This is a genomic window from Neobacillus niacini NBRC 15566 (assembly GCF_001591505.1).
GTDB classification, from domain to species: Bacteria; Bacillota; Bacilli; order Bacillales; family Cytobacillaceae; genus Neobacillus; species Neobacillus niacini.
In genome coordinates this window covers 115344-173014 of sequence record NZ_BCVA01000004.1, presented here as the reverse complement: position 1 = coordinate 173014, position 57671 = coordinate 115344, and the positions used below count along the sequence as shown (strand labels likewise).

Below are 57671 nucleotides of genomic sequence, written 5' to 3'. Positions count from 1 at the left end.
TTTTAGGTCTATCCAAAGCCTTAGTCCGAAACTTGTCAGTTGCCATTACCGAAACAGCGACACCTGCTTTAAGAAATGTGTTAACAAAACAATTAAACGCTGGCATTAAAGGTCATGAACGGATTTTTAATTATATGTACAAAAATAGACTTTATCCGTCTTATGATTTAGGCCGTTTACTTGGGAATGATATGGAAAATGCTCAAAAAGCCTTAAGGATGAAGTATTAATAATGGTCATCGTGCGAGCGTTAAGGATTGAACCCTTTTCGCTCCCGATTCTTTTAACAGTTTTGCAGCATGCCTGAGCGTTGAACCGGTAGTATAAATATCATCTACGAGCAGAATATGTTTTCCTATTAATTCAATTTGTTCCACAACTTCAAAAACCTGTGGAATATGAATCCGTTCTGACCGTGATTTTTTGGATTGTTTTTCTGAATGGATTCGGGTTAGAGATATGTTTGGGGTTAAACCTGACTCAATCAACAGTGCTGCTGCTTGATTAAATCCCCGCTCATAAAGCCGCTCATTACTTAATGGGATAGGTACGACTAAGTCCGGCTGTATCTTTGTATAGTAATCCTTTATTTTTTCAGCGAAAATTAACGCCAATACATAATCACCGCGAAATTTAAAGGCAGCCATCACTTCCTTAAAGAAATCGTTATATAGATAGATGGAGTGATTGGAATCAAGATATCCCTTCCAATCATCATCCTCCTCCCAGCGTTTACAGTCATGACATATTTCACCATGACGAAACCTTTCATCCAGAAATTGAAACGGACGGCTGCAAAGCTTGCATTGTTCTCCTTCAATCATTTCAAATTTCCTTTCACAAGTAGAACATAAAATTAGTTCTTTTTCTACCGAAAAAATAGCCTTCCATCCCATTTCAGGCTGAATCATTTCATGGCAAATTAGACATTGAGCTTGAGGGAATAGTTTCATTCGTCTATTAGCCCCTTTCTCACTCCTTCTTGATTCATTGTATGAATTTGTCTTCTCGCTTTTAGCATTGCCTCCGTTTTACCATAATGAAAGAATGTTACGACTCCATTGGGGAAATCCTTACTCCTCCCTGCCCTTCCAGCAATTTGAACAAGTGCGCTTTCAGTAAAAATGTCATCTTCCGCACCGACAACAGCCACATCAATGTTGGGAAATGTTACACCCCGTTCTAAAATCGTTGTTGTTAGTAATAAAGGAATCTTTTTGTTTCTCATTTTTTGAACTTTATCTTTACGGTCGGAATCCTCAGCGTGAACGGCTTCAATCTCGGGGACTAATGTTCGAAGGATGGGGAGGGCTTTTTCCATTAAGGCAATGTGTGGGAAAAACAGTAAAGCTTGCTTTTTATTCTCTAGCCGATCCTTTATCCAAGTGAGAATAATGGCAGGCAGCTTCTCTTTTTTCAATTGCTTTTGCCAATTGCCGCACCACTTAAAACCTGGCATAGGAAGTGGATGACGGTGGAATCTTGCTGGGATGGTCGTAAAAGCTCTTCTTCCCGTTCGGCACTCCCTTTGCCATTTTTCATTGGGTGTAGCCGTTAGGTAAATCATGGCTGATTCTAGCTTTCTTGCTTGTATAGCAGCATACTGGAGAGATTCCTCAGCTGTATAAGGGAAGGCATCTACCTCATCCAATATAATCGTATCGAAAGCGTGGTAAAACCGCATCAGCTGATGTGTAGTGGCGATCGTAAGCGGGGCATACAGGTGGCGGTCCTCACTTCCGCCATATAACGAAGCAACACTAATTCCAGGAAAGGCTGCTTTCAGCCGCGGTGTAAGCTCTAGGACTACATCTGTCCTTGGCGTTGCAATACAGACTCTCTTTTTGGCTGCAAGGGCAGATTCAATTCCAGCAAAAAGAACCTCGGTTTTTCCAGCTCCACAAACCGCCCATACGAGGAGCTCAGACATGTTCTGCACTGTCTCTACTACTCTATTCGAGGCGGTTTGCTGCCCCAACGATAACTGCCCTTTCCACTCAAGAATTGTTTCAGGCAAATGGTGCTCTGGAGCGGGGCCGTTCCAGCCAAGTAAAGGAGTACAAGCACTGATTCTTCCCATCATCAGGCATTTACGGCAGTATACGCATAACTCTCCGCATCTGGCACATGGAAAATGCGCAAACCAATTCTCTTCCTTGTTGCCGCACCGAGAACAACTTGGTTGATTTCTTTTATATTTAATGCCGCTTCGATAAGTAATATAGCCATTTTCATAATGCTCTTGGATTTCTTTAATAGAGTATGGCAGGTCTTCCAGCAAAAGCTGTTTACCTGTAAGAAGCTTCTGGAGATTAGGGTTGTAGGCATAATCAGGGTTTAATGCCGGCTGTGGAATGGTTCGGATTTGGGAGATGGGAAGTGAGTTTTTATTATCTTTAAGGGGAGTTATACAATTGTCTCTTATAAGAAAACGCACGAAAGCAGCACCCTTTCTTTTGTATTAAAATTTGCTATTAAAAAAATTCAACAAGAGCTTTCAAAATACCTGCCTTTTTTCAAATAATATCACTATTAAAAATAGCTCATACACAATTGATAAGCCAGGCTTCAGCCCGGCTTCAACATACATTATTTTCTCATCCAACCTAGACCCATGGCACCTTCTCCTAGATGTGTTCCGATCACTGGGCCAAAGTAGCTTATCGTGAATTCAACGTTTGGATACATGGTTTCAAGCTCTGACTTCCAGTCTAGTGCTTCTTCTTCACGGTTAGCATGGATCACCGCAGCTTGATAGGGCTCGCCGCCTGCAGCGTCTTCTCCCAACAGGTCAACAATTCGCTTCATTGCCTTTTTTCGGGTACGGATTTTCTCATATGGGACAATCACCTTGTTCTCAAAATGAAGAAGAGGCTTCACTTGAAGCAGACTTCCAATAATCGCCTGCGCGCTGGAAAGACGTCCGCCACGCTGTAAGTGGGACAAGTCATCTGCCATAAAATAGGCACGTGCGGTTTTTTTCAATTCCATTAAACGGGACATAATATTAGCTGCGTCCACACCATTTAAAGCCATTTTTGCAGCTTCAATTGCATATAATCCCTGTGGCATACAGCTTATCTCCGAATCAAACGGATAGACCTTAATATGTTCCACCATTGTACTTGCCGTGACAGCCCCAGCAAAAGTTCCGCTGATCCCACTGGAAAGGTGGATGCTGATGACAGCATCATAATCTTTAGATAATTGTTCAAACAGCTCGACAAACTGTCCGATTGGAGGCTGTGAGGTGGTTGGAAGTTCCTTCTCCTTTACCTGTTGATAGAACTGTCCTGCCGTAATATCCACTTCTTCCTGATACGCCTCATTGCTGAAAATAACATTTAACGGAATCATGTGAATATTCCATTTATCTCTTAATTCTTTGGGTATGTAAGCAGTACTATCCGTAACAACTGCTGTTTTCATATTGGAATCATCCTTAAATATATGTTTTGTTCTATTCTATCTAAAAATCAATGAAAAACATAGAGGGCACGCCCAATTTGAGTGCGTGCCCCCTAAATAAATTATCGAACTTCAACCCAGCCGTTTTTAATGGCTACTACAACTGCTTGCGTACGGTCGTTGACGTTCATTTTTTGTAAAATATTACTCACATGATTTTTTACCGTTTTTTCACTGATAAATAATGCTTCCCCAATTCCGCGGTTACTCTTACCATCAGCCAGCATTTGTAGTACTTCGCATTCGCGGCGCGTTAACAGGTGCAGCGGACGTCTTAATTCAAGCGTTTGAACAAAAGCACCACCGCCAGTACGTCCCGCAGTCAACTTACGGTATTCGTTTACTAAATTATGAGTTACCTTTGGATGTAAGTAGCAGCCGCCTTCAGCCACAACCTTGACCGCCTCAATAAGAGCGTCTGCGTCCATTTCCTTAAGCAAATAGCCTCTAGCTCCAGTTTGCAGCGCATGTGTCACATAGTTCTCATCGTCATGAATGGATAAGATGATAATCTTGGTGTCTGGGAATTTTTCAGATAGCTCACGTGTAGCTTCGATTCCATTCATGTTAGGCATATTTATATCCATTATCACTACATCAGGATTATAGGCATTAACAATCGTCACCGCGTCACTTCCGTCATCACCTTCGGCAACAACCTGGAATGCTTTTTCAAACTCTAGAATTCGTTTAACTCCTTCTCTGAATAGCTGATGGTCATCGATAATCGCAATCTTCGTCATCATTTATTTCCCCTCCTGCTCCAATGTAAATGCATTTTATTTTCGTTTATGATGGTAATGGCACGACAATAAAAACAGCCGTTCCTTTTCCTATTTTAGATTCAAACGTTATATTTCCTTCAAGAAGCTCTACTCGTTCTCTCATTCCAATGATTCCAAATGACTCAGGCTTTTTTTGACTGGTATCAAATCCAGAGCCATTATCCTTAATTAGAACGGTTAATTCATTTCTGGTCATTTCCAGTCTTACTTTTATTTCACAAGCATCGGCATGCTTTAATGCATTTTGCACCGATTCTTGAATCAATCGGAATAGACCGACTTCATACTTGGTTGGAAGTCTGCGTTCTATACCAATCGGAATAAACTCAATTTTAGACTTGTTATGATACTCTTCGATGGTTTGTAAATATTTTCTGAGGGTTGGCACTAGGCCTAAATCATCAAGGGCCATCGGACGAAGGTCATAAATAATTCTTCGGACCTCATAGAGTGCAGCACGAACCATTTTTTTAAAGCTTCCAATCTCTTTAAAAGCTTCCTCTGGCCCTTGCTCCCGGTAAACACGATCCACTAAATCAGATCTCATTATAACATTTGCAAGCATTTGCGCAGGACCATCGTGGATATCTCTAGACAGTCGTTTTCTCTCTTCTTCTTGGGCCTCAATAATCTTCAAGCCAAAATCCTGCTTGGCTTTTGCATTCTGTAATTCTTCACCCATAAGTTTTAAGTCGCTCATGAGGTAATTCATGACCACCGATATTTGCGAAATAAGCTGGTCGGCACGATCAATCGTTTCGTCCAATCCGAGCAGCCTGCGTTCGAGGTCCGCTCGTTTATCCAATAGTTGTTTTTTATACTGCCAATTGATAGACAAATCCATTTGTAGCTGATGTGCTTTCTCGTAAGCTTCCCTCACCTCAGCTTCGGTGTATGCTTTAAAATTCATACTAAGCTCTGATAAGGTTAATCTCGCCTTTAGTACCAGTTCTTCTAGACGATCCTCTTCAGCATTCAATTTCACCATCATTTCTTGAATGGTGCGTAATTCAGTTGTCATATTTTCGTAGTCTTTTCGGCATTGCTCACTTATTTGAAAGATATCACTTTTACTGCTCGTGACCGTTTCAATCATCTCTTCACGGATTTCATCAATCGATTTCACATTAATCTTCTGAATTTTCGCCATGCTCTCCTCCAGAGACCTTTTTTCTAGTTTAACGCTAATTGTAAGATTTTACTATCTCTAAGCATTAAACCAAAAAATTTCCCAACTGTGTATAGTTCCTAAGTAGTATAATGGTTACTAGCAAAACTACTATTTTAAGAAAATTGATTTTCACTATTTGAACATTATATATTATAACACGGGAAAATTATTTCTATATTAAAGTTATATTACACCCGTGTTTTTTTTATTATATTGTAACAGAATATTGGGGGGAGAAACCATGCTATCTCGGTATCTAACAGTTAGGAAAGAAGTTTCCGAACATGAAATAGTTATTCAAAAATCACGTTTTATTGCCCATATTAAGAGAGTGGAAAATGAAGGGGAAGCGCAAGAATTTATCCAAATCCTAAAGAAAAAATACTGGGACGCCAATCATAATTGTTCAGCTTATTTGGTAGGTGAAAATGACCAAATTCAAAAAGCGAATGATGACGGTGAACCCAGCGGCACTGCTGGCGTTCCGATTCTTGAAGTGCTGAAAAAAAAGAAACTGAAAGATACGGTGGTCGTAATTACCCGTTACTTTGGGGGGATTAAATTAGGTGCCGGCGGATTGATTCGCGCCTATGGAAAGGCTACTTCGGAGGGTTTAGAAGCAGCAGGTATTGTTGAAAGAAGACTTGTTCAAATTGTTCATGTAAAAATTGATTATACTTGGCTTGGGAAAGTTGAAAAAGAACTCCGGGAGTCAGAATATATCATAAAGGAAATTCATTATCTTGATATTGTTGAAGTTGAAGTATACGTAAATGATGACCAAGTAAGTACGTTTTTTGAATGGTTAACGGAACTTACAAACGGACAGGCCGGTCTTACAAAAGGCGAAACAGATTATTTGGAAGTTTTACTTTAGAAAAAAGTGACTGACTCAAATGCCACAGATTGTGCCATTTTGAGTCAGTCACTTTTTTTTAGGATCGGTCTTTTACCGTCGTAATACCAAACATACGTAAAATCTTTAGTAATGGATGAAAGTTGTTCCCCATTAAACCAATCTTCTCGGCAATAAACTCCATTAATAAAATAATCAGGCAGATTAAGAAAATGGAGACGCCGATTCTCGCTTGTGAATAAATAACAGCAACTAGTCCAAAAAAGGCTGCCATCGCATAAATTAATAACACGGTTTGCCTGTGAGAGTAACCCAGTCTTAATAGACAATGGTGCAAATGTGATTTATCAGGAGCAGATAACGGCTGTTTATTTATTATCCTTCGCATGATGGCAAAAAAAGTATCTGATATAGGAACACCAAGTATAATTACCGGAATGATAAAGGAAATAAACGTTACGTTTTTGTATCCTAACAAGGAGAGAACTGAAATGATAAATCCTAAAAACAATGCACCTGTATCACCCATAAAAATACTTGCAGGATGGAAGTTATAGAAGAGGAAGCCTAATGTGCCCATTAAGACAATCGTACCGACTGCAACTACATACAAATTCCCTTGGATAAGTGCCATCCATGAAATTGTCACCAAGGCAATACAGGATACGCCAGCTGCTAGTCCATCTAAGCCATCAATTAAGTTAATAGCATTTGTAATTCCAACAATCCAAAGAATGGTAAAGGGAATACTTAAGTAACCAAGCTCCAACTGTCCTCCAAACGGAAGATTGACGAAAAAAACCTGCAGGTCACCTAAGAAAACGACCGTAAAAGCCGCTGCTAATTGACCAATTAACTTATACTTTGCTGAAAGCTCCAGTAAATCATCAAGAATTCCTGTAATAACAATAATCGTACTACCAATTAAAATGGATATGGAAGCTGGGTTTATGGGTTTAAAAATCATGATCCCCACAATAAAACTAATAAAAATGGCTAAACCGCCTAGCCTCGGCATGGTGGACTGATGAACCTTTCGCTGATTTGGCTTGTCCGTAGCTCCTATAAACAAAGCTAACTTTTTTATAAGTGGAGTAATAAGAATGGATATGACAAAACATACTATCAAGGTAAAAAAAAACATTGCGAACCTCCTCGATAGTATCATATCCATAAAAGTAATTTCGAAAACGGGGATTGTAAAGTAAAATATAGGAAAAATATTTTAAAATAATCAAAAAAAAAGTCTAAAACTATGTTTAGACTCCGTGTTTACTTATGAACTTTTTATTCTAATAGATCGATTACATTCTAACTTATCTTCTCCACTCAGCCGCTTGTTCTCGGGTCAGTATCCTCATATTGCTATCAAATTTTGATATTGAGACAGTGGCTTCTTGATAATTTGCCATACCTGTATCAAATGGACCGACTAAAAAAATAATTGAACCATCTGTTCCCCGCTTTGTATCATAATTATGTCCGGTCTTCAATAGATAATTGTGCATTTCTAACAAGGCTGGACCTGCATAACCACCAGTATCTATATAACGAATTACGTTTGTCAGCTGGTTTACCACTTGATTCTTCCTCTTTAAATTAAATTTTGTCACAATCGCGTCTGCAATAGCCCGGCCGACTGTAGCACGGTATTCATTTGTTTTCATTAACGCTAATTCTTCAGGATTTGTCATAAACCCGCCCTCAATTAGCAGGCTATCCGCATTTGTTGTTCGTAAAATTTGAAAATCCGCTTCCTTCAGACCACGGTTTCTCCGATTAGTTCGGTTAATCACATAATTATGAATATGCAACGCTATTTCACGATTTAGTGATGAAGCGGACGGATGAACGAATGTCTCAATTCCGTTGGCCGATGGTGTGGCTGCATTGCCATGTACGGAAATATGGAGGTGTGAACCCCATTGATTTACCCGATTTGCCCGCTCAGACAACGGTACATCTACTCTACCGGAAGGGTCGTCAACACGTAATTGTTCGACATTTTCGTAATGTGATAGAGCTTCCATGGCATAGTCAACTACACCATCGTTAAAGTCCCATTCATACATGGAGTTGTCAAGCGCACGTTTACCTGGTGTAACACCGAAGCCAGCATGTCCTGCATCCCAAGAAATTTTTAACATTACTTATCCTCTCCTTTAGTTATAATAAATGAGAAAATGTTAATCTTGGTGCAGGTCTGCAAGAGAAAAAGAAAAAGCCTAAAACAATGTTTTAGACTTATTTATACGAATTATCTATTTTTCACATTAATTGGTCTGAGACCTTTGATAAACTTTAACAGCGGTTTATAATCTTCACGAACAAGCCCTATACTCTCAACAACCAATTCTATAGTAATTAATAACGCCAGTATCACAATGATAGAACCCCAAACGGTTGATTGTGAAAAGATAAACGCAGCTAAACCAAACAGCGCAGCCATCGCATAAATTAATAAAACCGTTTGACGATGTGTAAATCCTATTTTCAACAAGCAGTGATGAAGATGTGATTTATCTGGTGCCGATAATGGCTGTTTGTTAACAAGACGGCGAATAATCGCAAAGAATGTATCAGAAATTGGAACGCCAAGAATAATAACAGGAATAATCAATGAAATAAATGTAATATTCTTATAACCAAGCAAGGAAAGTACAGCAATCATATATCCTAAGAACAGAGCACCAGTATCTCCCATAAAAATCTTTGCAGGGTGAAAGTTGTAAAAAAGGAATCCAATCGTACTAGCTGCCACTATAAGAGCCATAATGGTAACATATTGGTTACCCATTATCATGGACATTCCTGCGATAGAAAATAATCCAATCGTCGAAACTCCGCCTGCTAAACCATCTAAACCGTCAATAAGATTAATTGCATTTGTAATTCCAATAATCCAAATCATAGTGATTGGTATACTTAAATAACCAAAATCAATAATACCGCCAAATGGCAGGTTGATAAATTCCACCTTCAAACCGCCATAGATTACAACAACTGCAGCAGCAGCTACTTGGCCAAGCAGTTTTATTTTTGGAGAAATTTCCTTCACATCGTCTACCATACCAGTTAGGATAATAATGAAACTTCCGATAATAATGGACCAATGAAATTCTCCATACATTAAATAATTGGGTTTACTAATGAGTGTTCCAATAATAAAGCTAAGAAATATCGCTAATCCTCCAAGTCGAGGCATAATACGTGAGTGGACTTTCCTTTGATTTGGTTTATCCGTTGCTCCTATTTTAAATGCTAATTTCTTTACTAGCGGTGTAAGTAGAATGGACGCAAAAAAACAGGTAGCTAGAGTAATATAAAGCATATGCCCCTCCATGTTATACGTATCTATATTTTTATTACTTTAATAGTTTAATTAATCTCACCGATTTACGTATCCTAATGGATTATAGCATAGTCCATTATAGAAATAAACTAGGTTATATGACAATTTACCGCACTTTAATAAGATTGAAAGATAAATGAAAATAGAATAATACTTGTGTAATAGGAATGAAATTGAATTCTTTGTTTAGTAATACCATTCACGTTTAGACAAAATGCTACATTAAATTTATTCTCTTCCAATATTATAGACGGTTAAAGTTTTATTAAGGTTACATAAATGTATATTTCCACAAAGTATTTTTTCAAAACATAAAAACCCCTTTCTTTATGAAAGGGGCTTAGTAACCTGAAAAGTTTATGCGTTTGACTCTTCTAAATAAGCAGCGAGGGCTTCTTTCCAATCCCGTAGAGGGTTAAGACCCTCCTGGTCAATCCTTCGCTTGCTTAACACTGAATATTTAGGTCTTGCCGCAGGACGAGGGAATTGATCACTTGTTAACGGATTGACCTTTACATTCAAGTCCGCCTGATTAAATATTTCTACCGCAAACTCATACCAGGAACAAATACCGCTGTTCGTTGCATGGTACACTCCATATTTATCTGTTTCCATTAATTCAACCATAAACTGTGCAAGGTCGACTGTATAGGTAGGTGAACCAACCTGATCATGTACCACACCGACTTCTCCACGTTCTTTGCCAAGACGGAGCATTGTTTTAACAAAGTTATTTCCATGGATACCAAACACCCAAGCAGTACGAACAATAAAAAACTCATTCAAGTGCTTTTGTAAAAGCTGTTCACCAGCCAGCTTGGTTCGTCCATAAGCACCTAGGGGCTTCGTTGGCTCATCCACCTCGTAGGGTTCATTTGCACTGCCATCAAAAACATAATCCGTGCTCACATAGAGCATTTTCGCTCCATTAAGCTTGGCTGCCTTTGCCAAATATTCCGTACCAGCAGCATTGACTGCGTAAGCTGCATCTTCATTTTCTTCTGCAGCGTCTACATTTGTGTAGGCTGCACAGTGAAGAATGACATCAGGCTTTACCTCACTAATATAAGCCATAACGTCCTCTTCAATCGTAATATCTAATTGCTGACGATCTAATCCATAGGCTTGGTGGTTCTTCCTATTCAACTCTAAAAGAACATCCTTGCCCAGCTGACCCGCAGCACCTGTTACAACAACCCTCATTATTCTACCCCTAATCTGTCGCCATACTGAGATTTCACATAATCTTGGTATTCACCAGAGATGATGTTTTCCCACCACTCACGATTATTCAGATACCAATTAATTGTTTGTTCAATACCTGTATCGAAGTTATATTTTGGTGACCAGCCTAGCTCTGTACGAAGCTTCGTTGCATCAATCGCGTAACGACGGTCATGACCAGGTCGGTCTGTAACGAACTTCATTAGAGACTCTGGCTTGTTTAAATGCTTAAGAATAGTTTTTACGATTTCAATGTTTGTACGTTCATTATTGCCGCCGACATTGTACACTTCACCATTACGTCCTTTGTGTAGAACAAGATCAATTGCTTGGCAGTGGTCTTCAACATGAAGCCAATCACGAATGTTCAACCCATCTCCATAAATCGGCAGTTCCTTATCGTGTAAAGCATTGATGATCATTAATGGAATAAGCTTCTCAGGGAAGTGGAAAGGACCATAGTTATTTGAGCAGCGTGTAATATTCACAGGAAGACCAAACGTTTCATGATACGCACGAACAAGTAAGTCCGCACCAGCTTTACTTGCACTATATGGGCTGTTTGCTGCTAATGGAGTCTCTTCAGTGAAATAACCTGTTTCACCTAAAGTTCCATAAACTTCATCTGTTGAAACTTGAAGATATTTTGTAACACCAAATGTTTTAGCCGCATCCAAGAGTGCCAATGTTCCTTGGATATTTGTCTGAACAAAGATTCCAGGATCCGTAATGCTGCGGTCAACGTGGGATTCTGCTGCAAAATTCAACACATAGTTGAACTTCTCTTCTTGAAAAAGGCCATTAATAAATTCACGGTCAGCAATGTCACCACGAACAAATTTATAATTAGCTGCATTTTCAATATCTTTAAGGTTTTCAAGATTCCCTGCATATGTTAACAAATCAAGATTAACGATTTTGTATTCAGGATATTTATTTACCATATAACGGACAAAGTTGCTGCCAATAAAGCCAGCTCCGCCTGTAACTAATAACTTCATATTTGCTTTTGCCTCCTATTTCTCGTACACAAAATTTAAATGAGTAGCTTCACGTAACGTTGGGTGCTTCGTATCTTTATCAGAAAGAATCGGATTAGCTGCCGGCCAATCAATACCTAATTCTGGGTCATTCCAAAGAATACCGCCATCGTGCTCAGGAGAATAATATTCGTCTACCTTGTAAGCGACCGTAGTATCTGGAACAAGTGTACAAAAGCCGTGAGCAAATCCCTTTGGAACGACAAGCTGACGCTTATTATACTCGCTTAAAATGACTCCCACCCATTGTCCATATGTAGGAGAACCTTGACGGATATCAACCGCAACATCATAGATGGCTCCCGTCACGCAGCGTACCACCTTTGTTTGCGCCTTAGGATTTAATTGAAAATGAAGGCCTCTAAGCGTTCCAACAGCCGCAGATAACGATTGATTATCTTGAACAAAATCATAGTGTAAGCCTAATGATTCAAATAACTCTTTATTATAACTTTCCATGAAGTACCCGCGGTGGTCCCCAAAAACTTTGGGTTCTAAAATTTTTAAATCAGGTATTTTTGTATCAATAATATTCATGTTCGTACCTCGCTTATCGATTATCTTCCTTGGTTTGCAACTTTAATTAAGTATTGACCATATTGATTTTTCTTAAGTGGTTCTGCCAGCTCTATTAATTTCTCTTTTGAAATATAGCCCATTTTGTAAGCAATCTCTTCCAGGCAGGCAATTTTTAATGATTGTCTCTTCTCAACCGTTTCAATAAATTGTGAAGCTTCAAGCAAGGATGCATGTGTACCAGTATCTAACCAGGCATAACCACGTCCAAGTAGTTCGACATTAAGCTCGCCCATCTCTAGATAAGCTTTATTAATGTCTGTAATCTCTAATTCGCCACGCGGTGACGGTTTAATACTTTTTGCAATATTGACGACACGATTATCATAAAAGTAAAGACCAGTGACCGCATAATTGGATTTAGGCACTTCAGGCTTTTCCTCAATGGAAACGGCTTTTCCACTTTCATCAAATTCTACTACACCAAAACGTTCTGGATCGTTAACGTAATAACCGAAAACAGTCGCGCCAGTTTCACGTGCAGCAGCCCTTTTTAATAGTTCTGTTAATCCATGTCCATAAAAAATGTTATCACCAAGGACAAGCGCCACATTATCGTCTCCGATGAACTCATCACCTAAAATAAAGGCTTGAGCCAAACCGCCGGGATGCGGCTGAATTTTGTATGTAAAGTTCATACCTAGATCAGAGCCATCACCTAAGATTTGTTCGAATCTTTCTGTATCCTCTGGTGTTGAAATAATTAAAATATCCTTGATACCTGCTAACATTAAAACAGATAGTGGATAATAGATCATAGGTTTGTCATATACAGGTAATAATTGCTTTGAAACAACTTTTGTTAAAGGATATAGTCTGGTCCCGCTGCCGCCAGCTAGAATAATTCCTTTCATGTAAACCCCTCCTAGAATATACATTTATTATCTACAAAAACTGACAAGTTTTCCATTCCCCATTATAAAGAAGGTTGTGACAAAAAGACAATCATTAACATGATTGTAAGAAAAACGTTATATTTTTAATTTAACTACAAGCTCGTTTACAATGTTTTTTTTAAATATTCCCGAAATTTCAGCGATTTATGTTGGCACTGCAAAAAGGTATCTTCTTTTAAAGATACCCAACTTCCTTTTACACCTACTACGAAAAAATCCCTTTTAAGGTACACATAGCTATCTTCTTATTTTTAACTGTTACCATTTGTTTAAGAAAACGTTTTGCCAACTGCTTTCTATAAGAAGGCCACAGTTCTTTTTTATAGTGCAGGTAAAAATTCTTTTCGGAGTCCAAGATACTTTGATAACGTTCTAATGAAACTCTAGAATAATCCATGACTGATAACTCATGCTCTAAAGTAGCATCCATCAACCATACTTTACGGCCTTTATTATAGATTTCAAAAAAGAACCAATGGTCCAAATAATCAAGTGGAAAGTCTTTATTAAAACCATTTATTTCATTTAAAAAATTTATCGTTATTAATGTGCCAGAATTAATAGCCATGACCGGCTTCTCCTGAAGACCAGGAGCAGGACGAGCCTCTTTTAGCGGTCGAAGAGAATCACTGAAAACAGGAGAAATCATTATGTTCTCACTATTAATTTTTGGGATAACGGCTACAACATCACTAGGCATATCAAGATGGTTAAAAACTGAATGTAAATAACCACCTGTTATTTCTGTATCATGGTCCAGCAATAGCAGCCAGGTACTTCCATTTTGTTTTGCAACGGACCAGGCAAAATTATACGCTGTGGCAATTCCTAAATTACGTGGATCATGATGGTAGCTAATATGTATCCCCTCGTAGTTGAGGGGATTAAAATCATGCTTAGATGGACTATTATCATATAAAAGCAGCTTTATTTCTTGATTAGATTGATTATTTTTAGACAGAGCTTGAATTAATGTTTGAAACGTTTTACTTTCCTCTGGTTTAAGTTTATATAAAACAATAACCATAGTTATTTTCATCGGATATCCTCACTTGCCCTTAATTCTTTCTTTGCTTGTGATACGATTAGCATGACAAGAAAGAAACTAATTCCAATAGGATTGTTTATAAATGGATTAATGTTTGTTAACAACAATATCCCCATAAAGGCAGCCATGAGTGATATATCTAAAGTTGTAAGTTGTTTTCCTCTTTTGTAGGCACTATAGTAATTAAAGAAAACGATTAGAAATAAATATCCCCAAATAGCTAACCCAATAATTCCCTGCTCCAATAAAATGTCAAGAAAACTCATTTCAAGCCCATCTGTTCTACCTGCCACTTCTGATCCATAACCCATTCCAAAGATTAGATACTTAGGAATAACAAGGATATCTTTAGAAGCAACAATGAATTCCATTCGAGCGTTTACACTAACATCATCCACTTCTTTAGGTTGTTCGATTGCATTGTTATTTTGTTCAACAGGAGCCGTTTCAAATCGTTCAAGCGTCATATATTGAAACATAAATGGAACTGCTACCAACACCAATATCGATAGTGTAAACTTTTTAATAAATTGATTAGTTTGAACCAACTTTTTTAGCTTGTTTGATAATCCCTTAATCGGATCAACAATAATTTTAACATCTAACGCTATAATCATAATTACACTCAGCATGAATGCCAGTAAGAATCCCCGTGTTTCTGACCAAAGTACTGAAATTGAAGCTAGAATAACAATTGCAATATCCAATCTTTGATATTTTTTATTCAACACATTATTCAATGAAAGAATAAGAGCAATTAAAACAAATAAATGACTCTTATAAAAGACACTGTTGCTGGGACGAAAAAATAAATCATCATTCATGATTGTGTTCATGAATACATAGAAAGGATAAAAATTGGCAGCAAAAACAGTTTTCCCCAACAAGTCAACAGTAATGGTAAAGATAGCAACTGCAAGGGCACTATACTTTAATATCTGAATAATTCGACCAAAAGTAAATCGCTCATTCGCAATGTAGTAAGCTAATGGAAAATACAATGCAAAGTATGAAACTCTTAAGAAATCCGTAACTATGATGGAAAGCGGATTGCCGTTAAGATAACCAATTAATGCACTGGCTGCGAACCATACTAAAAGCGCATAAATCCCAATGGATACAGGATTAAATCGAAAAAATGTATTTATATTTTTATCAAAAAATGCCTTCTCCTTCACAATCCGAAAAACAAAAGTGAAAATTAGCAGTAAGAATAGAACTTGTCGGATTGATAAAACGCCAAAGTCAATTAGACGTCCCCCACCGCCGACAAATACCTCAATAAAAAAGATGGTTAGTAATATTTTTTCAAATTTATTCATGGTGCCTCCCGGAGCAATTACGTATTCCAATCATAAAAATGCTATTTTTCAGTTAGCATTTGAATTAATAGAATTTTCTACGTAAATTTTCTTTTTCTGGAAAATAGCTTTAATAGAAAGTTTTTTATATTTTAATGCTTGTTTTTCAACCAAATACCAAGAAAGAATCGCAAATAGTAAGGTAACAGGGAAGGACAATAAGAAATTTTCGAATGGCGTTAACTGATTGTTGAACGCTTGTGTCATGATTTGCTGAATAGGAAAGGCATAAATATAGATACCATAAGAAAAATCACCATATTTACCAAAGTTATGAAACTTAACTTTCGAAGCGAAAGCTAAATAAAAAATGAGATAGGTTCCTACTATAGAAAGTGAATATTCAAAGTAGCCGTTCCTAGCAGTTAAAATTAATATGATGAAGGACGCTGCTGCCATCATGCCATTTAATTTTATTTCTTTCCTAAAAAGATAAAACACCATCCCAGCACTAAAATATCGAAATAAATCTGTATAGAACCCGCCCCTGCCTAACCAATAAAGACCAGTAGCAAGGATAAAACCAATCAATACGATTCTTTTGTCAAGCAGTCTTGTTACACCAAGGACGGCCACCACAAAATAAAAGAAAAACTCATACCATAATGTCCATAAAGAACCATTTACTGCTGAAGGCCAACTATTATTTGGGAATAATCCTGGCAGGTCATATTGCATCCAGTACAATGTGATCGTTTTTAAATAATCATAGGTTTCACGGTTTGTGAAGTAGTCTTTTACGTTTAAATTAGTAAGTATTGGTCCAAGTAAAAATATTGACAATAGTACACAGAAGATGAGACCAGGAAAGATTCTCAAGCTTCTTGCTTTGAAATAGTTAATCGGATTTTTAGAACGATCGAAACTTTGTGTAATTAGAAATCCACTGATGACAAAGAAAATGGCAACTGCTAGTTCACCGAAAGTCATTTCTCCATTGGTCATAATCGCAAACGGTTCAGAACCATTATTACCTGTTGTTAAAGGGTAGGCGTGTGAAAATAAAACCAAGGATGCTGCAAAAAACCGTATAATATCTAAATTATTCTTTTTATTAGTAATGAAGTGTTCAATCGTATTACCTTTTAGAAGCACTATGCATCCCACCTATTAATCAAAATTATTGTTGACCTCAGGCTGATATAAAATTCAACTTGTTTTTCTTTTAAGCAAGCTTGAAAGCAAGAGAAAATGACATAATTTCAAAAAACTATTCTATAACTCTATCACAAATTACACACAAAAGAGATTATAGCATTTTCTAAAATTATTTTGTATCATTTCTTTTTACCAGTGGTTTTCTAATTGCTGAAAAAAATAGTATGATTTCCCTATTAGAAAACATACTATTTTTTCTATCATTTATTTATTTTTTAACTTCGATTTTAAAAGCAACGTAGAGATTTGGTATCGCCAAAGTAATTTTTCCTTAAATGAGGAAGTATTTTCAACAGTCGTAACCGTCGCGTCATGTCTGCGGTAATAAATAAGCTTTTCTGGTATAAGTAATGCTGATTTATTCATGTCTGCAACCAAACCTATCCACATATCATGCATCGGTACATTACGAGGAATAGGTAGTATTTTCGTCTTTAATTCTTTTCTAAAAGACATCGCACAACCGATATAACTATTCTTAAAGATATTTTTGATTACACCTGCCCGGCTCCCTCTATAGTGAAAAAACGACTCGATGGTGGTGTTGAGTTGGTTATCAACAACTGTGATATCTGACATAATCATTTGGATGTTTGGATGTTTCTCATAGTACGATTTAACTGTTTTTACTTTTTCCGGTTTCCAAATATCATCCTGATCACTTAAAAAGATGATGTCATTTTGAGTACGCTTAATCGCATTCTCAAAATTTGAAGTCACTCCAGATTCTTCATTCGTAAATAACTTCACACGCTGGTCGTTTTTTAAATATCTTTCAATAATAGCTATGGTCTGGTCAGATGAATGATCATCCGAAATGATTAATTCATCCTCACTGCCTAACTGCATTAGAATGCTGTCTATTTGCTGTTCAAGGTATTTTTCCCCATTATAAGTGGCCATTGCTACAGAAACCTTCATCGAATTTCACCACCACTTTTATTCGAATAAAACTCATGGTTATCCTTTTCTGTTAACCCTAATACATCCAATACAAAATAGTTAATCGAGTATCTCTCTTTCACTTGATCATCAACAGGAACATAGGGAGTAGTCATAAAGTCAGTCGGGACGACAACGGAGTTTCGATCAACGATACAAATATTATTCGGATGATAAAAATCATAATACTGGATATCTGTATTGGTCGTAATGATCTTCTTATTCGCTCCGAGCATTTCAATCGTTCTCATTGTTAGACCTGTCTGCTTCGGATGTTGAATATCAACAACAGCCTTAGACTGCTTTAATTTCGCTGTCAATTGCTCACTTGGCAAACCGACAAAGGAAAAATCAGTGATTTGGCTGCCTTGTAATTCACTCGTTAATAGTTTTCGCTGATAATACATTATCTTACTTGGGATATATAAAAAGTAAAAAACGTTTAAGTTATTTTTTTCAAATTGCTGTCTGACTTCATTTAAAATTAGGTAACGATCACTATGTACGGTACCAACGAAAAACAAATCATAAATGAGTTCAGATTCTTCCTGTGATAACTCTTCATATTCCTTATCAAAAAACAAAGGTCTAAAAGTCAGCCCAAATTGGTCGCAGTCCTTTTTATCAAAGGAAAAGACCTCATCAAAAAGATCTAATTTCTCAAGTGTATTCACTTTATTCGCTACAGAATCCCATAACATGAGGACCAATTTCGCATTGGGATTTAGTTTCCTCACATCTCTTAAAAAAGACTTTGGTGTCGCTTCTGCCTGGCAAATAAACACGAAATCATATTTTTTATCTTTGATTTTAGAAGTGATATCGTCATAATGCTTGTTAATCTGTCCTGTTACAAAGTTTCGGTTGATTCGAAGTAGTGCTTTTGAAAGAAAAGTGTTGGAAGGGCGCTCATCGAAGTAATCGACTTGAGCACCCATTGATTCCATCGCCCTCATTAATTTTTTGTGATAATTAAAAAATAAAGGACACAAAAACAAAATCTTTTTATTGTTTAACTGATATTCCATTATTTATATAATCCTTTTTTCTTCATTTCCTCAATGGATTTTTGATAACGGTCTTCGACTACCTCTTGCTGATTTACCCAATCAACAAACTTGCTGATACCTTCTTCAAAGCTGACTTTTGGTGTAAATCCTAACTTCTCTTGGATTTTTGTCAAATCTGCAAAGTTATGTCGAATATCACCTAATCGGAAATTGCCGCTGATTTGAATCTCAGTGTCAGAATCATATTTTTCCTTTAAGACGTTTGCTACTTCAATAACAGTTGTAGGCACACCTGTCCCTACATTGAAGCTTTCAAAGTTTGCTTCTTCCTTTTCAATTCCAAGGATGGTTGCATCTACGATATCGTCAATAAATACAAAGTCTCTTGATTCTAGACCGTCCTCGAAAATGTTAATGTTATTGTTATTTTTAATAATTGTCGAAAAGATAGACAAGATTCCTGTATAAGGGTTTTTTAAAGATTGACCAGGCCCGTAAACGTTTTGGTAACGGTAACCGACAACTGGAATATTTAAAGACTTCCCAACCACCATACACATTTGTTCCTGAACTTGTTTCGTAATTCCATATACTGATGTTGGATGAATTTTCGTTTCTTCCGTTGTTGCCATTACCTCTACGTTACGGTTGCAAATTGGGCACTTTACTTCGAAATCGCCTATACTCATATCTGCTTCTGTTCTTTCAACAGGGTAAACAGTACCATGCTCCGTACAATGATACATGCCTTCACCGTAAATCGCCCTCGAAGCAGCCACAACAATTTTTTTCACCTGATGTTCTTCATTTGTCAAAATATCCAACAAATTGGAAGTTCCCTTCACATTCACGTCAATATATTTATTAATTTCATACATGGATTGACCAGTACCTGTTTCAGCCGCTAAATGGACGACTACATCCTGCCCCTTTAAGGCCTTTCTCCAATCATCACTGTTAACAACGTCACCTTTAATAAAGGTAACTTTATCTCTAATTTTCAAGAATAATTCGGATGATGTACCATCTTCCCCATGAATTTGAGGAGATAAATTATCAAGTACAGTTACCTCATATCCTTTATCCAATAATTTCAAGGCTAAGCTGCTGCCGATAAACCCTGCACCGCCAGTAATTAATACATTTTTTAGCATAATAATTTCCTTCTTTCTTTTATAAAAGAGTGATCATTGATTTTTCATGAATGTATTGACTCTATTATACAAAATGTGATGAAGAGTTCAAATGTCCTTACGACCTATGTAATAAGTGGTTCAAATGATGTGTAACAGATAGCATAATGTTTTCGTCTATAAATGGGGAGTGTTGATTATTTCCGCCAAGAGACTTTGAGTAAAAAGTAAATAAATGGTTTTATCTTTCCAAAACTTAATTATAGCATTTCTTTGTCGTTTTTTGTACTTTTATTGATGGTTCTTAGCAATAATTGTTGAAGTTCCGTATGTTCAGGTTTATAATTTAATCTATGAATTTATGACATTTTTTTCTCAAAAAATCTAAACCTTCAATAGTAGGAGGATACTATATGAATAATACTAGAATTAGAAAAAGGTCAAAAAAGAAGCTAAAAAAGTGGGTATGGTTTACTCTTTTTTCCTTTTTCATCCTGTTGGCTGGCAGCGGATTTTATTTCTTTAATGTTTACCAAAATGTCGCAAGTGCGGTGGATAACATGAATAAACCGATTTCTAGAGAAGTATCTGAGAAGCGGGAAGAAAAAGTGGAATTCACAAAAAAAGACCCTATTTCAATCTTAATGGTGGGTATTGATGAGCGTGACGGTGACCATGGACGTACAGACTCTATGTTAGTTCTTACACTTAATCCTGAAACAAAATCTACAAAAATAGTAAGTATACCTAGGGATACACGTACAGAATTAATTGATCCTGAAGATTCGAAGAACTCTTCTAAAGATAAAATTAATCATGCCTATGCTTTCGGCGGGATTGAAATGAGTATTGCAACTGTTGAGAACTTCTTAAATATTCCAATCGATTATTATGTAGAGATTAACATGGAAGGATTTAAGGATGTTGTTGACGCTGTAAATGGTATTGAGGTTAATAACCAATATGAATTTGAATTGGATGGCGTAACGTTAGAAGTCGGTCCACAGCATTTAAATGGCACAGAAACACTTGCATACGCAAGAATGAGAAAACAGGATCCCCGCGGCGATATTGGACGTGGAGAACGTCAACGAGAAGTAATTTCTAAAATTATCGCCAAAGGAAAATCATTATCTACTTTAACCAACTATGATGATATCCTCAACGCTCTAGAAGATAATATTAAAACAAACTTAACTTTAAGCGAGATTATTGATATGCAGTCATCTTATAAACCTGCTGCAGATACGATCGAAAAGATTGAAATTGAAGGCACCAATAAAATGATCAGGGATGTATGGTATTACATGGTAGAGGATACAACTCGACAATCCCTATCAGACGAATTACGTCAACACCTTAACTTGCCGCCCGAAACCGTTGCGGAAGTTGCGGTAAATTAAAGAATTAAAAAATAAACCCGATTAAAATGTCTTAGGACATCAAATCGGGTTTATTTTATTTCATTAATTTTTCATATGCTTTATAGGTGAGTTCAGCAGCACGCAGGTAAGAATAATCTTCAAAATAACTTTCAGGCAATTTGACTCGATCCTTCTTTAGTGCATTAAAAATGGCATTTTTAATGGATTCTGCGTCATATGGATTACAAATCTCTCCATATTGGTCAAATTTGTAATAATGAACAGGACAGTACTCCACTGAAGAAACGACAATATTACATCCGGAAAAAAGTGCCTCTAAACTAGAAAGTCCAGGCGACTCTCTGAAAGATGGTAGAACATGAACAGCTGCTTTTCGATATAAGGCAAAAATCTCCTCATGGTCTATCTGATCGATAAAATGAACATTTCCCCTTTTATCTGCAAGATTTTTTACATATTCGCCATACTTCTGGTCATGTACTCTGCCTACAAAGACAATTGGGATTTCAGTGTCATTCTCCAAGGCTTTAATAACACTGGATTGATTCTTTGTTGGCTCAATTCTCCCAACTTCAAGAACAATATTTTCCAATTGATTCAGCCAATCAATCGACAAACTAGAATTCGCAGGAGCTTTTAAATCAACTGCATTCGGTACAACAATGGTTTTTTCCATTAACCCCTTAAGCCCAAATTCTCTTTCAACGATATCAAGTTCTTCATTAGAATTAGGTAACAAGATATCTGCTTCTTCTAAAACTTTTTTTCTCTTATCAACATAGTTTTTACTTCCATATTGATCTTTCTTATTTAAGACAAATCCAGCCGCTTTTTTTAAATTTATCACAAGATTTTTATAGTTATAACGATTTTTAGTGATATCCATGTAATTGAATGTATTGGTTAAGAAGGTATTAAAAATAAAGTGCGATAGATCCCAATAGATAGTAGAAAGAGCGAATTTCTTATTGTATTTTTTGCACAACTCCACATACTTTAAAGTTTCATCTATTGTTTGTATATTAAAAACATGTACCAAATCAGCATCGCTATGTTTAATAAAGTCACTCTCATTTAAAGCTAATTCAATCGTAACAGGAAATCTTTTCTCTAAGAATTCCTTTGTTTTAAGCATTTGCACTGTGTCACCGCCACGGTGACTAAGAGCATCATGACGGGTAGCAAATAACACCTTTGTTTTTTTCATTTTAAAACATCCAATCTTTTATTTTACTTTTAAAAATAGGATATGCCTAAGCATGTAGGCCACCATTAAAAAGTATAGGAAATAGGTTAGGCTATATGCGTATGTTACTCCTATTAAGCCAAATATCTTGATAAAAATGATAGAAAGAACCGTTAATGTTATCGAATAAAATAGTTCTGTAATGATTACATGTTTAGTCATCTCTTTTACAAGCATATTAAAGGAGATGAGCCAGCTGGCAATTTTGAAAAAGTCCCCTATTAACTGAAACAAGAACAAGTCCCTCATCACTAGGAATTCTTCAGAATACAAAATTAAAATGGCAAAGTCCTTCAAGAAATAAACAACAATTAAAATAACGGTTAGTATAGGGATAATAAGTTTATAACCATCAAATATTTCTTTTTTTAGTTTTAGATTATCTTTGATTTCCGATAATCGAGGTAAATAATACACACTTAACGACATAGTTATGAACATTAAATATGTGTCTGAGATTTTTGTTAGTCCTTGCCAGTATCCTGCTTCCTCAATGGATAAGGTATCAGTGATATAATTTCTAATGATAATAAAGGATACCGGTACGGTTAAAATATGAATCATGGACATAACCGTATAATTTGAATAGCTTTTTAATATGGAAAGATCAACTTTCCTAAGCCTAATTTTTCTAACCCAATCTTCTTTGAATAAATAACCAATGGATATGAATAGGACCAGAGTTTGTGAAAGTACATAAGCGTACATAGCTCCTCTTAATTCCCATTTAACGGTCAATAAGATGGAAAGAACTAAACCAAACAAGCTTTGTGTAACATTAATAAGTGTAAATTTCCTGATTTTCTTAAATCCATTTACAGCAGCCAGCAGGATGCTGTTAATCGCATAAAGTATTAGAAATAGTCCAATATAAATAAAGATATCGGAATATTGGTTCGAATCCAACAAAAGAACGGAAAGTTGGTTATGAAGCAGAATGATAACCAGCCCTGTAATGAGAGACGCAATAAAAGAAATTGTGATTGCTGCATTGATATATTTTTTCTGCGTATCTTCTTCCTCACCATAGAAAGAAACATACTTAGTGACTCCCTGACTAATTGAGAAGTTACTGAGGTTTGAAACAATAGAAAAGAAATTTTGTAATTGTCCTATCTGCGCAATACCCGCTGGTCCCACATAGATTGCAATTACTTTGTTTACAATAAAACCAGTTAAGATTTTAATAACCGTTGCTATGGATGAAAGAAAGCTTGTTTTAAATAAGTTCATATTTATCCTTTAGACTATTTTTATTACAGTAGAGGTCCCCTAAAGTTGCACAACTTCAAGGAACCTCTATGATCCTGTTTTAATCCGTATTAATTCTAGCAATTATTTTATTTGAAAGCAATGAATTTAGGGTTGTCTCTATATACCTTTATCCCATTTCATTTTTAATGATTTTTGCTTCCTTAACTCAAGGAATGATAATACTCCCAAAGTAACAAGACTAAAAATAGATAGGATTAACCCTAAATTATACCCCTCCGGTTTAAAATGAAGTTCCACAACATGCTGACCTTGTTCAACATCTACCCCAATAAATCCACCAAGCTTCTTCACAGGGACAGACTCTCCATCAACTTTGGCACTCCATCCAGGATCATAAGGTATGGAAAAGAATAAATTGTTATGATTTGTTACGTTTATCATTCCTTTTATTGAATTAGCATTCCAGCTCGTAACATCTATCGATTCTGCTTTTATTTGTTGGATTCTTTCTTCAAATTTTTCAATATCCAAAGCATAAAACATATTCTGTGTTAACTGAGTTTCTGGAACTAAGAAGTGAATGGTTATATTTACTCTCTCACTAGAAAAAGCACCTAAATCCAAAATACGTTCGTTATGGAATGTCGGGTACACCCCAACACGATTACCATTAACAAAAATCTCAGTTTCATTAAAACCCGGAAATCCTTTGCCGGCAGATATCAATGTGTAAAGTTGATTCTTATCCTTAAGATCAAAAGTCATATTAATAGCACCTGGAAGTGCAGGGTCACTTTTCTTAAAATATTGGACAGATCCATCCTTTCGAACATTAAGATTTGTGTAGGTAATAGCACTTGGTTTAATAGGATAAAAGTAGTCGATACTCTCATTAAGCGGCCCTAAAAGTTGATTCTGCAAATCAAAGGGATTATCGTTTTTTGATTGAAATACAGTCTGCTGTTTGGCCGTCATAAATCCAATGGGAATGGCATTCATATTTTCATATAAACAAACGCCCTCATTACAATTAACTAGCTTATAACCGTGCTTATCAATGGGTTGATCAGATACAAAATACTTATAACCAAATAAGGCATCCGTAACAAGTACCCCGTTGTTCTGCATTAAAGAACGTGGGCCTAAGGTAGTACTATAGCCCAACTGATACATAGCTTGATGCAAGGTCCCATTTGATAAAGTATTGAAATTGGACATGCCGTTGTAATGAAAGCGAAAAGAATCGTTATGCGTTAATCGAATATTCGTATTCATCCGATAAAAACCTTGATCTTCTTCATTCATCATGTCAACCATCTTTTCAAATCCTGGTTTTATATTATAATCATCTCTTTTAATACTATATCCAGCTAGACTATTTAAGGTGTTAATGTGACGGTAGGCGTTGATACTTAAGTCTACAAAGATAAAGAAAATGAGCAAAAGCGGCAAATACTTTTGATAACGTGTATGAAGCGTTTTAGCATACAAAAGAATAGCAAAGATCGTTAACAAAATGATATTGAACAATGCTTTTTTCACCGATACGAGTTCTGGGGTTATTTCAGGTAACAATATTAGTATAAAGACATTGGCAGCATACACCTTTAGTAAGGCAGATACGTATTTTTTTTCAAAGGAATTATAGACTCTAAATGCAAGTACGATCATTAAAAATGAAAAGATAAAAGCAAATCTGTGCAGGTAACCTACCGGGGACTCAAATGCATGCCAAACAAGGTTTAACAATTTAATTTGAAGGCTTAAAAATATTCCTCCTAATAATAGGAGATACAGCACTTTTTCCTTTACTCTGAATTCTGTCATCATAAAAAACAATGGAAATAGCAGCAACACCATTAAACCACTATAGACGTTAGGCAATTCAAATAGTTGTATACCGCCATTATATAGTTTGGCAAAGAATTGAAAAAAACTAAATGTAGGTTCACTCATACCATTACTATCACCTGGCGGATAAATATTCCTATTTAGATGTAAATAAGTGGGTATCGTTAAAAAAGCTGAAATCCCACCTGCAATGACCGTACAGAAAATAAATGACCCAAAATTTTTCAAAAAAACTTTCTTACTTATACCAATTGAAAGGCTTCTTTTAATAAAATAAAGAAAAGTAAAAATGCCAATTATATAAGCCATATAGAAGTTAGAAATAAAAAGAATAGCTAACACGATAATAAATAATTGTCTTGTTCCCCGTAAAAGAAATTCTACACCCAGCAGAACTAATGGCAATAAATAAACACCATCCAACCACATAATATTGAAGGCGTATACCACTGTGAAAGATATTAATGAATAGGTAGTTGAAAACATTAGCCTTGCTATGTTCAATGATTCATACATTTTAGAAAGATAAATATACATATATAAACCTGATAGGCCTATTTTTGTTAAAGTAATTAATACCACAGCCTCAGGTAAGTTGTCACGCTCAAATAATACGATTAAAAAAGAAATCGGGCTTGATAAATAATAGGCGAAGGTAGCCCAAAAGTTTAATCCCATCCCTGCTTCCCAAGCATAGAAAAGGCTCCCCTCTCCTTTTAGAACATCATATAAGTGATTATAAAATGGAATATATTGAGTATAAAGATCACCCATTAAGATCGAACTCTCGCCAAAAGGATACACCCCTCTTAGGACATAGACGAATCCCATCAATAATATTGGAATAGAAAAAGATAAAAAGAAGATACTAGAACGAGCAAAACTGATTTTCATTACAACCTCCCTGGATATTATGTGATTAATATGAACCATTATATCCATCAAATGGTAATTTTAATGGGGTACAAATGGATTTTATGTACAAAAAAACTGCTTATCATTTAAATAAGCAGCTTTTTTGTTAATTGTATTTCACTATTGGTTAATAAAATTATAAAATTCCTGTGCGTAATTCCCAATCTTTACTGCCCATGCTTCATCAGTAGCATATTGGTGCCAGCTATTATCAAATCGCATATTATCAATCGTTGGTTTACTAGAGTATGGAAAATATCCATCTGTATCCCATGTGCGATCCACATAGTTTTTCTTTATAAATGAAGCTCCCGCGATGATTCCACCCTCAGGAGTAGAATAGTTATAAGCCCCTTCATCTGGTCTTGTATCGATGGCCCCGATTCCATAAAAGTTATACTTTGTTTTCACAATCGAAGAATTTCCCCATCCCGTTTCTAAACCAGAATGCGCCAGCAGGTAAATGGCATTTAGTCCCGTTTCTTCTTGGGCTTTCAGATATGCATAGCCCATATTGGTCATAACCGTTGTTTTCCCGCCAGTCTTGTAATTTATGAATCTATTAATCTGGTCAGCTGTAATATTCGCTTTTGTCATAAGTGGAGTAAAAATCGTAACATGATTGGTAGATGGCGTTTTACTAAACTCATACTTAACCACATTATACCCTTCATTCCCTCCTGCATTACTCGCTCCCCAAATCCATCCCTTTTGACCGGATTGAGTTTGAACATAATACCATTCAGAATAAGCAGTCCCAGATGTTGTTACATGGTCAAGAAGATAAACACTCGCACCTGCCTGAACGGTTCCAAGACTAGGGCTCGTGTTAGAGTAACTGCTTCTTAATGTTCGTGCTTCTTTCACCAGCCATGTGTCTTCCATTAAACTGGCTTCAAGATATTCCTTTTGAACCCAGCCAATTTGTCCATCACTCATTTTTATCTTTGCAGCATAGAGTTTTTCTTCTAAGACATCTACAGCATCACCATAACCTAGTTCCATCAATCTCGTATAACTAGGATTATAGAATACTAGATGTTTTCCATAATCAATCAATTCTTCAAAACTGCGATAGACTGGCAGCTTTATAGAAGAAACCAACTTCGTATGCGGCGATTGCTCCACAATTGGTACTTTATTTGGCTCAATGAAAAATTCGATTGCACTATGATAAGTGGCATCATAATATTCAACATCAATCCAATGGACATCTTTTTGATCTGAGCTTGTATCAACACGATCCTTTATGGCTAGTGCAGCTGTATTTTCTTGAAATGCGCCAAGTGTCCACCTGTCAATGACCAATTTCCCATCAACATATACACGGACACCATCATCTGCTTTAGCCCATAATTTATAGTTTCCTACAGGAATTCGTTTCGCAGTTGAATACCGTGCAGAAAAATAATCAACCTTAAAGCCACTTACTGGTGCTCCTACCCCATGGTTTTCATAAAGTTTCTTATATTCCCCATTAGGCGGAATGACTTTTGCAGCGGTTGGATCACCAGACAATGACGAATTTGGATAGTAATAAGCAATCCATGTATCAAGCGGAAGAATATCAGAATAGACAATCGCTCCACCTGTATTTTCGTAATAGTGTGTTTTAACCGTATGTTGTCCTTCTGTCACTCCAAGCCATAACGCTCGGTTCATAACCGCCGCAGAATCACTCCATCGGTTTATAGGAAATTGCCCATCGACTTCTACCTTAACACCATCATCCGCAAGTGTTTGAATAAAGTAGTCTCCCTTTAAGAAGTACTTGGATTGGTCAAAAACCCCAGTAAAGTAATCTGAGGAAATCCCATTTCCGGGACTGTTAAAACCCCAATTATAACGAACAGTCCCTACCGATTGTGTCGGTATTTCTTGAAACTTCTTATAATTGAGAGAAAGCTTTGCCTGCCCGCCATTTTCAAAATACTCAACACGGATTTTGTGCTGCCCTTGAGTTAGTAGAACTTTGCCACTTTTCCTGCCGCTATCAGAGTTTGTCCAAGCATCAATGACATTCTGATCATCTACCCAAACACGGAGACCATCATCAGAAATGGCATCGAAAAAGTACATCCCTGCTTCAAGTTCCACATTTTTAGTGAATCTAGCTGAAAACCGATCTTGTGGGATAAACGAATTTGGTGAACCCCATCCCCAATTAAAATTGAGGGTTGAAAGCTTTACAGCAGAATTTTTCCCGCCAATCACATATGGATCGCCTGCTAACGACATATTAGGGTAGACTTCCCCAAACCATGTATCATCAAACGCCGTTTCATAAGGCTCTAAGAAAAAGTCGATACCACTATTATGACCGCCGTCATAATATTCTACATCTATCCAATGGACATTTTGTTCCCCTGGATTGGCATTTGCATGATCTGCTATTTCAACCTTCTTCGCATCCTCTTTAAACGTTCCAGGTGTCCATCGGTCTAAAACTAACTTTCCATCTATATAAATACGAACACCATCATCAGCCTTTGCCCGTATGATATACTCCCCTGCAGGAACTCGTTTTGCAGTCGAGTAACGCTCAGAATAGTTATCTGCCTGAAAACCATTAACTGGTGCGCCAACACCATGGTATTCATATAGCTTATTAAATTTGCCAATTGGCTGTATTACCTTTGCTGCCTTCGGAACTCCTGAAAGTGTTGTATTTGGATAATAATAAGCAATCCATGTATTAAAGGGAAGCACGTCAGAGTATAGTGCTGCTCCTCCTGTGTTTTCATAATAATGCGTCTTTACCGAGTGATATCCCTCTGTCACACCAAGCCATAGCGCACGGTCAATGTTCCCGGCAGAATCACTCCACCGATCAATAATCCATTTACCGTCTGCTTCGAGCCTTACTCTATCATCAGCAAGTGTCTGGATAAAATAGTCACCACTAGAATAGTTCTTGGATTGGTCAAAAAGGGCTGAAAAGTGGTCAGCAGGATATCCCTTCGCCGGGCTGCCAAAACCCCAATTATAATGAACAGGTTTACCTGATTGAGGTGCATAAATATTTTCCTCTGCATGCACACTAACACCTAATGGAAGCATTACCGTTAATAAACCAGCACCAAATCTCCACTTTAAATTATTCCCCAAGTTTACAAGCCACTCCTTATTTGTCTATTTGTCTCTTTATATAAAAAAGTAAAATTCATAAAAAAAAAAGTTCCTTAAAATTCAACAATTGAATGTTTCTTAAGGAACTTCTTTTAGAAGAATAACATAAATATTATATTTTATTTACAAATCATTACAAATACATTAAATTACCAAATCGATTAAAAAAGTGGATATATTTAGGGTTTTCTTGCCTGAATAATTCTTTTCATTATAGGATCAGTGATATTAATCAGCACTCAATACTTTCTTTGTCATCAAATACCCAATCGGTAAATTAATAATTGTAGTAAGTATTGGAACAAGCCATTTACTTTCAGGAGACAAAAGTAACAAGATAGAAGGAACTAAATAGGCAATTACAGCTTGAACCGTGACGACCGAAGGATATTTCATAAACTTTTTTATACTCGGAAGGACTCGAAACGTAAAATAGCTGTTAATAAAGAAAGATGTGATGTTAGCCACTAGAAAAGCAATTAAATTTGCCAGCTTATATCCCAATAGCGGACTTAATAGCAGAAACCATACAAAATGGTGAGCAGTATTAAAGACACCGGTTAAACAATATTTAATGAATCTATTTTCAACTATAAAGTTAATGCTTTTACTATTATCTTTGTAGTGATTTTCCACTTAGGAATTTCTCCTTAAATAAAGAGCCTTTTTCTTGTGTATGTTCCGTTGAATGGAAGAAGGAAATTCTCCCTTAACAATTAAACCTGGTTTGGACAATTCCTTTTTCAAGGCAAAAGAAGACTGTTCTTGAACAATATAGCTTGGTCTTGCTTTTACCTCGATAAATATTCTCCCTATATATTCGCCAATAATCCCAAGGAAAATCAGCTGCAGCCCGCCAAAGAATAACATAATGGAAACAATAGAAGCATATCCACTTACCTCATTTCCAAAGTATAATTTAGCAAAGATAATGTAAAACATATATAAAAAGGCAGAACTAGCTGTAAAAAAGCCAAAATAGGATGCCCACCTCAAAGGTGAGATGGTAAAGGAGACAATCCCATCTATAGCGTAGTGAACGAGCTTCAAAAAACTCCAACTAGAGTCTCCGGCTGCCCTCTCTATATTCTCAAATTCAATACATTTTGTCCTATAGCCCACCCACATAAATAATCCTTTTGCAAAACGGTTCTTTTCCTTCAATTGGAGAAAGCTTTCCACGACCCTGCGGTCCATAAGACGATAATCTCTTGCACCATCAACAATATGTACATCACTCATCTTATTAATGAATTTGTAAAACTTCCTGGCAAACCAGCTTCGGATCGGTGGTTCACCGCTTCGATTGGAGCGGCGGGTATAAATGACATCATATTTACCCTCTATCCATTCCTGAATCATTTGCGGCAGCAAATTGGGAGGGTCTTGAAGATCTACATCCATTAGGATTACAGCCTCACCACGGGCTGCTTCAATTCCTGCCAGCATGGCTGCTTCTTTACCGAAATTTCTGCTAAAACTAATAAACCTCACATTTGACTCCTTATTACTTAAATGCTTTATTTTTTGTATGGTCTCATCCTTACTGCCATCGTTAACATAAATAAACTCATATTCAATGTCCTTTATCTCTGCAAGGATTGGATTGACCACAGAGTAAAATAAATTCACCGATTCATCTTCGTTATAACAAGGAACGATTAAGGAAACCAACTTCACCTGTTTTCACCTTCTAACTAATGCCATTTTGGTTTTCGATTTATAGCCACAAAAATTAGTATTGCCAATAATTGCCTATCTTATTTAACCAAAATTATAGAAAAAAAGGGCTGACTCAGATTTTGAGTCAACCCTTCTATTCTTATTCATACACAGGAAGATCGAAATAAAGTGTATAATTATCGATCAATTGATATAAATTATACATATTCGTAATTTGTTTTGCAGCCCAGCCAATATCTGTTGCGTATTGATGCCATGTTTGAATAGGATTCCATCTCATTTTATATAATGTATCCTGTTGGAACGTAGGATTATAGATATAGCCACTTCCAATTAACTTAGCCCCGCCAATAATGGCTGCTTCCGGAGTAAACCATCCTTCATCATAAGCTTTCTTTGCTCCACAATCCCTTGCGCAGCTATCGAAGGCATTATAGCCATACATATTATATACTGTTCGGCCATTATATTGAACTCCCTTTGCTAATGATGACTGTCCATTTCCCGTCTCATGCAGCGCATGGGCAATTAAATAAATTTCATTCACATTATAAAGTCTTGCAGCTTCAGCAAATGCTGCAGCCGTTCCACTCAGGGATCCCTTTGTGGAATTAAGAATCTTCGTATTCACTTCATTTACATCAATATTCGCAGGTTTAGATAGTTTTAGAAATTGAAAATACTGATTGCTAGTTGAAGGGAAATTATTTGGATTTAGATAATATTCTACATCTGCTGGTTTTGCATCTTTGAATTGTAGATATATTTTGGTCCATTCGCCTTCGGTGCCTAAGATTCTAAAATCTTTAAACCCAGCATCTTTTTGTGCAACAATCTCATAACCAGTACCTGGGCCACTTCTAATATTCACATCGTTACCAGTTACTATATTATTAACTGGGTCTATATAAGCAGTGTAAATATATGCCGGATCATTTCGATACTTATCCGTTTGCGGAGACTTCTGCATTTGAAGGTTAAGCATTTGTGCCAATGTCATATTATAGTTGGTAGTCATCACCTGTGGTCCATTTAAAACTTTCTCAGTTGTTGTCCACCAGCCATAACGGTTTGTTACCATTTTTGCATTAGCTACTGTATTTTCATAGCCCCAGAATGTACCGGTAGCAATACGGTAGACATTCATTTTGTCGCCAGTTGCTACCGCTGTTGCATACAACCCATTCTTTTTAAAGTAATCTAATGCTTGATCACTTTTACCATTACCTAATAGTGGTTGTGTGACTATTTTATAGGCGGCGTAGCCTACTTTATCAGTTGCTTGAGTGGTGTACCACCAACCGTTTTTACTGAAAAATGCACCAACCTGTTCGATTCCAAGGACAGGATCGGTAACAATTCTAAATAAAGAGTAATCCTTCTCATCAGTGATTTGTGTGCTATGCCCTATTCCTAATTGGTTTAAATAGGTTATCCCTTTGTTTAGTTCATTTTCTGTTAAAGGAACGGTAACAATACGATAAATTGCAGGACCCTTTTTACCAGTTGAAATAGTGGTTGACCACCAGTTTTTACTATTAAAATAAACGCTAGCCGTCTCTAGCTTCTTTATATCTATTGTTTCTTCGGAAATAATTCGGAACGAGATAGGAACCTTTTGATCGGATGGGGTTAGACTATACCACCAACCCTTTTTATCTAAATACTCGGTCGCACTTGATAGTGAATTTCCGGCTAACGGGTTAAAGATTATTCTAAAACTATCACCCGCTTCTGCCGATTCGTATCTAGCAGAAAATCCCAAATCCTTTTTAATTTGATTGACTATAGCTTGTACCTGGGTTTCTCCAATAAACCAGCCAGTACTAATAATCGTTCCGTCTGAATATTTAACTGGTTCATAGTTAGCATTTAATCCTGTTTTTGTATTGAATTCTTGCAGTACTCTTTTTATTAGTTCCTCATCATAAAATTCACCTGAGATAAATTGTTTGTATTCCTGATATTCTCCGGTTGGTTGATAAGATGAGGAGATTCCAGTAGACTGTTGGAATTGTTGAATGACTCCCTTTGTATAATCTTCTCCCGCGAATCCTTCAGCTACTAATCTCTTTTTGAATACATATTCCCCAGTTTGTTCATATGCAGCGTTAACTCCGGTACTTCTAGTGAAGTCTTGTATAATACGCTTTACATTTTCTTCACCATAAAAATACCCTGTTACAATTTTTTGATAAGGTACAGGTGCTCCTGCCGGCTGATAATTTGCACTAAACCCCGTACTACTTTGAAAATGGCTTATTCTTTCTTTGGCTGCCATTTCATTATAGTAATCCCCCGAATAAATTTGATAATAAGGTATAGGGTCTCTTGCTGGTTCATAAGCTGCCCACCAGCCTGTATCAGACATTAATCTCTGCAAAGCATTATTTACGCTTTCCTCACCATAAAACTCTCCTGTTATAATTCTGTGTTGTGAATAATCTGTATAGGCAGAGGTTCTATCGGGAGGTGAGAAAAGAGTCATTACGAAAAGCAAGAACAAAAAACTAATGGAAAACTTTTTCATTTCTTTATACATTCCCCCTATTAATCTACTAAAATGAATAAATCATTTTAGTTATAAAGTCGACAAAAATTGTCGATTTATTAAATATTAAATACCATTTTATCATATTTTGTGTTTAATAGACTGTCAATAAATTAAAAATATTGGAATTTATTACAGGTCATTTTTTAAACAAATATTTTTTTATTAGCATGTAAATACCTTTCAAAAATAGGAAACCTATGAAGAAAAGCAAGAATCCCCATAAACCAATAATGGCATCGTCAAATTCCATTTGCCCTCTGCCCGTTATCTTTTGCTGTATTTCTATAGCAAAAACAAGGACAAGTATGACAGTTAGAGTGTAGATAAATGAAATAGCAGTAATACTATATTTTGCCAATCTAATAAAAAGGGCGTGTACAATAAAAAATGTGAATATTCCTATTAAACCCAAAACCCATAAATGAAGGTCTTTATCTGTAAAATTAAAGCCCATCAAATTTGATAGATTCCAGATATAGTCATGTAGTGTATTAACAATGTCTGCTAATAGTAGAATTAGTTCTTTCATAGAATCCTCCTTTTTTTTTAGGTTTTTGTGTATTATATTACCTATTATGACATTGTTGAAATATAGTATAAATGTTGCATTTTATAAAAACAAGTAAAGACACTGCCATCCTAAAGTACTATTCTAGAAATAAATTTATTGGTGTTTACTAGAACGCTAAAATTACCAAATAATTTGCAACATATCTATAATTTTATATTAATATTTGGTATATTCTGCTATACTGCATATTGATGGTTTAAATTTGATAATAGAGGAATAATCTACATCTTATTATTTTAATTACTTAGTGTTATCATATTATAGTAAAAAAGACGCATTGCATTATTTGTCGAAAATTAATTCATACCATTAATCTCATTCATATATATTTCAATACCTAAGGAGGAAACACATGTCTTCTAGAGCGGAAAAGAAAAAAAACAAAAAGAAAAAACGCAAATGGTTACGTGTCCTATTAACCATCCTTATTATATTAATTGCTGCAGTCGGTGCCTATTCATTTTCCGTCTATAACTCATTAACGAATGCAGTTGATACTATGCACTCTCCACTTGAAAGAGAGAAATCAGATAAAAGAACGGAAGAAGTCTCCTTGAAGGAAGCTGAACCGATTTCGGTTGCATTATTAGGTGTTGACCAAAGGGAAAACGACAAAGGCAGATCAGATACGATTATTATCCTTACGGTTAACCCAAATACAAATTCTGTTAAAATGTTAAGCATTCCTCGTGATACCAGAGTTGAAATTGTTGGCAGAGGAAAATCAGACAAAATAAACCACGCATATGCTTTTGGTGGTGTGGAAATGTCACTCAATACGATTGAAGAGTTTTTAGATATCCCTATTGACTATTATGTCCAAATTAATATGGAAGGTTTCCAAGATATTGTGGACGCAGTTGGCGGTGTCACTGTGGAAAATGATTTAGATTTCACTATCGATGGAAGACATTATGCAAAAGGCACGTTAAATCTTAATGGAGACAGAGCATTGTATTATGCTCGTATGCGCCATGAGGATCCACGCGGAGATTTTGGAAGACAAATGCGTCAACGCCAAGTTATCCAAGCTGTTATTAATAAAGGAGCAAGCCTAAGCTCTTTAACCAATTACGGTGATATATTCAGTGCATTAGGAAATAACGTAAAAACAAACTTAACGTTTGATGAAATGGTAACCATTCAGAGTAAATACAAAGGTGCCATAAATGCTATTGAGCAAATTGAAATGAATGCACAAGGTGCAATGATTAATAACGTTTCTTATCAGATCATTTCAGACGAAGAAAAACAAAGAGTACAGAATATCTTAAAGGAGAATCTAGAAATTAAGTAAAGTCTTAATTCTCCTTTACTTTCATATAAAGATGGAATAATGTTGGAAATTGTAGAATCATAGAAATATATTAGATATAATAGTTACGAAAATCTTATTAATTGGGTGGTGTATGGTATGAATATAAAAGTTGAAACTGAGAATTCATTCCAAAAGCAGCAAGGCTCTCTAGAATCTCCTTATCCATATATAGAACAAAATACTTCTACACTAGATTTGCAATTATTTATTAAAAGAATAATAGATATTGTAATTGCTTTAATTGGGCTAATTATAACTGCCCCAATATTGCTTATTACAAGTATTTTTGTAGTATTGGATAGCCCTGGACCAGTCTTATTCGCACAGGAACGCGTTGGACTGAGGGGAAAATATTTTATGATATATAAAATCCGCTCCATGGTGACAGACGCAGAAAAAAATGGGGCTACTTGGGCTGCGAAAAATGACCCAAGGGTAACAACTGTTGGTAAATTCATTCGTAAAACAAGGATAGACGAACTTCCACAGTTATGGAATGTTCTTAAAGGGGACATGTCCATTGTTGGACCACGTCCAGAAATTCCAAAGTTCACTATTCAATTTAACGAAGAAATTCCGGGTTTTGTTAACCGGTTGTCAGTTAAACCAGGATTAACCGGCTGGGCGCAAATTAATGGCGGTTATGATTTAACACCTGCTCAAAAACTAGAAAAAGATATGATTTATATCAATAATATATCTCTTTTATTAGATATAAAAATTATCTTTAAAACCTTCTTTATCGTTTTTAACGGAAAAGGTGCTAGATAAGTATGGGACTTACGAAAAAACTTTTGAATAAGAACTTATTGCTAAAAAATATATCTTGGACGTTTTTTGGTAACATTATATATTCGGCTTGCCAATGGGCCATACTTTCGATTATTGCGAAGGTTGGCTCATCTTTAATTTTAGGGGAGTTTAATTTAGCTTTTGCCATAACAACCCCCATTTTCTTATTTTCAAGTCTGCAGCTGCGTTCCGTTGTAGCTACAGACCATAAAAATGAATATTCTTTTCAAGAATATTTTCAGCTAAGATTCCTGTTATCTATTCTTTCTCTTGTTGCAATAATTATTCTTGCTATGTTCCTTAATTACGATTTGGTTTTTAGCTTAGTATTAATAGGAATAGCACTTATAAAATTCTTCGAATCCATCAGCGACATTTTTTATGGAAAATTCCAGCAAGAAGAAAGATTTGATGACATATCCAAATCTTTAATCATTCGAGGAATTCTTTATATCGTCCTTTATTTCATTGGGGTATTTTTCCTTAACAGTCTTTTGATTGGTGTAATACTGGTTAATGTTTCATTTATTTTTTTACTTTACTATGATTTTAAAAAGCTAAATGAAAGAATACACTTTAAACTTGATAGAAAAAAACTTGTTATGCTTACCAAGAAAAGTATTCCATTAGGATTAGTGGTCCTTATTATTTCACTGATTGACAATGTTCCAAAGTATTTTATTGAATACAATATTGGTACCAGTGAACTAGGGTATTATACCTCGATTGTATATGTAACAATAATTGGCAGCACCATCGTTAATGCTTTTGGACAAGCTAGTATGACTAGACTCTCTTTATATTTTCAACAGAAAAAACTTGCCCAATTCATCAAGCTTCAAATTCAATTGATTATTTTTACGATCATATTAGGACTTTCTCTTGTTGCATTTGTGTATTTGGTTGGAGACAAATTATTAGTCTTATTATATAACTCGGATTTTGCAAATTATTACGATGAGTTTAAACTTATTATGATTGGCGCTGTATTTCTATTTATAAGCTCTATTTTTGGTTACGGTATTACCGCTGCTAGATATTTCAAAGTGCAGCCTTTTATATTGTCAATCGTCTTACTATCTAATGCAATATTTAGCTTTATTTTAATAAAAGATGGCATATACGGTATATCCATTGCCTACTTACTAACGAGTATCATTAATTTTCTATGCCATTTATGTGTGTTTATTTATATCTTGAGAACGAGTAAAAAGGGTGAAGCAAATGATCAGAGTGCTCCAAGTTATTGAGAAAATGGACAGGGGCGGAGCAGAAACATTTATTATGAACCTATATAGAAATATCAACCGAAGTGAGATTCAGTTTGATTTTTTAGTTCATGATCCCTTGGGACACTATATTGGTGAAATTAAGGAGCTTGGCGGCTGTATTTATACATTGCCAGCACCAAGCTCGATTGGAATTAGAAAATACAAAAAGCTTCTCAAAGAAGTATTGTTAAATAATGGCCCCTTTCATGCAATCCATAGCCATATTCACCATTTTTCAGGTGTTATTGTGCAAACAGCCAAGACTGCTAAAATACCTGTACGAATTGCACACAGCCATACTTCAAGGGATTTTAAAGTATCGAATCCTTTAAGAAGCATTTATACAAAGTTAATGGAAACATTAATTAAGAATAACTCCACATTGTTATTTTACTGCTCAGATAAGGCTGGTCAGGCTCTTTATGGCAGTAATTTCAAGAAAGATAAACGTTCCGTTTTTATTCCAAATTCAGTTCAATTAGATCAATTTAAATCAGTTTGGCAGATGGATAAAAATGAAATACGGAGTCAGCTAGGTATCCCTCTTTCCAAAAAAATTGTTGGTCATGTTGGCAGCTTTACAACACCAAAAAATCATTTGTTTCTAATCGAGGTTTTCCATCACTTAGTAAAAACTCATCCCGATTTTCATCTCGTTTTAGTTGGCGGCGGGCCGCTTAGACCTGATATTGAAAGTAAAGTGAACGAATTAGGGATGAGCGAAAATGTGACTTTCTTTGGAGTTACAAATGATGTGCCAATGGTTTTACGCACATTTGATATCATGTTATTCCCCTCTCTTTTTGAGGGTCTTCCAACTGTTATTGTTGAAGCACAAGCTGCCGGTATTCCATCTGTTCTTTCGAATACCATCACAACTGAAGTAGATATGGACCTTGGTCTGCTTGTTTACAATGATCTAAATTTAACATTAGATCATTGGTCGAATACAATCTTAGAATTGGTGAATAAGCGTGTCCCAGAATATCAAATAATAGTTAATAAAATACTTTCAAAAGGGTTCGATACAGCTCAAGTGGCTGAACTTTGTGAAAGGTTGTATATAAATGGCCATAAATAAGTACTGGATTGAAGTTTTTTTAAGAAATTACTTGAAATTTATCATGTTTTCCATGCCCTTTTTAATTGGGTATATACCATTTTTGAGTGAGACCCTGGCACTAAAGAGCCCGTTTATTATTGGAATTTATTACGGACCTTTACTGCTTTCTGTCATTTGGTTTAAAGATATCATTCATTTTAAAACGATAAAATATTATACTGTCATTATTTTAATATCTATTATTACCCTTATATGGTCTATAGATGTAAATAAGGGTATAACAAATATCTTCCTATTAGTATCGTCTATTGCTGCAGCCTATTTACTTTACTTATTTGACTACCGCAAGTTATGGGCTTGGTTTTCTTGGGGGATGCTTGTATTTACAATACTATTAAAATTGAAAGTGTTGTATTTCTTCCTAGATACTTATAATTTTGGCGGCGATCGGCTGGGGTATATCGAAGGTCAATTTGCAACGGATCCCAACTTTTTAGGAATGTATATTGGGATTGCGCTGTTTTACTTTATATCTACACTAAAAAATAATCTTTCTAAAAAGATAAATAAGACATATATTTATATCCATTTAGCGGCTTGCTTACTATTGATTTACTTTTTATTTTTAACACTATCACGCACGATAACACTTTCACTAATCTTAACTCTCATGTTAACTTTTGTTGTCCTTGTCTTGAAAAACAACTTTAAAGAGAAAAAGGTCTTAATCAAAACTTTGTCCATTTCTCTTGTTTCAATTATATTACTGGTCTTCCTAATTTTGAATTCCCCATTATCGTCAAGGTTTAAGGGGTTATTACACGATGACCGCATCGATATTTGGAAAGTGATTTGGGGCCTTATTGGCAAGTTTGATATTTACTCCTTTTTCGGTTATGGACTGGGTTCTTCTGATTTAATAATAGGAAAGTACTTTCATGGTGCTGTATCTGACAGTGAAGGTATTCTTCGATTTAGTGCTCATAATTTGTATTTCGATTGGCTTCTTCAAACGGGTCTGATTGGATTTGGAATTCTCCTTTATTTGCTTGCTAAAATGATCAAGGTGAATTGGAAATCATTAAATAGTAAAAATATTGATCTATTCTTAATCAGCACATTTTTTTTAATTTGTTCATTCGGAATTAATACATTTGGACACTATTCATTGCCAGTAATGGTTGGCTTAATTATTTCAACACTCTTAACAAAAGAATCTACACATAAAGGAACGTCAAAATGAAAAAAAATATTCTCTTGATTATCTTAAATTCAGCCTATGGCGGTGCAGAGCGTCATGTATTAGACATTTGCAGATACCTGGATAGAAGCAAGTTTAATCTGTCTATTATTGTACCCGAAAACACTAAAATCGAAGAAGAATTAAAAGGGATGAAAAATTTACAGGTACAAACCGTTAATAGAGGCAGTTCAAGTATCTTGTCTATGTCGAAACTTATTAAACAAATGAATCCTGATACGATCCATGTTCATAGTCCGCGGGCAACCTTAATGGCAGCTATCGCTGTCGGTCTAGCCGGTTTCAAGGGCAACTTCATAACAACTGCTCATGGATGGATACCAAATCGACTTAAGTTAAGAAAAGGTATTGAACTCGTTTATATATCAGCTTTAAAGCGATATAGCAAAATTATAGCCGTTTCCGATGATGTTAAAAAAACTTTAAACTCTAACAATATTCCATTAGATAGGATTGAAACAATCTATAATGGTGTAGAAATTGAGGAAACCAAATTAAGTCATACAGCCTCCAGCAGAAAAGTGGTTTTCCTTGGGAGATATATCGAAGAGAAGGGACTCCCTTATCTTTTAGAAGCTTTAAAGGAAATCAATAAAAGTGAATTAAAAAATAAACTAACTGTTGATTTTTACGGTGACGGTCCTTTGAAAGAGTATGTAGACCAAACAATTAAAGAATTGAATACAAACAATGTTAGAAATTGTGGTTTTATGAATCCCGATCAAGTGATTAAAACACTCCGGAACTATGATATCCTTATTATGCCATCTATCCAAGAAGGTTTTCCCTATACATTAGTAGAGGCATTTTCAGCAGGAATACCTGTTATTGCTTCTAGTGTAGGCGGTATTCCAGAAGCATTGGAAAACGGGTTTAATGGGTTTTTAACTACTCCGAAAAGCAGCGAAGATTTAAAAATTGCCCTCGAAACATTTATTAGATTAGACGATGCAAAGGTTCTCGAGTTGAAGAAAAACGCTCTTGATACCTCTAAGAAATTTAATGTTGTTGACATGGTAAAGTATATTGAGAAAAACTATTAATATAAAATGAAAAAGATGACTTTCCCTAAACTTTTCGTTAGGAAAGTCATCTTTTTTAATATCCTTCAGGATTTGATTTTTGCCATCTCCAGGAATCCTCGCACATTTCCTTTACCCCTTTTTCAGCTGTCCAGTTAAGTTCTAACTTCGCTTTCTGTGGGTTTGCATAGCTTACGGCAACGTCACCAGGTCTCCTATCAACGATTTTGTAGGGGATTTTTCTGCCAGAGGCGCTTTCAAAAGCTGAAACAAGCTCCAAAACACTATATCCCTTACCTGTACCCAAATTATATGGTTCTACACCCGTTGTCTGAAGTACCTTTTCAAGTGCTTTTAAATGTCCTTTTGATAAATCAACTACATGGATGTAGTCCCTTACACCAGTACCATCAATAGTTGGAAAATCATTTCCAAAAACTTGTAACTCTTTCAATTTTCCTACTGCAACTTGTGTAATATATGGCATTAGATTGTTAGGAATGCCATTTGGATTTTCACCGATTCGGCCACTTTCATGTGCTCCAATAGGATTAAAATAACGTAAAAGAGCAATACTCCAACTTTCATCCGAGATAAACAAATCACCTAAAATTTCTTCTATCATGAGCTTCGTACGTCCATAGGGATTTGTTGCAGAAAGCGGAAAATCCTCTGAAATCGGAACTTGTTCAGGTAATCCATAAACAGTAGCTGATGAGCTAAATACCAATTTTTTTACACCATATTTATTCATTACCTCGCAAAGAATAAGTGTTCCCGTTATGTTATTATGATAATAATGTAAAGGTATGGACACAGACTCTCCAACAGCTTTTAGACCAGCAAAATGGATAACTGCTTCAATATGATTCTCCGAAAAAACCTTTTCTAGCCCTTTCTGGTCAAGTATATCTACTTCATAAAACTTAAAATCCTTACCAGTGATTTCTTTAACACGAGTTAATGATTCGGGCTTACTATTTGAAAAATTATCAACAACTATGATTTCATATCCAGCATTCAATAGCTCTACACAGGTGTGACTTCCGATATAACCAGAACCTCCTGTAACTAAAATCGCCATGGAAATGACCCCCTTTATTTCTCTGATATATTAAAAATTTAACCCAAAGGATATTATACCTAAATTACACCAAAAAAACATTAAATTGGAATGAATTGGACACTTATAAGAATTGCTTATTATACCGATAACATTTTTAGAAATGTTCATGTTCTTCAATTTTTGACTTCAAAAACTTTAGCAGATTCTCCTTTAAATCCTTATTTTTAAGTGCAAACTCTATTGTAGTTTCAATAAATCCAAGTTTTTCTCCTACATCATATCTGTTTCCTTCAAATTCATATGCAAAGACACGTTGTATTTTGTTTAGATTCTGAATTGAATCTGTCAACTGGATTTCTCCTCCAGCTCCCACTTCCTGTTTATCTAAAAACATAAAGATATCTGGAGTAAACACATATCTCCCTATTATTGCCAAGTTAGAAGGAGCTTTTTCTATTTCAGGCTTTTCGACAAAGTTTTTGACCTGAAATGAGCGCCCTTGTTGTTCAATAGGATCAATGATTCCATAACGATTTGTCTCATTATCAGGAACCCTTTTTACGCCAATAACGGAGGAATGGGTTCGATCATATTCATTTATTAACTGTTTTAAACACGGGGTTTCTGCTTGAACAATATCATCACCAAGTAAGACTGCAAAAGGTTCATTGCCAATAAAGTTTCTAGCACACCAAACAGCGTGTCCTAGTCCTTTTGGTTCCTTCTGTCTAATATAATGGATATCGACTAATTTGGATGGCTCTTGAACCTTTTTTAATAAATCGAATTTTTCTTTACTGATTAAGGTTTGTTCCAGCTCATACGCGGAATCAAAATGGTCTTCAATTGCCCTCTTACCTTTTCCTGTTACAATGATAATATCTTCTATTCCAGACTCTATCGCTTCTTCCACAATATATTGTATCGTAGGTTTATCAAGAATCGGCAGCATTTCCTTCGGCATTGCCTTTGTTGCGGGTAAAAAACGTGTGCCTAGACCTGCAGCAGGTATAATAGCCTTTTTTACTTTTTTCAATCTAATACTCCCTTTCTTTGATATACTAAGAACAACACTTTCCGAACTTTACTAATTAACGAATCATCTACATTTTTAACTAATTATTCCATAACGAGAATCAATAAACAAGAATGTAGTAGTTTGCTATCTAAGGTGCTTGTATGATTTCTACACTGGTTATGTTGTTCTTTTCTAACCTAAAAACATATAAGTACACAATTAGGGTAAATTAAATTCAATGATTTTGGTGTCGAAAGGGGTCAAAATGTTAAAGATAAAACACAAAGAACCAATCTTTGCCTTGATAATGACGGGAATTCAATCATTTATCACGATTTTCTTAACGGAAGTCCTTTATCGAGGAGGGTTTAGTCCTGCTCTTGAATGGACAAAAGATTACACTAGACCTTTCACCTATAATTTTTTATTATTATTTTTGCTATTAGCAAGCTTACATATGTTCAAAAGAAAACTTTATATTATTCTTTCCTATCTAATAACCATCCCATTGTTATTTCTTGGTTTAGCTTCAAATGTGAAACAAGGGATTCGCGGCGTGCCTGTTTTACCAACTGATCTCTCTCTTGCAGCAGAAGCGAGAAGTATGGCTGAGTTTTTCTCTGGAACATTACACTTTTGGACTATTGTCTTCCTTGTTGTGTTAAGCCTATTGGGCATTTTTCTAGTTTATAAAATCCCAAATCAACAGGGTTCTAATTTGATTAGATTTTTAACTTCTGTTGTTTTGCTAACAGCATTCATCGTTATTTTTAGAATCGAAAGTTCTAATGATTCCACATTCCTTAAGAGAAAGTTAATGATTATTTATCAAATGACAGATCAAAGAACCACCTATGAAATAGATGGGCTAATGGCAGGTTTTATTCAAAACTTGAAATGGTTGAAACAAGAGATACCTATTGGTTACTCCCAATCAGCCATCAATACCATTATTTCTAAATCAGATGTACCTGAATATCCAAACGATAATGATAAACCCAATATTATTATGATTATGAATGAAGCCTTTTGGGATCCAACTAAAATGGAAAGTGTAGTGTTCAATCAAGATCCATTACCGTATTTTCATCAACTTCAACAGGAAGCAAGCTCAGGGTCACTTAATGTAACTGTGTTTGGCGGGTCAACGGTTAATACGGAATTTGAAGCATTAACTGGGTTATCAACACATTTTTTACCCTCTGGCTCTATCGCCTATTTGAATTATGTTAAGAAACCTCTGCCTTCTCTTCCAACTATCTTAAGAAAACAAGGCTATGATACAACCGCAATTCATTCCTGGCATCACTGGTTTTATGACCGATCCGGCGTTTACAGGGATTTAGGTTTTAATCGATTTATTAGTATGGAATTTATGGGAAATCCGATTGCTCATGGTCCTTTTTTCCGAGACAAAAGTGTCACAGATGAAATTTTAAAAAAGCTAAAACAAGAAAATAGTGGCAAACCAAATTTTATTTTTGCTGTTACTACTCAAAACCACGGTCCTTATTCTACTGACAAGAAGGAGGCCTTTTCAACAATTGAAACGCATTTAAAGGGCGATGCCTCTTTTTCAGATGAGGCAGAAAGCATGTTAGAGGTTTACTCAGATAACCTATTGGATATCGACCAAGACCTTGAAAGATTAATTAATGAATTAAATACTATGGACAAAAAGACTATTCTTATCTTTTTTGGTGACCATCTCCCTTTACTAGGGAATGAATACATGGTTTATGAAGAGGCAAACTTCTACCAAGGTACTGATTCTTATGAAGAATATTTAAATATGTATTCGACTCCATTATTAATTTGGGATAATTACAGTAACAAAAAGGAAAGTATTAATATAGGTTCATCCATGCTGACTCCTATTATCTTAAATCGAGCAGGTTTAACTGGTAATCCTTTTACGAATTATTTGCTTTCGAAATACTTAAATGATGGGTTATCAAAAATACCTAGAGAAGATTTCTACGCAGTAGAGCAGATGGATAATGAGACACTAACTGAATTAAAGATGCTTCAGTACGATATTTTATTTGGTAAAATGTATTTCAACGACAATAAGAAAATTGAGGTTAGCAAGAACTACCGTTTAGGATACAAGGATCCAAAAATCACTTCGATATCTATTCGTAAAGGTAAAGACAAGATAGTTGTAAAAGGGCAAAATTTCACACACAATAGTTATGTCTTTATTGACGGAACGGCGGCTGATAAAATTTCTGGAAATACAACAAATATTACTATTCCTTTTACTGAATTAAAAAAGGGCACGGAAATTATGGTCAAGGTAATCGATCAAAATGAAAAGATTCTTTCGAGTAGTAATAAATATATTTATGAATAAGAAAAGCTGACTTCATATACAAGTCAGCTTTCTCTATTTTAAAATTCCCCAAAGTCCGTTGGTTTTTCATTTGTTAGGTTAAAATGATACATTATTGCTTTAACGATTCTTTCGGAAGCCTGCCCATCACCATATGGATTAGAGGCCTTGCTCATTTGGTCATGCGCTTCTTTATCAGACAGTAGTTCATCCGCAAGTTTATATATGGTCTCTTCATCTGTACCAGCAAGTTTTAGTGTACCTGCCGTAACTCCTTCAGGCCGCTCCGTGGTATCTCTTAAAACAAGTACCGGAACTCCTAAAGACGGTGCTTCTTCTTGTACACCACCAGAATCCGTTAGAATCAAATAGGCCCTGGAAGCAAAATTATGAAAATCGATTACATCTAATGGCTCAATTAAGTGGATGCGGTTATTTTCACACAGAACTCTATTCGCAATCTCTCGAACAACTGGATTCATATGCACTGGATACACCACCTGAATATCCTCGTGCTTTTCAACCAATCTTCTGATTGCATTAAACATATTCTCCATTGGTTTTCCTAGATTTTCTCTGCGATGTGCCGTCATCAATACTAACCGATCACTGCCAAGATTATCTAATACTGGATGGGAATACTGGTCTTTTACAGTTGTTTTTAACGCATCAATCGCAGTATTTCCGGTAACAAAAATGGAATCTTCCCGCTTATTTTCAACCAATAGGTTTTCCTTCGATTGAGTGGTTGGTGAAAAATGCAGATCTGCTAATACTCCTGTAAGCTGTCGGTTCATCTCTTCAGGGTAAGGAGAATATTTATTCCCTGTACGCAGGCCAGCCTCGACATGCCCAATAGGAATAGAGTTATAAAAAGCAGCCAAACTTGCCACAAACGTTGTTGTGGTATCACCATGAACCAACACGATATCAGGTTTAACCTCTTGAAACACTTTATTCAATCCTTCTAAACTGCGGGTAGTTACATCAATTAAGGATTGGCGGTCTTTCATGATATTTAAGTCATAGTCTGGTTGAATCTGAAATATTTTTAATACTTGGTCTAGCATTTCTCTATGTTGTGCTGTAACAGTTACAATAGATTTAATTTTATCATTCTGTTTCGCTAACTCTTTTACTAGCGGAGCCATTTTAATTGCTTCCGGTCTGGTCCCAAAAACAGTCATTACTTTTATCTGGTTATTCATATAAACCTCCAAAAGGATAATCATTGATTGATATATGTAGACATCTACATAATAACAAAATATGCACCGAAAAGCACTATAAGCTGTTTATATTAAAAACAACCTTACTCGATGAAGAGTAAGGTTGCTTCAAATTAATTCTGTACTTTTCTTCTTCTAATAAATAATGTTATTCCAAGTCCAACAAAAAGGATACCCGTTAATAACAAGTTATACATACTCGTAGCTGTGTTTGGTATAGGTTTTCCAGCAGGTTTATCAGCCGGCTTATCGGTGACATTTCCATTTCCATTTCCTGTTGCTGGAGAATCGACAGTTGCCTCTTTGGCATTTAAAATTCTGCCTTCAATGGCTGCCGAAATTGGTTTGGTTTGTGCTTTTACATAGTTAACTAAAGTATCTAAATCCGTTAACCATACTTTACGGTCTTTACCCTGTTTCAGAATGGTATATCCGTCCCCGCCATCTGACATAAAGTTATTTACCGCTATCGTATATACTGCATTAGGGTCAATCTTTTTCCCGTTTGGAAGGAAAATATCTAGAACTTTTTCACCAAGCGGCTTTTCTACTGACCATGTGTACTTCAGACCAGAGACAGCCATAATTCTATTTCTATCAGCACTAAATTGCTGATTTAATAATGTTCTGATTTGTTCTCCCGTTACTTTCATAGTAACAACGTCATTACCAAACGGTTGAATCGCAAACAATTCTCCCCAAGTAATAGGACCTTGATTAAGGTTGTCACGGATACCGCCTGAATTCATGAAAGCAAAATCTGCCTTTGTTGCGTCACGCATAGAATCTGCAATTAGATTTCCTAATGCTGATTCACCAGCTTCATTCGCTGTACGAGTGATCTCAACAGCAGCTACCCCAACTTCTTCATTAATGGTTGGAGCAATATCCGCCATGTAGGCATCAAGTTCGGCCTTAACTCCTTCATCTAAGAATTCTGGAGTTTGGAATGTTGTAACGATTTCTGCTGATTTTCCAGTAATATCACCTGTCTCAGGATTGATTGTTAAATCAATATCTGAGAATGCCGTACCATAAGAGTAAGATTGTACAAGCAATTTACCATCAACAGTGGAATTTAGATATTTATGGTCATGAGCACCAAAGATAACGTCGATTTCATCATCAACTTGATTAGCAAACTCCACTACTTCACCAGTTGGTTTTGTTCCATCTGTCGCAGAAGTTCCTGGATTATGTGCTAAAACAACGATAGATTTTATTCCTTGGTCCTTAAGTACTTTTGCATATTTATTGATTGCTTCAACTTCATCTGTAAATTTAACGCCTGCTACCCCGCTTGCGGTAACAATACTTGGTGTTTCAGTTGTAATAACACCGATAAATCCAATTTTCACTCCATCTACTTCTTTTACCGAATAAGGAGGTAAAATTAACTGATTTGTTTTTTCATCTACAACGTTTGCAACAACGTAAGGGAAATCTGCTCCTTCAAATTCACCGTACTTAGCAGCAGTTGCAGGATGTGATCCACCTTCGATTAGGCGCTTCATTTCTTTAACACCTTCATCAAATTCATGGTTACCAACTGTTCCAAGATCAAAACCAATTTCATTCAAGAAGTGTATAGTTGGTTCATCCTGTAACAGCGCAGACACTGGACGACTCGCACCAACCGCATCCCCCGCGTGCAGCATGATCGTTTGAGCATTATTTTGTAATTCTCTATCCTTTAAATAACCTGATAAGTAGGCAATTCCACCAGCAGGCTGTCCATTTACTTTTGCAGAGTAGTCTAGCTGCCCGTGTAGGTCATTAATTCCTAATAATTGAACATGGATGTTTTGATCTAATTCAAATAATTTATAGCCAGGTTTAGTTGTAGAATCTCCAAGGTTTTTTACATTAGGAGTAGTTGCCACATAGTCAACTGCTTCAGGTGCAGTATTAAAAACTAATTTGGCATTGCCGCCAACACGAGCTATCTTCCAGTTGTTATCTGGAGCCGGTGCTATTTTACCTTGAGCACTAATGTAATCCATAAGAATTTGGCGGTTTTCAAATGGTGAATCCACTACCACCTTTGCAGATCTTAATTCAGCTAAGCCGCCGCTTCCGCCAGCACGATAGTTGTTTGTTGCTACAATATATTTTTTAGCTGGATCGATTGGTGTTCCATCTAACAATGTTAATTTAGTAATTCTCGATCCAGCAGGCTTTGTTACATCGATTTCATATTTCACTCCATCCATTACATCGTAATTATATGGACGGAAATCATAATTAAGTAAGTCTTGAGGTTCAGTACTGTTTGGATTGATCGTGTTGAACTGTTTCGCTGACTCTTCTAACCAGCGTTTAACCTGATCACCATTTACCTCAACAGCTTTTAAGGTATTATCAAACAGATACAAATCAGCTGCACTCTTAATGGTTACATCACCTTTAGTGATATTCGTGTAATCTGCTACACCTCCGCGTCCGCCTTTGAAGGGTGCAGCTGCCGAAAGAACAGGAACATCCTTATATTCAGGAGCATTTGTTTCAATCCATTTTTTCACATAGTCCATTTGCGCGTTGTTAACTATTTGTGTAGGTGCGTCATCCATTACACGTGTAAAGAAGCTGTGCATCGGAATTGCAGTAGTTCCAATTTTTCCACGGACGTATTCAAGTGTAGCATTATGTTCGGCTGAAACAGCATTAACGATATTTTGATCTTGTTGAGTATCCGCACTTACGGGGCGGTTAACGGAGGTTGAATTTGCTTTATCAACCATCCATTTTCCGTTTGCGTCTTGAACTAAAGCTAGGTCAAGCACACCAAGGTTGTTACCCCAGTAGCCTGCTTCAACAGCCTGCGTACCATTGATTGTACCTTTAACATTATCAATTCCTGGTTTACCGTCGAAGGATTTATCACCAGGGAAGTTTACGTGAGCATGACCAAATAACATAGCATCGATTCCAGGGACCTTTGTTAGGTCGTAAACTGCATTTTCAGCTTCTTCTTGTCCTTCTTCTAAAATATCACAGCCAGAGTGTGCGATGGCGACAATCACATCTGCACCTTCAGCTTTCATTTGTGGAATAAATTTGTTAGCTTGCTCTACGATATTTTTTGCGATAACTTTACCGGTTAAGTTATCTTTATCCCAACGCATAATTTGTGGTGGTACAAAACCAATTACCCCAACTTTAATTGTTGATTTATTACCGTTATTATCGATAATTTCTTTATCGAGAATTTTATATGCGTCAAAGTAGTTTTGATCGTTATCTGGATTTCCATCTTTATCATCATGGTAAACATTCGCATTTACAACTGGGAATTCAGCTTCTTGTAGAACATCTTTTAAATAGTCTAACCCATAGTTAAATTCATGGTTTCCGACAATTGCTGCATCATAATCTAAATAATTCATTGCTTTATAAATCGGGTGAGTATCAGTTGGTCCCAGCTTTTTAACCTTCGCTACATAACTAGCCAGCGGGTTTCCTTGAATGGTATCTCCAGCATCAAATAGCATAGAGTTCTTTACTTGTGTTCTAGCTTCTTGAATGAGAGTGGCAGTTTTTGCTAATCCATAATTGGTTACGGGTGCGTCTTTAAAATAATCATATGGCAAAACATTGCTGTGTAGGTCCGTAGTCTCCAAGATTCGCAGAGTAGCTGTAGCAGGGGCAGCTTCTCCTTCCGCCTTCACTGTACTAGGAAAAATATTCAATGGAACTGTTGTTAGTGCTAGTCCTACTGCAAGAAAACTATTAAGGACACGTCTTTTCATGCTTCTTTTTATCTTTCTCTTCACACTATATCCGCCCTTTGACAAATGATTTAGTATTGCAGAATTATTCTACTAATTTATTTGGTAGATTGATAGTCTTTTTTTGTAAAATTTTTATATTTTATGTCATTTTTTTAGTCATTTATTGTAGTAAAATAGAAAAACAACAAAATGTAAGCGATTAAATGCGAATGATTTTGTTTTTTTCTTCAAAATCATTCGTATTTTTTCGTATGTAAATGAATCTGGGAGGCAATTATTTAAACAGTTTGTTCTTTTTTTCGGTATCTGTCCTCTTTTAGCAATAAAATACTCATCTACAAAAAAAGAAGCTACCATCTTAGGTAACTTCCTCCAATTTTAATTAGCTATATCTTCTGTAACTACAATTTCACTAGACCTTTTGACCTTTTGATTTTCTATTGCCATTAAAATCAAGTAAATAGGTAATAGAATCAACGCAGTGATTTCAAGAATAAATTCAACGTAATACCAGGAAAGCGTTGCAAGGATATCGTAAACTGAATGCACCAGAACCGTCACCCAGAGATTTCTCGTCCACAGTAAGATAAATCCAAATAATAAACCCATATTGGCAAAGGTAACAATTGCCCCAATTTCATATTGCCATGATTGAATTGAACTCAGTGTATGGTCAATACCAAATAGCACAGAGGTAACAAAAAGCGCAACCAAGACAAAACCGTCACGCCGCCCGCTTTGCCAGCGTTTTGGGAAGACCTTCTTAAAAACTAACAGGATGAGTATGATATACGCCAATCGCCAAACTTCTTCGAGACCGGCAAGGATATCGGTAAAAATATCGTATCCTACACGATCGATTTCATCGATTACTTCCCACATTTTTTCAACAGGTTCAATCGACTCGCTTGGTTTTGCTATCTCATTCTCAGCAGATACCACTTCTGTGTAATCTTCAACATATTGCTCATAATCATTGCTAAAATCTTGAAAAGCGTAAGAGGAATAGATATTAATAACGGTGCTGCCGAGAATAAAGAGTAAAAAAGCGCCAATAAATTGTTGAATATGCTGTAACTTTGTTTTTTTGATTCCATTACTTAGTCTACGATGAAGCTTCAATCCGATAAAAAAAGAAGATACCATAATGGCGTCGTATATGGTACCAGCTAATTGGCTGTAGCCGCTTAAATAGAGGATTATTTCAACCCCTATCGTAATGGTGAGAAGTCCAAACAGAAGCTTTTTCGAAATTGGTGCAGTTAAGTTCGTTGTCATCTATATATCACTCCTGCCCTACTAAATCGCACACCCTTCTTATTTTCCAAAAAGCTCTACAGCTAAAATTCCAAGTCCATTTAATAATAATAGGAAAAGTAAGCATGCAATGGTCCATTTCCATTTTCTTGACAATGGGTTATCTCCTTAAATGTTAATTAGTTATAATTTATCATATTACTAGGGAGTTAGCACCAAGGTTAATCTCTCCAATTGTATTTACAAGCATATCCTCCCACTTTATACTTAAAATAGGTAAAATTAACAATTATTAGAATAGGGGTTGAAAAGTGAAAAAGATCATTTCTATTATCCTATTGATAGTCATTGTATTTGTCTTATCAGAAACAAAACCTGGACGTTCGCAATACGTAGAATGGATTACGCACGAGGCGATGGATCAATCTTCGAATATCCTAGAAAAAGGGATTCTTTCATTAGCTGGGGAAAAGGTTTTCGATATGGGAACAACGGAATCAGATTACTTCATTTTTTCAGTCTATAAAACTGATTTTTCCGAGATAGGCTTAGGAAAGGTCACCTGCGTCGGAATCTTTAACAAATTTATTCCAATCTCTAAAAGTGAAAAATAAGAAGTCCAGAATGGTCTTTTTATTTAACTATTTAATTTTTCCATGATTGATTACGATAATAGTAGAAACTGATAAGGGAGACATTCGTATTGAGCAGAGATATTGAAATTTTTAAAACTGTGCTAGAATCTAACCAGAATTCCCTTAAGGATGAAGAGCTTGCCTTTATTCTGAATACACTCGAACATTACCAGGACCAATCAATCATACATGATCTATGGAAGATGATTCTAGACCATAACCATACATACAGACATGTACTGGAGTTTATTAATCAGAATCCAGACTACACACCTCTGATAAAGACTTTTCTTGATAAAAAATTTAATCTCACTAGTGTGGAGGACATTTTAGCACAGATTAATATACTACTTGAAATTTCGCCTAATTTAATTAAGAATCGTTATTTTCGGATACTGACAATCCAAAAGACGGCTAACGCTGTTAGAGAAGCCTCGGACCTATTTAAAGCAGCGAATGCGGTAAAAGCATTTCAGGCAACAAACCTGGATGTAGATTTTTCAAAATTAAAAGACAGGATGATGGTTTATTTAGAGATTGCGTTAGTAGATAAGATTGAATTGAAGAATATAACCCTCAACCAAATAGAGGCATATGCGTATTTTTCGACTGGCAGGCTTACCGAAAATGTTTTAAAGGATAATCAGAACATCAATAAATACGAAGTTTTGAAGGTGCTTCAACAACTTTTCCACACACCTGTTGTTTCCGTTGGGGTGGCGCTTCAACCGTTATCAGCTTCCATTCGGGAAGAACTTCGAGAGGTATTAAAAAATGTATTGCGGAATAACATTTCAAAGAAATACTTCCAGCACATACTAGCGGCATTTTATGATGAGAAAGGGAGTTATTATTATCCTCAGCTATTCGCTTATATGAGTAAAAATGCTGACGATCAGCAAATGTTATCCTTTATTAAGTGGATTGAGAAAAACCTTCAGCACGATCATCATTATCACCGGGCACTAAAGGCATATTTGAAATCACATCCAAGGTCAATTTGGAAGAATAAAAGTGCTCGAAAAGAGCTGAGGATGATTTCAACAAACAGTTTTAGAAAATTGGTAAAGGAAGTTGAAAGTGAGAGTGCGGGTACTGTTTTTAAGTTTTTTAAAAAGTATGGTGTTCAAGTAAGCAGCGTACTGTTCGTTACCCTGGCAGTTGGAGGCGGGTTATATTTTGGATATGACCTCTTAGCAGACAAAAAAAATGTGGAATCCGTTCCAACAACAACGAAAGCAGCAGCCTCCGAGCAAGTCAAAAACCTTGATCTCAATCCATTTAAAGAATGGAAAAGTGAAGAACCCTTTGTTTTCCATGTAAATGGCGAACAACAGGAAATGATCTTCGGGCAAGGAAATCCAATGGGTGGTAAGAGTTTAGTATTGACCGACAACCAGAATATTGAAACCCCCTTTGATTTGGTGATTAATGCAGAAGAAGTATCACCTTTTGATGAAAAGGGTGTACTAAAAGAAGGTTTCTCCTTCTATCATACAGAGTATGATTTTGATGTTAATGGCACTCTAGAGGTTGTAATTATGGCACTCAGTCAAACATTCGAATCGTTTGTGTGGGTATACAGTCCGATCTCCGAGAATGGCAGTGTGGGTCTCCGTGCAGACCTGGCTGTAAAAGGCATGTCCGATGCAAAATTAGTGGATAATACACTGAAGCTTCTCAGCGATCAAGGGCAGTCAGAAACGTACACTTACATCAATCAGCAATTTGTAAAACAATAATATAGAAGGAATCAAGGTAGATTCGAACCTCTTGCATGATAAATTAACACTATCAAGACCTCAAACTTTTATAGTTTGAGGTCTTTTTTGGCCGCAACTGTCCGCCTGAGGGGCGGAAGTGTCCACCCTAGGTGGAAAGTGTCCACGAGCGGTGACAGGCACCAATTTATACACAAATATTTCACATTTTATACTTGAATTCGACAAAATTCAGCAATATTATTATTATTATTATTATGGGAATATTTACCCTTTACTAAATCTTCTTTTTTATTTAATTTAATTCTAGGCATAGGCAGGTAATACTAATGGTATTTGATGGCATACTTATTTCGTTTATTGTAGGATTACTCAGGAAGGGTAATTTAAAGGCTTTTTCTCAGTTAAATTTAAAGTGGGGCTGGGTATTCCCACTGTTGCTAGTCGTCCAACTAGCTGTATTTACGCTGCAAAATGATAGTGTATTTTTAGGACAACTGAGTGGATCTATTTATATCGTTGTCTACATCATTGGATTGGTTTTTTTATTTTTAAATCGTAAAAATCCTGGCTTTATCCTTATTTTTATTGGGGTCTTTTTAAACTTTTTAGTGATGGTTCTTAATGGCGGCAGGATGCCTGTTTCGGTAGAGGCTGCAGCAGTTTTAGATCCGGGCTATATCCAAGCTCTAAAAGATGGATTGTATGCTAAACATGCAATGTTAACAACTGAATCAAATCTGGGATTTTTGGGTGATGTGATTCCAATAAGTGACCCTTACCCACGAACACAAATCATTAGTATTGGCGATATCATTATGAATATCGGAATCTTCTATTTTATTCAATACTTAATGGTTAAACATCCCTTGGCAAATAGAGGCAAAACAGCTTCCCTTTCAATGAAGGGAGGTGAACTAAAATGAAAAAAGACCAAAAACAAGGCCTTAAATTGACTGGTATTCTATACAATGCAATTATTATTGGATCTGTTATTATTGCATTAACATCTGGATTTAAGTTAGTTTAATAGTATAATTATCGTATTAACGTAGGAGAAGTGTAAGTTTCAACTTCTCCTAAATTTAATTTTGAGAGTGATAAAAATGCGTTTAATTCAAACACCTACTAATACATATCTTACTCTTGTGTCTACAGCTGGTATTTTATTCTTTATATCCTTTATTCAATATCCACAGTATCCCCCAGAAACATGGTTCACCATGTTTGCAATAGCTGGTACAATCCTTTTACTAAACTATTACACAATCTTACTTCCTCCAAAGGGTAATTCTCTTTCAATGGATTCATCTGTATACTTAGCATGTCTATTTTTATACGGATTACCTTTTACATTAAGTGTTTTATTCATTTATTCTTTAGTTTTCGCCATCATGCAGCGGAATATTGTCTGGTGGAAGCATATATTTAATTTTTCCACATATGCTCTGATGATCATTAGTTCCTACTATTCTTTCATTTTTCTTGGTGGTACTATTGGCAACATCCATATTAATAATTTTCTACCTTACTTAATCGCATTAAGTTGCTATTTTGCCATTAATGTAATGCTAATTGGTGTATACTTCATTTTGGCAGCTGCCGAAAGCTTGGAAAGTGTATTTAAAGAAATTATTAAGGAAACACTTTCACCTTATTTGAGTACACTAATGCTTTCATTGGTATTAGTTATTTTAATGGATTCGAATGATGTTTTCGGGCTTTTTCTCTTTACCTGTATTGCCTTTTTGCTTTCTTTAGCATTTAAGCAGCACTTTCATTTGTTTAAAGAGATTTCGGAAAAGGCAAACAAAGACTTTTTAACCGGGCTGAATAACCATGGATATTTTAAAGAGATTTTAGTGGAAGAAGTAGCGGCAGCAAAGGAAAACGATCAACCGTTATGTGTAGTCCTTCTTGATATCGATGATTTTAAAAAATATAACGATTTATACGGACATATTGAAGGTGATCATCTTCTCCAGGAATTCGGATTACTTATTAAAACGGCAGCAGAACAGGAAAACTTCATAGTAGCACGCTATGGAGGTGAAGAATTTTCTATCATAATGCCTAATACTACATGTCAGAAAGCGATCTCTTTTATGAATGAGCTGCGTAAAAAAACAAATGACACCTACTATAAAGGTGTGGAACGTCTCCCTTATGGCTGTTTATCCTTTTCAGCTGGAATTGCAGAATGCGAAAAAGAAACCTATAACACTTCTGAACTTCTAAACAAGGCAGATCAAGCGATGTACTCTGCCAAAGGTCAAGGGAAAAACCTTGTTCATATTTACAATCAATATTCCGAATATTCAACGCAGCGGTCTCTTTCTTTAGAAAAAGAATTAGAGGAAGCAGAACATCAGTTACGAATCTTTCTTTCAAAGGATGTTTATACTTATCGGCACAGTAAACGTGTTTACCAATATGCCGTTGATTTTTCAAGAATACTTACCTTAAGTGATTATGAACGGAAGACGTTGATTCTTGGTGCCTTAATCCATGACATTGGAAAAATTGAAATCCCTCGCGATATTTTAAATAAAAAGGGAAAGCTTGAGCCGCATGAATGGGAAATGATGAAAATGCACGTAACCTGGGGAAAGGAAATTATTTCAACCAATAAAAAATTAGAAGACTTGATTCCATTAGTTGAACTTCATCATGAACGTTATGACGGGAACGGTTATCCATATGGTCTAAAAGGAAAATCAATTCCAAAGCTGGCACGTATCCTTTGTATTATCGACTCATTTGATGCAATGACCACCGAACGTCCATATCAAAAAACCAAAACATTTGAGGAAGCCATTATTGAATTGAGGACCTGCTCCGGCAAACAATTCGATCCCCAATTCGTGGAACCATTTATAGCCATGATTAAACAGCAGGATAACAGCATGGTTAGCCATAAAACTGAGCAATTAGTTATTTAATAACTAAAATAAATAGTTTAAAACTAGAGAGACCTCGACCTAAAAAGTTGAAGTCTCTTTTTTATCCCGTTACTGTCCGCCTCAGGTGGAAAGTGTCCACGAGCGGTGACAGGCACCGTTTCAACGGGCACCTTCATCAGCATCCGTTATCCTATTTTTCTTTGTTATCCTCTGTTTCATTGGTCTGAAGAATTTGTTTTATTTCGCCTGTATCACCTTTGGCATTGATGATTTCGAAGATTTGGTTAAGTCCTTCGCTTGTTTGATCTTTTTCTGTTTTCATGGTTTCCTCCGTTGGTCAGGTTACACTTAATATGCCCATTTATTTCAAGGTATGAACGATTTCAGTTGCTTTTTCTAAGGAAACACCTTCGAGCGTATTATGATTTTTTCTGATGGCGGTGCCAAAGTGATAGCAATTTGTTGCTACTTGTTTATGTA

At 35.9% G+C, this 57671-nt stretch carries 47 protein-coding genes (2 of these 47 cut by a window edge); 14 read left to right on the top strand and 33 right to left on the bottom strand.

The genetic code is table 11. The features are described 5' to 3' along the window. A protein-coding gene (locus BANA01_RS05545; RefSeq protein WP_063252011.1) for a spore coat protein crosses the window boundary here: on the top strand, window positions 1-230 show its 3' end. It extends 271 nt beyond the left edge of the window; the window shows 230 of its 501 coding nt (coding positions 272-501); the start codon falls outside the window, past its left edge; it ends in the stop codon at window positions 228-230. 6 nt (window positions 231-236) lie between these two features. On the opposite strand, the gene BANA01_RS05540 is transcribed toward BANA01_RS05545, so the two are convergent. From BANA01_RS05540 to BANA01_RS05520, 5 genes are all read right to left on the bottom strand, one after another. Beyond that, window positions 237-953 carry a ComF family protein gene (locus BANA01_RS05540; protein WP_063252010.1) on the bottom strand — a complete coding sequence of 239 codons (717 nt, stop codon included), beginning with the start codon at window positions 951-953 and terminating at the stop codon, window positions 237-239. Further along, window positions 950-2437, bottom strand: coding sequence for an ATP-dependent helicase ComFA (locus BANA01_RS05535; RefSeq protein ID WP_063252009.1), 1488 nt, complete (start codon window positions 2435-2437; stop codon window positions 950-952). The genes BANA01_RS05540 and BANA01_RS05535 overlap by 4 nt, the downstream gene beginning before the upstream one ends. 152 nt (window positions 2438-2589) lie before the next feature. Continuing rightward, window positions 2590-3429, bottom strand: a complete 840-nt coding sequence (locus tag BANA01_RS05530; RefSeq protein ID WP_063252008.1) for a DegV family protein — start codon at window positions 3427-3429, stop codon at window positions 2590-2592. A gap of 101 nt (window positions 3430-3530) precedes the next feature. Next, window positions 3531-4211, bottom strand: a complete 681-nt coding sequence (locus BANA01_RS05525; RefSeq protein ID WP_157411733.1) for a response regulator — start codon at window positions 4209-4211, stop codon at window positions 3531-3533. Between the two features lie 46 nt (window positions 4212-4257). After that, on the bottom strand, window positions 4258-5403 hold the full coding sequence (locus BANA01_RS05520) for a sensor histidine kinase (RefSeq protein ID WP_063252006.1): 1146 nt from the start codon (window positions 5401-5403) through the stop codon (window positions 4258-4260). A gap of 262 nt (window positions 5404-5665) precedes the next feature. Here BANA01_RS05520 and BANA01_RS05515 point away from each other — a divergent pair, with 262 nt between their 5' ends. Beyond that, window positions 5666-6301 carry a YigZ family protein gene (locus BANA01_RS05515; protein WP_063252005.1) on the top strand — a complete coding sequence of 212 codons (636 nt, stop codon included), beginning with the start codon at window positions 5666-5668 and terminating at the stop codon, window positions 6299-6301. 58 nt (window positions 6302-6359) lie between these two features. Here BANA01_RS05515 and BANA01_RS05510 read toward each other — a convergent pair whose 3' ends face one another. The 13 genes from BANA01_RS05510 to BANA01_RS05450 all read right to left on the bottom strand — a co-directional run bounded on the left by BANA01_RS05510 (window position 6360) and on the right by BANA01_RS05450 (window position 20041). Then, window positions 6360-7424: a glycosyltransferase family 4 protein gene (locus BANA01_RS05510; RefSeq protein ID WP_063252004.1), complete on the bottom strand. Its 1065-nt coding sequence runs from the start codon at window positions 7422-7424 to the stop codon at window positions 6360-6362. Window positions 7425-7596: 172 nt separating this feature from the next. Beyond that, the gene (locus tag BANA01_RS05505; protein ID WP_052106319.1) at window positions 7597-8427 is read right to left on the bottom strand and encodes an N-acetylmuramoyl-L-alanine amidase; all 831 of its coding nucleotides are present in this window, start codon (window positions 8425-8427) and stop codon (window positions 7597-7599) included. Window positions 8428-8537: 110 nt separating this feature from the next. Then, on the bottom strand, window positions 8538-9611 hold the full coding sequence (locus tag BANA01_RS05500) for a glycosyltransferase family 4 protein (RefSeq protein ID WP_063252003.1): 1074 nt from the start codon (window positions 9609-9611) through the stop codon (window positions 8538-8540). A gap of 378 nt (window positions 9612-9989) precedes the next feature. After that, window positions 9990-10835, bottom strand: a complete 846-nt coding sequence (rfbD, locus tag BANA01_RS05495; RefSeq protein WP_034674038.1) for a dTDP-4-dehydrorhamnose reductase — start codon at window positions 10833-10835, stop codon at window positions 9990-9992. Continuing rightward, window positions 10835-11857, bottom strand: coding sequence for a dTDP-glucose 4,6-dehydratase (rfbB, locus tag BANA01_RS05490; protein WP_034674041.1), 1023 nt, complete (start codon window positions 11855-11857; stop codon window positions 10835-10837). Before rfbB ends, rfbD begins: the two co-directional genes overlap by 1 nt. Window positions 11858-11872: 15 nt before the next feature. Next, window positions 11873-12433, bottom strand: coding sequence for a dTDP-4-dehydrorhamnose 3,5-epimerase (gene rfbC, locus BANA01_RS05485; RefSeq protein ID WP_034674043.1), 561 nt, complete (start codon window positions 12431-12433; stop codon window positions 11873-11875). Between the two features lie 20 nt (window positions 12434-12453). Beyond that, window positions 12454-13326 carry a glucose-1-phosphate thymidylyltransferase RfbA gene (rfbA, locus tag BANA01_RS05480; protein WP_034674045.1) on the bottom strand — a complete coding sequence of 291 codons (873 nt, stop codon included), beginning with the start codon at window positions 13324-13326 and terminating at the stop codon, window positions 12454-12456. 247 nt (window positions 13327-13573) lie between these two features. Continuing rightward, window positions 13574-14407 carry a glycosyltransferase gene (locus tag BANA01_RS05475; RefSeq protein WP_034674047.1) on the bottom strand — a complete coding sequence of 278 codons (834 nt, stop codon included), beginning with the start codon at window positions 14405-14407 and terminating at the stop codon, window positions 13574-13576. Then, window positions 14404-15738, bottom strand: coding sequence for an O-antigen ligase family protein (locus tag BANA01_RS05470; protein WP_034674049.1), 1335 nt, complete (start codon window positions 15736-15738; stop codon window positions 14404-14406). The genes BANA01_RS05475 and BANA01_RS05470 overlap by 4 nt, the downstream gene beginning before the upstream one ends. 48 nt (window positions 15739-15786) lie before the next feature. Then, window positions 15787-16872, bottom strand: coding sequence for an acyltransferase family protein (locus BANA01_RS05465; RefSeq protein ID WP_063252002.1), 1086 nt, complete (start codon window positions 16870-16872; stop codon window positions 15787-15789). A gap of 267 nt (window positions 16873-17139) precedes the next feature. After that, on the bottom strand, window positions 17140-17856 hold the full coding sequence (locus tag BANA01_RS05460) for a glycosyltransferase family 2 protein (protein ID WP_034674026.1): 717 nt from the start codon (window positions 17854-17856) through the stop codon (window positions 17140-17142). After that, window positions 17853-18905, bottom strand: a complete 1053-nt coding sequence (locus tag BANA01_RS05455) for a WaaS/CpsH family glycosyltransferase (protein ID WP_034674027.1) — start codon at window positions 18903-18905, stop codon at window positions 17853-17855. Before BANA01_RS05455 ends, BANA01_RS05460 begins: the two co-directional genes overlap by 4 nt. Next, window positions 18905-20041, bottom strand: coding sequence for an SDR family NAD(P)-dependent oxidoreductase (locus BANA01_RS05450; RefSeq protein WP_082799406.1), 1137 nt, complete (start codon window positions 20039-20041; stop codon window positions 18905-18907). Before BANA01_RS05450 ends, BANA01_RS05455 begins: the two co-directional genes overlap by 1 nt. A 392-nt stretch (window positions 20042-20433) precedes the next feature. Between BANA01_RS05450 and BANA01_RS05445 the strand changes: the two genes are divergently transcribed. Further along, window positions 20434-21423, top strand: a complete 990-nt coding sequence (locus BANA01_RS05445) for an LCP family glycopolymer transferase (RefSeq protein WP_034674031.1) — start codon at window positions 20434-20436, stop codon at window positions 21421-21423. 55 nt (window positions 21424-21478) lie between these two features. On the opposite strand, the gene BANA01_RS05440 is transcribed toward BANA01_RS05445, so the two are convergent. From BANA01_RS05440 to BANA01_RS05405, 8 genes are all read right to left on the bottom strand, one after another. After that, window positions 21479-22612 (bottom strand): glycosyltransferase family 4 protein, encoded by a 1134-nt coding sequence (locus BANA01_RS05440; protein ID WP_034674034.1) that lies wholly within the window; start codon window positions 22610-22612, stop codon window positions 21479-21481. Between the two features lie 18 nt (window positions 22613-22630). Then, the gene (locus BANA01_RS05435) at window positions 22631-23884 is read right to left on the bottom strand and encodes an O-antigen translocase (RefSeq protein WP_034674036.1); all 1254 of its coding nucleotides are present in this window, start codon (window positions 23882-23884) and stop codon (window positions 22631-22633) included. Window positions 23885-24022: 138 nt separating this feature from the next. Next, on the bottom strand, window positions 24023-26611 hold the full coding sequence (locus BANA01_RS05430; protein WP_063252001.1) for a YfhO family protein: 2589 nt from the start codon (window positions 26609-26611) through the stop codon (window positions 24023-24025). Between the two features lie 141 nt (window positions 26612-26752). Beyond that, window positions 26753-29740, bottom strand: a complete 2988-nt coding sequence (locus BANA01_RS05425; protein ID WP_063252000.1) for a PA14 domain-containing protein — start codon at window positions 29738-29740, stop codon at window positions 26753-26755. 249 nt (window positions 29741-29989) lie between these two features. After that, complete coding sequence (locus tag BANA01_RS05420; protein ID WP_063251999.1) at window positions 29990-30397, bottom strand: GtrA family protein; 408 nt, start codon at window positions 30395-30397, stop codon at window positions 29990-29992. Next, window positions 30398-31441 (bottom strand): glycosyltransferase family 2 protein, encoded by a 1044-nt coding sequence (locus BANA01_RS05415; protein ID WP_082799404.1) that lies wholly within the window; start codon window positions 31439-31441, stop codon window positions 30398-30400. A gap of 142 nt (window positions 31442-31583) precedes the next feature. Continuing rightward, window positions 31584-33974, bottom strand: a complete 2391-nt coding sequence (locus BANA01_RS05410; protein WP_169803650.1) for a glucosaminidase domain-containing protein — start codon at window positions 33972-33974, stop codon at window positions 31584-31586. Between the two features lie 160 nt (window positions 33975-34134). Next, window positions 34135-34527, bottom strand: coding sequence for a hypothetical protein (locus BANA01_RS05405; RefSeq protein WP_063251997.1), 393 nt, complete (start codon window positions 34525-34527; stop codon window positions 34135-34137). 394 nt (window positions 34528-34921) lie between these two features. On the opposite strand from BANA01_RS05405, the gene tagU reads away from it, so the two are divergent. The 6 genes from tagU to BANA01_RS05375 all read left to right on the top strand — a co-directional run bounded on the left by tagU (window position 34922) and on the right by BANA01_RS05375 (window position 41317). After that, a complete protein-coding gene (tagU, locus tag BANA01_RS05400; RefSeq protein ID WP_063251996.1) occupies window positions 34922-35866 on the top strand; it encodes a polyisoprenyl-teichoic acid--peptidoglycan teichoic acid transferase TagU in 945 nt (314 codons plus the stop codon). Window positions 35867-35983: 117 nt separating this feature from the next. Continuing rightward, entirely contained in the window at window positions 35984-36658 is a 675-nt protein-coding gene (locus BANA01_RS05395) for a sugar transferase (RefSeq protein ID WP_063251995.1), read from the top strand. Between the two features lie 2 nt (window positions 36659-36660). Beyond that, entirely contained in the window at window positions 36661-37929 is a 1269-nt protein-coding gene (locus tag BANA01_RS05390) for an oligosaccharide flippase family protein (protein ID WP_063251994.1), read from the top strand. Next, the gene (locus tag BANA01_RS05385; RefSeq protein WP_063251993.1) at window positions 37904-39031 is read left to right on the top strand and encodes a glycosyltransferase family 1 protein; all 1128 of its coding nucleotides are present in this window, start codon (window positions 37904-37906) and stop codon (window positions 39029-39031) included. Before BANA01_RS05390 ends, BANA01_RS05385 begins: the two co-directional genes overlap by 26 nt. Further along, window positions 39018-40256 (top strand): O-antigen ligase family protein, encoded by a 1239-nt coding sequence (locus BANA01_RS05380; RefSeq protein WP_063251992.1) that lies wholly within the window; start codon window positions 39018-39020, stop codon window positions 40254-40256. Before BANA01_RS05385 ends, BANA01_RS05380 begins: the two co-directional genes overlap by 14 nt. Then, window positions 40253-41317, top strand: coding sequence for a glycosyltransferase family 4 protein (locus tag BANA01_RS05375; protein ID WP_063251991.1), 1065 nt, complete (start codon window positions 40253-40255; stop codon window positions 41315-41317). Before BANA01_RS05380 ends, BANA01_RS05375 begins: the two co-directional genes overlap by 4 nt. 55 nt (window positions 41318-41372) lie before the next feature. On the opposite strand, the gene galE is transcribed toward BANA01_RS05375, so the two are convergent. Further along, window positions 41373-42380: a UDP-glucose 4-epimerase GalE gene (gene galE / locus BANA01_RS05370; protein WP_063251990.1), complete on the bottom strand. Its 1008-nt coding sequence runs from the start codon at window positions 42378-42380 to the stop codon at window positions 41373-41375. A gap of 136 nt (window positions 42381-42516) precedes the next feature. Then, window positions 42517-43398: a UTP--glucose-1-phosphate uridylyltransferase GalU gene (gene galU / locus BANA01_RS05365; RefSeq protein WP_063251989.1), complete on the bottom strand. Its 882-nt coding sequence runs from the start codon at window positions 43396-43398 to the stop codon at window positions 42517-42519. 247 nt (window positions 43399-43645) lie between these two features. On the opposite strand from galU, the gene BANA01_RS05360 reads away from it, so the two are divergent. After that, entirely contained in the window at window positions 43646-45736 is a 2091-nt protein-coding gene (locus BANA01_RS05360; protein ID WP_063251988.1) for an LTA synthase family protein, read from the top strand. Between the two features lie 38 nt (window positions 45737-45774). On the opposite strand, the gene wecB is transcribed toward BANA01_RS05360, so the two are convergent. The 3 genes from wecB to BANA01_RS05340 all read right to left on the bottom strand — a co-directional run bounded on the left by wecB (window position 45775) and on the right by BANA01_RS05340 (window position 51953). Further along, window positions 45775-46923 (bottom strand): non-hydrolyzing UDP-N-acetylglucosamine 2-epimerase, encoded by a 1149-nt coding sequence (gene wecB / locus BANA01_RS05355; protein ID WP_063251987.1) that lies wholly within the window; start codon window positions 46921-46923, stop codon window positions 45775-45777. Window positions 46924-47057: 134 nt separating this feature from the next. Further along, a complete protein-coding gene (locus BANA01_RS05350) occupies window positions 47058-50693 on the bottom strand; it encodes a bifunctional 2',3'-cyclic-nucleotide 2'-phosphodiesterase/3'-nucleotidase (protein WP_082799415.1) in 3636 nt (1211 codons plus the stop codon). Between the two features lie 360 nt (window positions 50694-51053). Then, window positions 51054-51953, bottom strand: a complete 900-nt coding sequence (locus BANA01_RS05340) for a CPBP family intramembrane glutamic endopeptidase (protein ID WP_063251985.1) — start codon at window positions 51951-51953, stop codon at window positions 51054-51056. A 290-nt stretch (window positions 51954-52243) separates the two neighbouring features. Here BANA01_RS05340 and BANA01_RS05335 point away from each other — a divergent pair, with 290 nt between their 5' ends. The 4 genes from BANA01_RS05335 to BANA01_RS05320 all read left to right on the top strand — a co-directional run bounded on the left by BANA01_RS05335 (window position 52244) and on the right by BANA01_RS05320 (window position 57230). Continuing rightward, entirely contained in the window at window positions 52244-52546 is a 303-nt protein-coding gene (locus BANA01_RS05335) for a DUF4359 domain-containing protein (protein WP_063251984.1), read from the top strand. A gap of 89 nt (window positions 52547-52635) precedes the next feature. Next, complete coding sequence (locus BANA01_RS05330; RefSeq protein WP_063251983.1) at window positions 52636-54309, top strand: hypothetical protein; 1674 nt, start codon at window positions 52636-52638, stop codon at window positions 54307-54309. 308 nt (window positions 54310-54617) lie between these two features. Continuing rightward, window positions 54618-55214, top strand: a complete 597-nt coding sequence (locus BANA01_RS05325) for a DUF5317 domain-containing protein (protein ID WP_063251982.1) — start codon at window positions 54618-54620, stop codon at window positions 55212-55214. Window positions 55215-55394: 180 nt separating this feature from the next. Then, window positions 55395-57230: a bifunctional diguanylate cyclase/phosphohydrolase gene (locus BANA01_RS05320; RefSeq protein ID WP_063251981.1), complete on the top strand. Its 1836-nt coding sequence runs from the start codon at window positions 55395-55397 to the stop codon at window positions 57228-57230. A 151-nt stretch (window positions 57231-57381) separates the two neighbouring features. Here BANA01_RS05320 and BANA01_RS30520 read toward each other — a convergent pair whose 3' ends face one another. Together BANA01_RS30520 and BANA01_RS05315 are read right to left on the bottom strand one after the other, a co-directional pair. Beyond that, window positions 57382-57513, bottom strand: a complete 132-nt coding sequence (locus BANA01_RS30520; RefSeq protein WP_268875053.1) for a hypothetical protein — start codon at window positions 57511-57513, stop codon at window positions 57382-57384. A gap of 39 nt (window positions 57514-57552) precedes the next feature. Next, window positions 57553-57671, bottom strand: partial view of a copper homeostasis protein CutC gene (locus BANA01_RS05315; RefSeq protein ID WP_063251980.1) — the 3' end only. It continues 559 nt past the right edge of the window; the window shows 119 of its 678 coding nt (coding positions 560-678); the start codon falls outside the window, past its right edge; it ends in the stop codon at window positions 57553-57555.

Excerpts from the sequence above, each read along its gene's own strand:
- BANA01_RS05540 (WP_063252010.1), bottom strand. The coding sequence starts at position 953 with ATGAAACTATTCCCTCAAGCTCAATGTCTAATTTGCCATGAAATGATT.
- BANA01_RS05530 (WP_063252008.1), bottom strand. The coding sequence starts at position 3,429 with ATGAAAACAGCAGTTGTTACGGATAGTACTGCTTACATACCCAAAGAA.
- BANA01_RS05525 (WP_157411733.1), bottom strand. The coding sequence starts at position 4,211 with ATGACGAAGATTGCGATTATCGATGACCATCAGCTATTCAGAGAAGGA.
- BANA01_RS05520 (WP_063252006.1), bottom strand. The coding sequence starts at position 5,403 with ATGGCGAAAATTCAGAAGATTAATGTGAAATCGATTGATGAAATCCGT.
- BANA01_RS05515 (WP_063252005.1), top strand. The coding sequence starts at position 5,666 with ATGCTATCTCGGTATCTAACAGTTAGGAAAGAAGTTTCCGAACATGAA.
- BANA01_RS05510 (WP_063252004.1), bottom strand. The coding sequence starts at position 7,424 with ATGTTTTTTTTTACCTTGATAGTATGTTTTGTCATATCCATTCTTATT.
- BANA01_RS05505 (WP_052106319.1), bottom strand. The coding sequence starts at position 8,427 with ATGTTAAAAATTTCTTGGGATGCAGGACATGCTGGCTTCGGTGTTACA.
- BANA01_RS05500 (WP_063252003.1), bottom strand. The coding sequence starts at position 9,611 with ATGCTTTATATTACTCTAGCTACCTGTTTTTTTGCGTCCATTCTACTT.
- rfbD (WP_034674038.1), bottom strand. The coding sequence starts at position 10,835 with ATGAGGGTTGTTGTAACAGGTGCTGCGGGTCAGCTGGGCAAGGATGTT.
- rfbB (WP_034674041.1), bottom strand. The coding sequence starts at position 11,857 with ATGAAGTTATTAGTTACAGGCGGAGCTGGCTTTATTGGCAGCAACTTT.
- rfbC (WP_034674043.1), bottom strand. The coding sequence starts at position 12,433 with ATGAATATTATTGATACAAAAATACCTGATTTAAAAATTTTAGAACCC.
- rfbA (WP_034674045.1), bottom strand. The coding sequence starts at position 13,326 with ATGAAAGGAATTATTCTAGCTGGCGGCAGCGGGACCAGACTATATCCT.
- BANA01_RS05475 (WP_034674047.1), bottom strand. The coding sequence starts at position 14,407 with ATGAAAATAACTATGGTTATTGTTTTATATAAACTTAAACCAGAGGAA.
- BANA01_RS05470 (WP_034674049.1), bottom strand. The coding sequence starts at position 15,738 with ATGAATAAATTTGAAAAAATATTACTAACCATCTTTTTTATTGAGGTA.
- BANA01_RS05460 (WP_034674026.1), bottom strand. The coding sequence starts at position 17,856 with ATGAAGGTTTCTGTAGCAATGGCCACTTATAATGGGGAAAAATACCTT.
- BANA01_RS05455 (WP_034674027.1), bottom strand. The coding sequence starts at position 18,905 with ATGGAATATCAGTTAAACAATAAAAAGATTTTGTTTTTGTGTCCTTTA.
- BANA01_RS05450 (WP_082799406.1), bottom strand. The coding sequence starts at position 20,041 with ATGCTAAAAAATGTATTAATTACTGGCGGTGCAGGGTTTATCGGCAGC.
- BANA01_RS05445 (WP_034674031.1), top strand. The coding sequence starts at position 20,434 with ATGAATAATACTAGAATTAGAAAAAGGTCAAAAAAGAAGCTAAAAAAG.
- BANA01_RS05440 (WP_034674034.1), bottom strand. The coding sequence starts at position 22,612 with ATGAAAAAAACAAAGGTGTTATTTGCTACCCGTCATGATGCTCTTAGT.
- BANA01_RS05435 (WP_034674036.1), bottom strand. The coding sequence starts at position 23,884 with ATGAACTTATTTAAAACAAGCTTTCTTTCATCCATAGCAACGGTTATT.
- BANA01_RS05430 (WP_063252001.1), bottom strand. The coding sequence starts at position 26,611 with ATGAAAATCAGTTTTGCTCGTTCTAGTATCTTCTTTTTATCTTTTTCT.
- BANA01_RS05410 (WP_169803650.1), bottom strand. The coding sequence starts at position 33,974 with ATGAAAAAGTTTTCCATTAGTTTTTTGTTCTTGCTTTTCGTAATGACT.
- BANA01_RS05405 (WP_063251997.1), bottom strand. The coding sequence starts at position 34,527 with ATGAAAGAACTAATTCTACTATTAGCAGACATTGTTAATACACTACAT.
- tagU (WP_063251996.1), top strand. The coding sequence starts at position 34,922 with ATGTCTTCTAGAGCGGAAAAGAAAAAAAACAAAAAGAAAAAACGCAAA.
- BANA01_RS05395 (WP_063251995.1), top strand. The coding sequence starts at position 35,984 with ATGAATATAAAAGTTGAAACTGAGAATTCATTCCAAAAGCAGCAAGGC.
- BANA01_RS05390 (WP_063251994.1), top strand. The coding sequence starts at position 36,661 with ATGGGACTTACGAAAAAACTTTTGAATAAGAACTTATTGCTAAAAAAT.
- BANA01_RS05385 (WP_063251993.1), top strand. The coding sequence starts at position 37,904 with ATGATCAGAGTGCTCCAAGTTATTGAGAAAATGGACAGGGGCGGAGCA.
- BANA01_RS05380 (WP_063251992.1), top strand. The coding sequence starts at position 39,018 with ATGGCCATAAATAAGTACTGGATTGAAGTTTTTTTAAGAAATTACTTG.
- BANA01_RS05375 (WP_063251991.1), top strand. The coding sequence starts at position 40,253 with ATGAAAAAAAATATTCTCTTGATTATCTTAAATTCAGCCTATGGCGGT.
- galE (WP_063251990.1), bottom strand. The coding sequence starts at position 42,380 with ATGGCGATTTTAGTTACAGGAGGTTCTGGTTATATCGGAAGTCACACC.
- BANA01_RS05360 (WP_063251988.1), top strand. The coding sequence starts at position 43,646 with ATGTTAAAGATAAAACACAAAGAACCAATCTTTGCCTTGATAATGACG.
- wecB (WP_063251987.1), bottom strand. The coding sequence starts at position 46,923 with ATGAATAACCAGATAAAAGTAATGACTGTTTTTGGGACCAGACCGGAA.
- BANA01_RS05350 (WP_082799415.1), bottom strand. The coding sequence starts at position 50,693 with ATGAAAAGACGTGTCCTTAATAGTTTTCTTGCAGTAGGACTAGCACTA.
- BANA01_RS05340 (WP_063251985.1), bottom strand. The coding sequence starts at position 51,953 with ATGACAACGAACTTAACTGCACCAATTTCGAAAAAGCTTCTGTTTGGA.
- BANA01_RS05325 (WP_063251982.1), top strand. The coding sequence starts at position 54,618 with ATGGTATTTGATGGCATACTTATTTCGTTTATTGTAGGATTACTCAGG.
- BANA01_RS05320 (WP_063251981.1), top strand. The coding sequence starts at position 55,395 with ATGCGTTTAATTCAAACACCTACTAATACATATCTTACTCTTGTGTCT.
- BANA01_RS30520 (WP_268875053.1), bottom strand. The coding sequence starts at position 57,513 with ATGAAAACAGAAAAAGATCAAACAAGCGAAGGACTTAACCAAATCTTC.